The organism is Pseudarthrobacter sp. AL07 (genome assembly GCF_029960665.1).
In the GTDB taxonomy this organism is placed as follows: Bacteria; Actinomycetota; Actinomycetes; order Actinomycetales; family Micrococcaceae; genus Arthrobacter.
Genome location: NZ_JASBRB010000019.1, coordinates 1 through 55,253, shown reverse-complemented (window position 1 = coordinate 55,253; position 55,253 = coordinate 1). Strand labels below are relative to the sequence as shown.

Genomic DNA, 55,253 nt, shown 5'->3' with positions numbered 1-55,253 from the left:
GGTTCTTGTGATAACCCTTGTCCTCCGCGTGCAGGGCATTTTCGGTGGCGTGCGCGTGGCCGCCGTCGGCCTGTTGCAGTACAACCTCGTCATTGGGGTTGATGGGCATGGTTGATCCTTTCGATACGGAGAAGATCCTGCTGGGTTGGGAAGAAGTTTGTAGGGGCGTGCACCCGGGGGTTTAAAAAACGGACCAGCCGGTGCGGTCGGAAAGGTCGGCAAGAGCGGCGGTGCCGGCCAGGGAGTTTCCTTTGGCGTCCAGCCGCGGGCTCCAGACGCAAATGGCGCATTCACCTGGAACGATGACCAGGATCCCGCCGCCCACACCGCTTTTTCCGGGGAGGCCCACGCGGTAGGCGAATTCTCCCGCGGCGTCGTACATGCCGCATGTCAGCATGATGGAGCCGATGCGTTTCGCATCACTGGCGGACACCACTGATCCGCGCGCTCCCCGGCCGTCCCGGGCGAGGAAGAGTCCGGCTTTGGCGAGTTCCACGCAGGTCATCATGATGGAACATTGGCGGACGTAGTTTTCCACCACTGATTCCGCGGCCTGCCTCAGGTTGCCGAAGCCCTTCAGGAAGTGCGCCAACGCCAGGTTGCGGCTGCTGCTGGATAACTCGCTGGCTGCGGCGGCCTCATCGATGTAGGGCCCTGGGCTGCCCGCCTGGGCGGTGAGGAACCGCAACACCTGGGTGGCGGCGTCGGACGTTTCTTCCATCAGGTGATCGGTGACCACCAGGGCGCCGGCGTTGATGAAAGGGTTCCGCGGGATGCCGTGCTCCAGTTCCAGCTGGACCAGGGAGTTAAACGAGGTGCCGGATGGTTCGCGCAGCACGCGGGACCACAGTGTTCCTGAGCTGTCGCCTCGAAGCGCCATTGCCAGTGTGAAGACCTTGGAGATGCTCTGGATGGAAAAAGGGACGTCGGCATCGCCGGAACGGAACACCCTTCCGGAAGTGGTGGCGACGGCGATCCCGAACCGGTCGAAGGGCACCGCTGCCAGGAGGGGGATGTTGGCCGGGACAGAACCGGTTTCCCGCTGTGGCCTGTGACTGCGGACGATCTCGTCCAGTATCCGGTCCAACGGCGGTGCTTTGAGTGCTGTGGTCATTTCCTGCCCAGTTGTTCTTTAGGTGTGCCGGCCCATTCCTGGACATGGAGAAGGGCCACCAGCGAGTCCCGCGGGTTGCCGAAGTTCAAGCCGGTCGCCCGGGATGCCTTGCTGATCCGGTAATAGACGGTGTTCTTGTGCAGCCCCATCCTGCTGGCGCATTCGGCGACATCGAGCGAGGCTTCGAAGTACGCGCGCAGGGTTTCCGCGAGTTCGGCATCCTGCCGCAGCAGCGCGGAAAGACTGCGGTGGCGGAACGTGGAGGACGTGAAATTCTGAACCGCCTCGCGGAAGAGAATCTCTCCTTCAAAGTCGTCCACCGCGGCAACGCCCCTGTCCGGAGACGTGCCCACACACTTCAACAGGGCCTCGGTGATCCGGGTGGTTGAGTGCAGGGACAGCAGGTCCGGGGCTACCGGTCCGACGGCTGCGAACGGGCTGATGCCGAGGTGCTTACCGGCGTCCCGGACGATGGACTCGGCCAGGCTCCGCAGCCCGGGCTCCGCGGCGGTTGACTGCAGGCCAGGAACAATGACGGCCGTGTCACCCTTGAACTGGCCCACGACGGCGGACGCTTTGTAGGCGGCCGCGTGGATGGACGCCAGATTGGCGAGTTCGCCGTGCTTGAGTGCTGCGTCGTCGGCTTGGGCTTCGGAGTCGGGCATTCCTATCAGGATCAGTGCAGCCGGGCGCCCAGCGGAGATCTTCTCGCTGTAAGCACTGGCAGCGGCTTCCGCCGACCCTGACAGGATCCGCACAATGCGGTCCTCGCGCATGTGCACAGACTGTTGGTTTCGGTGGCGGATGAGCTCTGCGGAGGCCCGAGCAACAGATCCTTTCAGCACATAGTCAACGTCGGGGCCGAATCCGTCCCCGGTTTCCTGCAGCCAGATGTAGCCCATGATCCGGTCCCCGGCGAACAGTGTGACGGCCACCCGTTCCCGCAGCCCGTCCTGGGGCCGGGCCGGTACCCGCACCGGCAGCCGGGTCCTATGCAGTTCACGGTAGGCGCCCAGGTCCTTCAGCAGCAGCTCGTATTTACGCGGACCTCGCCGGGCCAGGATGGAGGCCTTGCGCAGCTCGTCGATGTCGTTCGAAACGGTGGAGTATGCCAGGACCTTGTTGGCGGCGTCTTCGATGACCACGTGGCTGGAGGTGAGCCGGGCGGTGGTCTGGGCGATGGCAAACAAGTCCTCTTCCAGCAGCGTCAGCACTTCGCGCTGGTAGCTGCGCGGCTGGATGCGGTCCTTGGCAATGGACAGCAGCCGGTCCCAGTCAGCCCCCGGATCCACCAGGAGCAGGCCTGTGCCGGCATCGCGGAGCAGTTCCTGGGCTTCGGTGAGCTCTTCAAGCCTTCCCTTGACGGCGATCACTGGCGGAGGGTTTTTAAGGAGACGCCGCAACGCGGGCAAAGCCGAGCGGCCGCGGACGCCGATCAGCAGGACAAAGGCCGCGCCGCCGTCGGACGTTTCATCATCCGCATCCACTATCAGGAACCGTTCGATCGCAGAGCTGCCGGCGGCAGGCCGGAGGATGAGGCTGGCGAAACCCAGAGGGAGGTCCGAGAGAATTTCGTCCACCGTAACCGCTGCCATGGGCTTCCTTCTGGGTCGATCTGGCCGGACGGCTCTGTCCGGTCACTTCATGCTATCGAGGCGCGCTCGCCCAAAATATGGAAGCGAACCCAAATGAAGTGGCAGCTTTTCGTTTGGCGGACCAAGTTTTTACGGCGCGTGGCCCTGTATGGGCGCCGGCGCGGTAGGTCAGTGCGAGATTGCGGGTGGCGGTGCTGTGCCACGCAGTCGGCTGTCCGGGCGCCTTTTTGGGTGTTCGTGTCCAGCGCGTTGCCCTGGATGATCTGTTGCCAGCTGCTGACTCCTGACCGTCCGCCGTTGTGTGTGCTGGGACACAGAAGCCTGGCCAGGGCCTTGTTACGCTGGGGCAGAAGTCGGCGGAATCTTCCGCTGTCGCTGAAAGGTGAACCTGTGAAAAAGCCGCTTCTGTCCATTGCGTTGGCGGGTGTCCTGGTTGCCCTGGGAGCCTCGTCCTGCGCCGCACCAGGCAGCACCACTACCGGCCCGTCCGCCGCCGGCGAAACCACCGCAGCGCAGGCTACGTCCCAGGCCAGCGCACCGTCCGCAGCGGCGCCGGCAGCGGCAAGTGCCGGCCAGGCGGGCAGCTTCACCACCTACACCCCCGAGGCTGTATCTTCGGCGTCGGAGTCGGAAAAGGTCATCCTGTTCTTCCACGCCACCTGGTGCTCCACCTGCAAACTGCTCGCCTCCGACATCGAGGCAAATGCAGCCAGCATCCCCGCCGGCGTCAAAATCCTTAAAGTGGACTACGACTCCGAGACCGCGCTCAAACAAAATTACGGCGTGACCCTCCAACACACCCTCGTGCAGGTGAAGCCGGACGGCTCGCAGATCGCCAAGTGGAGCCTGAGCCGGGATCTGAATGCCCTCGTCAAGGAGATCCGCTAGCGCCGGCGGTACGTCATGGAACTCCTGCCGCTCGCGTTCCTCGCCGGCATCCTCACCGTCCTCTCCCCCTGTGTCCTGCCGCTGCTGCCGGTGGTCCTCGCCGGTTCCGCTGCCGAGTCGAACCGCCGGGCGCCCTACATCATCATCGCCAGCCTGGCCGTCTCAGTGGTGCTCTTCACCCTGCTGATCAAGGCCACCACCGTACTGCTGGGGGTGCCCAGTGACGCGTGGCTGATTATCTCCGGGGCCCTGGTGGCGTTCATCGGAGCATCGCTCGCCTTCCCCCGGGCCTGGGACTGGATCTCGGAACGGCTCAAACTGCAGGAAGCGTCCGGCCGGCTGTCCGCGGGCACGGCTTCGCGCAGCGGGACCTCCCGCAGCGTCCTTCTCGGGTTCTCCCTCGGCCCTGCTTTTACCAGCTGCAGCCCCACCTACGGGCTGATCCTCGCCGTCGTCCTCCCAGCCAACTTCACCGTCGGCCTCAGCAACCTCGCCGCCTACACGCTGGGCCTGGCGGCTGTCCTGCTGTTCGTGGCCCTTGGCGGACGCAAAGTGACCAAACGCCTGGGATGGGTCACAAACCCCCAGGGCACGTTTCGCCGCAGCCTCGGCGTCTTCCTGATCCTGGTGGGGCTGCTGATCGCCTCCGGGCAGGTCCGCGCCGTCGAAACCTGGCTGATCGAGAATGGGTTCCTGGGCACCGTGTCACTGGAACAGAGCTTCCTCGACTCGTCACCGGACCACCAGGACAAGCTGGGCAGCCGGAACCGGCAGGGCGTGGCCGGTGGCCCGGATGCCGCGGTGGTCTATGACCTGCGGACGGGGTAGCGTCGCGGGTTAAACCCGCTGCTATGGCACCAGCTGCCCGGTTGCCAGGCGTTCTTTTTGTTGAGGGCTGCCGTCCAGGTACGCCTTCGCATGGACCACCTGCAGGGACAGGTCGATCACCAGCTCGTACATGGTGGCGGTCGCGAGCATGTATTTCCATCCGCCCAGCCGGACCGTGACCACACGTTCGATCACGAAGACACCGGCCACGGCCAGCCAGAACGGCTGAATGTTCCGGCACCCGTGCCCAGTGCAAACGCCACCGTGCCGAAGTAGGCCAGCGTTACCAGAACGCCCACCAAAGGCCAGGATCTGCGGCCATTGCCCGGCGGCAGCGACCCGTCCAGCCTGGCCCACCAGGGCGTCGGACGTGCCGCTCCTCTTTTCCCAGGTTCTACCCAGGACCATCCGCCGCCTTGGAGCAAAACGACGACGATCTGTCGGGAAAATTTTGATCCAATCTTGAGTCAACCCTTCGCAACCCATGCATTTGGCGGTCCACGCTGGAGCTAGCAACACAAGAGGACAGCGGGGAAGCAGGAAGATTCATGGGGAACGAATCAGCTCTGGGCGAGGTCGACGCGGTGGGAGGAGTGATTACTGATCACCACCCACTCGACTTCCAAACCTTGGGGCTGGCCGGTTGCATTGACCGTTTGACCGGGCCTCTCCGCCAGCAAGGAACGACAGTTCGCTGGGATACTCCGCACTGGGGCATCGAGATCCCGGCGGACTGCGCGCTCCTCCTCTACCAATCGGCGCGCGAAGCGCTGAGCAACGCCTTAAAGTACTCCGACGCTGCCGAGCTCACCGTCCAGCTGGCGGCTGTCGGCCACGGCATCCGTCTGGTGGTGTCCGACGACGGCACGGGCTTTGACTGCGCACTCGCGTTAAGCGGCAAGAACCACGGCTACGGGCTGCGGCTGATGTCGGTGGCCGTGCACGAGGCCGGCGGCACCGTTGACGTCCGTTCGACGCCGGGGCAGGGCACCACCGTAACGATAACCCTGCCCCTGGACTGACGCCCCTACCGCGCCGTAGAGCCTTAAAGGATGAAGCGGGCACAAATCGTCCCCAGTCCAGCACAGAACAGGTGCTGCGGCCAGAGCTCTGGAATGGTTATTGACACCCCGCTTTGAGAGGCGCTGAATGATGATTGAGGCACATTCCACACACCACGGGAGCGGTTGACATGAAGGAAAAGCCAGTAGTGGCCCAGCGCATCCACAGCGAGGCTCCGGCCGAAGGGGACGAGACTGCGGATCCCACGGACATCCGCATGCACTCGCAGGAGCCCGCCGAGGGCGCCGACACCGACGAAGACTAGCCGCACTCCCCCTCTGGCCCACGCGCCCGCCACCACCCGCCGTCGTACGCGGCATCAGCAGGCGCGGCATCAGCGTGTTCCCGAACCGCGCCACCGTGGTGGGTACATCGAAAGCGGGGCTGGTGATGGTGTCTTCGATCTCGCCGGAGGACAGATCCCCGGAGAGCCTGATGCGGACGATCTGGTTCAGGAGGTTCTGCACCGCCCAGACTGTGTGGCCGCGGACCAGGATGCCGTCAACATTCGGTATATCCACGCCGTCGATCCTCGCGCTTTCACCCGTGTCCGGGTCCACGGTGTAGAGGGAATTGTTGTTCGAATGGGCCACAATCAGGACCCGGTCGCCATTGTGATCCGCACGGGCCAACCTGCGGCAGGCCCGCACGATTGTAATGCCAGTTTATGCACCCCGAGAACCAGCCCGCCAGAGTCAAAAGCCCCTCCTTGCGCGGTCACACTCCGCCCTCCGGAGCCCCCGGACCGGCAAGCTGCCGCGGTCTCTGCTTACAATCGAAACCTCAATCAACTACTGAGGGACCCATGAAGAAACTCGCCACCGCCCTGATCGCTGCCGGCCTCGTGCTTTCCGCTTCTGCGTGCACAACGCCCACCAAACTTTCCACCCCCGAAACCTGCGACCGCGTCAAGGCTGTCCTGGCGAACCCCGCAAACAACGTGGGCAAGACCGGTCTGGTGCGTCTCGCCAACCAGATCCGGCCCATCGAAGTTGTGGCATCGGATGACCTCAAGCCTGCGCTCGGATCCATCATCGAGTTCACGGACGAGTCCGCCAAGGAAGCCCCGGACGAGGCCAAGCTCGGCGAGCTGGAGGCCAAATACCAGGAAGCCGGCGCCGCCTTCACGAAGCACTGCAGCTAAGACGCCTCCTGAGTTAACGTTCGACGGCGGCCGGTTGGCCGCCGTCGTCGGCTGATCCTTGGCTCGTGGATCTCTATCAGTCACTGCTCTCGTTCGGCCTTGTGGCCGGACTCCTGACACTGGTTCCGGGCATCGACACGGCACTGGGCATCTCCACCGGACTGATGGTGTGGGGAATCGGGGCAGCTGCGGGCGTCTCGGCGCTGTTGGCAGCATCTGAACTGGCCTACCGGGTGCTCACCATCGCCGGTGCCGCCTACATGGTCTGGCTTGGCGCTTCCCTACCATTCCCCAGTTCATCCCGCCGGGGACGCCCCCGCTGCTGGTGGGAATCTTGCTGGCCGGCGTCCACTGCGTCCTGGGCCTGACGTGGCTTACCTTCCTGATTTTCGGGCTTGGCTTCGCCTCCAAATGGCTGAAAAGCGCCCCTAGCCTCCGGATCTTAGACCGCATCACCGGCACCGTAGTGATCGGCTTCGGGTTGCGGCTCGCCCTCGAACCACGGCACTGATCCCCATCCCCCTGGTGTGGCTGCCGGCCCTTGCACGTGCCGCCCGGTCGCCAGTTTGATGTGACCTCGCCCTCATGATGGGACGTTCAAGCGGCCCTTTCCGTTAAACCATTGGCGAAAGGAGGCCATGTGCTCATTGTCTTAACCGGAATCGACGGCTCGGGAAAATCGACGGCCGCCCGCGTCTTGGTCGATGCGGCGCAAGCTGACGGCAAAAACGCCCTGCTGCTCAGCAACCACGCCGGCAGGCGGAGCATGTCCGTGCTGGCTGAACGGCTGGGCATCCGCTGGCCGCGGCGCCTTGCCGACGCCGTGGAGACCACCCTTCGCGTGGCCAACGTACTCATATCCCATGCCCGGGCCAGCCGTTTTGACGGACTGGTGGTGATGGACCGGCACCTGCACTGCCAGCTCGCGCTGCGAACAGCCAAAGGCCTACCGCGCGGCCGCCTGCTCCCCTGGCTGATTTCGTCCCTGCCGGAGCCTGACGCCGTGGTGCACCTGGACGTTGGGCCTGCGCTGGCACACAAGCGCATTGTGGCGCGCGGCACCGACTCGGAGACGCTGGCTGACCTGGCGGATCTGCGCGATGCCTACCGTGCCATGCCGGAATACCCGGGCTTCGTCCAGCTCGACGCAGACAGCACGCCGGAAGGGGTTGTGGCCGGGCTCAAGCGGATCGTGCACCACGGAATCGTGCGTACGGAAACTGCCGTGGCCGTATAGCCCCGGCAGACCAGCTCCGGCTCAAATCAGCGCGTGCAGTCCCCTGCTCCGCGGCCGGCCGAAGGACGCCGTACCCAGGAATTCAATGGCAACGAACGGCTCGGAGCCAACCACCCACTCATCATGCCCGGGAGGCAACGCATAGGTGTCATGGGCGCGGATGGTGGACCTCACGCCGTCGGACGTTTGAATCTCCAGACTGCCGGAGACACAGTAGCCGAGGTGATTGTGCTCGCAGAAGTCCGTCAGTTCCATAGGCTTGGCGGACTCGGACCAGCGCCAGCCGGGAGCGAGGATAAGGCGGGCCACGGAGTAGTCATCGACCGTGACGAGATCGAACTCGGCCTTATCCGGACACCGCTTTTTGTCCGGAATATCAAAGGATTTAACGGCCAGAGCTCTGATGAAATTTGCGGTCATGGGGACACAGCCTAGGGATCATTTGCGGCGGGCGCTTAGGGCTGGGACCAAGCGGTTGTGCGTGGATGCCGGCTAGCGGCTACGTAGTGCGGATCACGTACTGCGGAGACCAGAAGTGCGTACCTCTAACCGTATCCATACGGCGCCTCAAGTCAATGGACCGCCGGACATTCGCAGAACGGGTAACTGACCCCTGCACAGGTCCCTGCCCCGGACCAGCCGGAATACTTCAAATGACGCCGGAGTTGTTGTTCAAAGTGGAAAGCCGATTCACTGGTTTCCTGTCTTTTGCCATCAGAGTCTCCCAAAGGAACGCCATGAGCCCCAAACTGACCATCAAACTTCAGCCAGGTACCCAGGCCCCCGATTTCACGCTGCAGGACGCCGAGGGCACCGAAACCTCTCTGGCCACGTACCGCGGCAAGAACGTCATCGTGTACTTGTACCCGGAGGCGGCAACCCCCGGCTGCACCACCGAGGCCTGCGATTTCCGCGACAGCCTCTCATCCCTGCAGTCCTCCGGTTATGAAGTCCTGGGCATCTCCCCCGACGCCCCGGAGAAGCTCGCCAACTTCACCGGCGACTTCAACCTGACCTTCCCGCGGCTCTCCGACGAGGACCACGCAGTTGCCCTGGCCTACGGCGCGTGGGGCGAGAAGCTGGTCGACGGCGAGATCGTCGAAGGCCTCGTCCGCTCCACCGTGGTGGTGGACCCCGACGGCAACGTGTCGCTGGCCCAGTACCAGGTCAAGGCGCAGGGCCACGTGGCAGCCCTCCGGGAGTCCCTGGGGGTCTAGTCTGGCAGGGCACAGGTAGCCCACCAACCGGGAATCAGGCATGGCGATCGAAGTCCGTCCGGGAACGCTGTTCGAGGATGTCAAAACGCTGGTTGGCCCTGAGCGGCCCGATGCCAACGTCTGCTGCTCTTTGAGAAGGCCGGATACGTCAAGGCCGCCGGTACTGACGCCGGACCAGCTGGCGCAGCCTGCGCTGAGTCAGGGTTTCTTCCTCCAGTTACTTGGCCAGTCGTTGTCTATGAACCACAAGGCCAGCAGCATCGCGTCCATGGTCATAAGCCCAGCCAAGAGGTAAGCCCACCCTGTGTACCAATGCACGGCAATCTCCTGACCTGGTATCCCCCAGCCACTCGATTGTCATCAAGTGTGGCACGGAAAGGGTCAGCAGGGAACGGCTACTTTGTGAGTGCTGCCAGACGGCCGTGAAGTTCGGTTTCGCGGTTAAGGAGTCGGGTCAGCTGTTCCACCTTTTCCGAAAGCTCAATGCCAACCGCCAGCCGGTCCCCGGGCCAGCTCGAGGCCTCCCAGGACTCACCCAGGGCCTGGGCCAGCGAGCGGGACAGTGAGCGGAGTCGCCAGAAATGGCTCAGGTAATGAACTGTGCTGCGCGGGCGGCGGCCCTGCTTCAAGAGCCGCCATGAGCGTGCCAGCTTGCCCGGCAGCCTGACGGATTCCGTTGCTTCCATAACTCCTGCACCGTCCTCCGGCAATCCGCGTTTTCCTTCGTCGTTTGTCCTTCGAGTGTGTCCACGGAGCCTCAAGGACCCATCAAGGGCAGGCAAGTTTTCCGGCAAGACCGGGCCACGCCATGGCCGACAGCCCCGGATTGCCCGGGGCCTGACCGACTTCCGGCCCCCTTGTCATATCTATGACATGCTTCACCGGCCCCACTACTGTAGAAGTAGAGTCATGCCGTCCATGCCCGAACCGCGCCGTGCCGTCGTGATTGAGGACGATCCGGACATCCGGGGCCTACTTGTGCGGATCCTCGTCAAGGAGGGTTTCGAGGCCACCCAGGCCGAGGCCGGGTTGCCCGGAGTGGAGGAAGTCCGCCGCGCCAATCCTGATCTGATCACGCTGGACCTGAACCTGCCGGACATGGACGGGCTGGAAGTCTGCAAGCTCTTGCGTGAATTCTCCGATGCGTTCATCGTGATGCTCACCGCCCGCGCCGACGAACTGGACAAGCTCACGGGCCTGGACAACGGCGCCGATGACTACATCAGCAAACCGTTCAGCCCGCGCGAACTCCAGTCCAGGATCAACGCCCTGTTCCCCTGTTCTACTGGCCCATCCAGCAAGGCAAGGACGGATGGAACGCCGCCTACTTCTGCGGCTCCAACACCATCCTCCGGCGCGAGGAAGCCCAGGAACAGATGGCGGCCGGCGAGGCCATGAGTGGGATCACGTACCGGGTCCGCCGCGGCGTGGACGCGGCCGTGCAGACAGCAATGATGGGTAGGCTTGAGTGCATGGCTTCTGAAGAAACCCCCGCTGAACGCCGCGAGGTCACCGTCCGCCGGGCACCGAAATATGTGCCGTTCCTCATCCTCGGCGCCCTGGTGGGCGCAGCGGCGGCCGCCGCCGTCGCGTACGGGCTCCCCGGCGACGAATCCTTTGAGCGCGGCTCAGTGTTCGGCTTCTTCCTGATCATGTTCGGCGCCATCGGCGCGGTGTTGGGAGCCGTGGCTGCCCTGCTGCTGGACCGGCGGAGCATCAAGCGCCAGAAACGCGCCATCGTCGAAGCTGTCCCGGATTCAGAGCCCGACGACGGCGCGTAGCCCTGGGCATCACACAGTCAGCAGTTCTGCCGCCCGGCCCGCGGTCCGGTCACAATGGCCGCGGCGGAAAAGTCTTACCTCATCTCATGAGATAATCGACCAGTGGCACGCGGCGATGGAAAACTTTCTCATGATCTTCTCCCTGGCGAAAAGGGACCTCAGGACGCTTGTGGCGTTTTCGGGGTCTGGGCGCCAGGTGAAGAAGTAGCAAAACTCACCTATTACGGGCTGTATGCATTGCAGCACCGCGGTCAGGAGTCGGCTGGTATAGCTACCAGTGACGGCAAGCGGATCAACGTCTATAAGGACATGGGGCTCGTTTCCCAGGTCTTCGACGAGACCACGCTGAACACCCTGACCGGGCACCTGGCGGTGGGACACTGCCGCTACTCCACCACCGGAGCCAGCCATTGGGCCAACGCCCAGCCCACCCTCGGCGCCACCAGCACCGGCACGGTTGCCCTGGCGCACAACGGCAACCTGACCAACACGGCCGAGCTCAACGCCATGATCCTGGAACGCAACGGCGGCCAGCTCAGCGGCGAAATGAAGCAGGGCAACACCTCGGACACCGCCCTGGTCACAGCACTCCTCGAAGGCGAACCGGGCAAGACCCTCGAACAGACGGCCATGGAGCTGCTGCCGAAGATCAAGGGCGGCTTCTGCTTCGTGTTTATGGACGAAGGCACCCTCTACGCGGCACGCGACACCTACGGCATCCGCCCGCTGGTCCTGGGCCGGCTGGAGCGCGGCTGGGTGGTTGCCTCCGAGCAGTCCGCCCTGGCCACCGTGGGCGCCAGCTTCATCCGTGAAATCGAGCCGGGCGAATTCATCGCCATCGACGAGGACGGTGTGCGTTCCAAGCGCTTCGCGGAGGCGACGCCGGCTGGTTGCGTTTTCGAATACGTCTACCTCGCCCGTCCGGACGCCGCCATCGCGGGACGCTCCGTGTACGAGTCCCGTGTTGAGATGGGCCGCCAGCTGGCCCGTGAAAACACCCAGGACGCGGACATCGTCATCCCGGTTCCCGAGTCCGGAACCCCGGCCGCCGTGGGCTACGCCGAGGAATCCGGCATCCCCTTCGCGCACGGCTTCGTCAAGAACTCCTACGTAGGCCGCACGTTCATCCAGCCCTCGCAGACCCTGCGCCAGCTGGGCATCCGGCTCAAGCTGAATGCCCTCGAGTCCGTGATCCACGGCAAGCGTGTGGTGGTGGTGGATGACTCGATCGTCCGCGGCAACACCCAGCGTGCCATCGTCCGGATGCTCCGCGAGGCCGGCGCCGCGTCCGTCCACATCAAGATTTCCTCCCCGCCGGTCAAATGGCCGTGCTTCTACGGCATCGACTTCGCCTCCCGGGCGGAACTGATTGCCAACGGCGCCACCATCGAGGAAATCTCCCAGGCCATCGGCGCCGATTCCCTCGCGTACATCTCCGAAGACGGCATGATCAACGCCACCAGGCAGCCGCGCGAGCGCCTCTGCACCGCCTGCTTCACCGGCACGTACCCCATCGAGCTCCCGGGCGCGGACAAACTGGGCAAGAACCTGCTGGAGCGCACCGACCTCGGCGGCCTCACGCCGTCGCCCTCTGCCCTCCCCGGTGCAACGGCCGCGCTGACGGTCTCCTCGATCGACGACGAGGAGGCCCCGGCGGAGAAGGCCGGCGCCACCGGCTGCGATCCGGGACCGGACGCCGAGTTCGAGAACCTGCTCACCGAAGAAGACCACGTGCCCGCGATCCACCACGTAGCCACCACCCCCGGCGCTGACAAGAAAGAGTCCGTATGACTTCCGCAACCCCCGCCGCCGGCAACAGCCCGCTGAGCCCTGCAGGCATCACCTACGCCTCCGCCGGTGTTGACGTTGAAGCCGGCGACCGCGCCGTGGAACTGATGAAGGGTGCCGTGAAGGCCACCCATAATTCCTCCGTCATCGGCGGTGTGGGCGGCTTCGCCGGCCTGTACGACGTCTCGCGCCTGCTGACTTACAAGCGCCCGCTGCTGGCCACGTCCACCGACGGCGTGGGCACCAAAGTTGCCATCGCCCAGGCCATGGACATCCACGACACCATCGGCTTTGACCTGGTGGGCATGGTGGTTGACGACATCGTTGTGGTGGGCGCCGAGCCGCTCTTTATGACCGACTACATCGCCTGCGGCAAGGTTGTCCCGGAGCGCATCGCGGACATTGTCCGTGGCATCGCCGCGGCCTGCTCCGTAGCCGGTACCGCCCTGGTGGGCGGCGAAACAGCCGAGCACCCCGGCCTGCTGGGCGAGCACGAATACGATGTTGCCGGGGCCGCCACCGGCGTTGTTGAGGCTTCCGATCTGTTGGGCCCGGACCGCGTCCGCGCCGGCGATGTTGTGATCGGCATGGCCTCCTCCGGCCTGCACTCCAACGGCTACTCCCTGGTCCGCCGCGTCATCAACCACGCCGGCTGGGCACTGGACCGCCAGGTCTCCGAGCTTGGCCGCACGCTGGGCGAGGAACTGCTGGAACCCACCCGCGTCTACGCTGCAGACTGCCTGGACCTGGCCCGCGCCTTCCCGGTGAACAGCGCCAACGCTGTGCACGGCTTCAGCCACGTCACCGGCGGTGGCCTGGCCGCCAACCTGGCCCGCGTCCTGCCGCAGGGCCTCGTGGCAACCGTGGACCGCGCCACCTGGGAGCTGCCAGCCATCTTCAAGCTGGTCTCCGAGCTGGGCAACGTGCCGCTGGCCGACCTGGAGCGCACCCTGAACCTCGGCGTGGGCATGGTGGCCATCGTGTCCGCCGAAGCTGCCGACGCCGCCGTGTCCCGCCTCAACGACCGCGGCGTACCGTCCTGGATCATGGGCACCGTCACCGCGGACTCGGATTCCATCCTCAAGACCGGCCCGGACTACGTCCAGGGCGCCAAGGGAGTAGACGGCGGCGCCGTCCGGTTGGTCAACGCGTACGCCTAAACCTCGAGCAGGCTGAACACCCCGCCCTGCGGGTCCTTGAGGGTGGCCGTGGCGCCGGGCGTATCGTCGTCATCCGGCTCCGGTGCGATCAGGACTTCCGCCCCCGCCGCCACGGCCTTCCGCACGGCATCGGCCACGTCGGTGACGCCGAAGTAGATTTGCCACCTGGCAGGCGCCTCGGCCGCGACGATCCCGGCCACCTCCGCACCGTTTACCATCAGCGTGCTGTACGTGCCGCCGTCGTCCTGGGGATACTCGGTCACCTCGTGGCCGAATAGCTGCTGGAAGAACCCGACGGCGGCCCGCGGTTCCGGCGTCAGCAGTTCCGTCCAGGACAGCGCACCGGCCTCGTTGTACCGGCCGGAGCCTGCGTGCTTCCCGGGCTGCCACACGCCGGTGGTCCCGCCGCCGGGAGGATCCACAAACACCATCACGCCGGTGTCCGCTACTTCCTCAGGGCCGAACTGCACTGTACCCCCCGCGTGCGGGACTTCTTCAGCCAGCGCACCTGCATCCTCGGCCGCGAAGTAGATGTTCCATTGGGCATGCTTACCGAGTGATTCCTGGTGCGGGTTCTGTGGCGCCACCACGGCCACGAGGTCCTCACCCACAAACGCCTGGGCATAGTTGCGGCCATCGGGCGTGGGCAGGTCCTTGAAGGTCCACCCGAACACCGCGGCGTAGAAGGCCTTGGCTGCTTCCACGTCCCGGGTCTGGACATCAGCCCAGCACGGTTCACCGTGGCGGTAGCTGGGGGATGAGGAGTTTCCTGGCATGGGAGGTCCTTTCGCGGGCGGCACAGCGCATCAACGACTTCAGTCAACACCAAAAAGCCCGCCGCCGGCACCGGGTTCCGGCGCAGGCAACGGGCCTGATAACTGAGGCCAGCACCGCGGGTCCGCTGGGATCCGGGTGCTGAAAAGAAGTGCTGTACTCACGAACAAATGCGGCGTCCGAATGTACTGCAGTGTCGCGGGCCGAGCGCCTTGCGGCGGGACCGGCGTGCGGCAGCTAGCCGATCCGACGGGTGTCTACCTCGTCGTCGTCTTCTTCCAAATCATCCGCGTACTTATCCACATAAGCCGAATAGTCCGGTTCAACCGGGTCATTCGCGAAATGGCTCGTGGCACGACCATCAGGACCTTTGAGCTCACGCTGAAGGGCCGAATAGTCAGTGTTCGGGGAGTAGTACTTAATATCCCGAGCCTGCTTGGTAGCTTTTGCCTTTTGACGGCCGCGCCCCATGGCGTGACCCCCTTTTGTACTCGGACCGGAGGTGGTCACCTTGGCTATCGGTGAGGCCCCGGAATGTTTGGTCAATTTGTCGTAACACCTAGATTACATGCTTTCCGCGCCCGGTGCTGCCTTCCCCGTGCGGGTGGGCGACATGTCGGGTACCCTTACGGCCGCGGTGCGCAGCGTTCCCGGCTTTTTTGTTGGATAGAGTCACTTCATCAGATGCCGATCCGGTTCACGGTGCGTGCGGCATCCCGAGGCGAAACTCAGGAGGGGTATCCGGATGGACAACCAGGAATTACGTCCCATCCCGCCCAAACCCGGCGCTCCGCCCACCGCGGAGTTGCCGCAGGAGGCGGTCGCGGCACCTGCAACGGAGCCCTCGCCCCAGAAGCGCCGGCGGGGCGCGTCAACATTCCTGAAGGCTCTCTTTGTGGCGGTTCTGCTCGGCGTGGCTGGGGGCCTGGTGTGGCTCGCAGTCTGGCTGGATTCCGGGGCTCCCGAGACGTCTGGCGACGGCGGCTCCGGGATCGTGGAAATCCTGCCCACTCCGCTTGCCACCCCGCTCCCGCTCCCCCGTGAGGGTGTGGGACCGCCGGACTACCGGCTGGGCGACTGTTTCAAGGATTTTGAGCCCGCGGCGTTGCGGTCAACAGTGGTGGCCTGCGATACCGGCCACTCAGCCCAGCTCGTCGCCGTCTTCCGCTACCCCGCCGTCGGCTCCTATCCTGGCCGGGAGGCCCTCGCGGCCAAGGCCCTGGAAGCCTGCCAGGCGGTCAGGCTGGCGCCAGCAGCCAACGAGTACACGTTGAACTTCCAGCGGGCCTACCCCAGCAGCACCAGCTGGGAATCTGGAGACCGGCGTGTGGACTGCTACGTCACCGCCGACGGCGGAAACGTCATCAACGCCAGCGTGCTGCCCTAAAGTTGTGGGAATCGTCGTCGTTTTCGGCGTCAAAGACCGGGCGTGGATTCGGGCCGGCCTGCTGCCGCAGGTCCCGGCGGAGCTGGCGGCCGGCCGGGCGCGTGGCGGCGTTGGCTTCTCAGCTGGAGGATCCGGGTTGCTCCGGCGATTGCTACGAGAATTCCGCCCGCCACCGCAGCGATGAACAGCGCCATACCCAGAGAAAGCTCGCCAGCAACCCCAAGATAACGCACGGTCACGCGATCCTGGTTCTGCAGAATGAAGATGATCAGCAACACCAAGAGGACCAGCCCTGCGCTGACCGCAACCCAGATCATCCCGGCCCGTGTCACATCCGCGCCCCCGGCCCTGTCCTGGGATGGTTTCCGGGGAGAACGTTTTGGCTTGGAAGGCGCAGGTTTCTTAACCGGACCCAAGGCGGGGCGCGGCCCGGTTGACGGAGTCGACGCTGGATCAGCAGCCACGTTTTTTCATCCCCTATACCCGAAGTATCCGTCCGTGCCGGACGGATATATCACAGGGTACTCCTCCACCAGACCCGCGTCCCCTGCCGGTCGGTTTACCCAGGACGAGCGCCAGGCTGATACCGACGGCCACCCGATCGGTCAGCGCGGCGCCCAGTCCGTCCCAGCCCCCGGCGGAGAAAAAACGCGAAGGGCGGCACGGCAACGCCGGCGGAAACCGGCCCGCAGACTACGCGAACAGGACGGGCCCCGCCGTCACCCGGGTCGCCAGGCTAAAACGGTGAGCAGGAGCCTTACTCCTTCCGCCGCACCACCAGGCCTGAGCCGGCGGGAGCACCGCCGTCGGGCCCTGCGAGCGACTCCAGCCCTTCGATGGTGAGTTCGTCGACGTCGGCCGCGGTGTCCACGAGCACCGTGTCACCGTCCGCAATGTCGCCGGACAGGATGGCCTTGGCCAGTCGGTCGCCGATCTCGCGCTGGACGAGCCGGCGCAGCGGCCTGGCACCGTACGCGGAATCGAAGCCGGACATGGCCAGCCAGGCCCGGGCGCCGTCGGACACTTCCAGTGCAAGCCGGCGCTCGCGCAGCCGCCCGCCAAGCTCGGCTACCTGCAGTTCCACGATCTGCGCGAGCTCCTCTACGGTCAGGGCTTCAAACAGCACAATCTCGTCCAGCCGGTTCAGGAACTCCGGTTTGAAGGACGCGTTGACGGTGGTCATCGCCGCGGCGCGCCTGGCCTGTGCATCCAGCGACTGGTCCACCAGGAACTGGCTGCCAAGGTTGGACGTCAGCACCAGGATGGCGTTGCGGAAGTCCACGGTACGGCCCTGGCCATCGGTGAGGCGGCCGTCGTCGAGCACCTGCAGGAGGATGTCAAAGACCTCCGGATGGGCCTTTTCCACCTCATCCAGCAGGACAACGGAGTACGGCCGACGGCGGACGGCCTCGGTCAGCTGGCCGCCCTCCTCGTAGCCGACGTACCCGGGAGGGGCGCCCACCAGCCGCGCCACCGAGTGCTTCTCGCCGTACTCGGACATGTCGATCCGCACCATGGCGCGTTCGTCGTCGAACAGGAAATCCGCGAGTGCCTTGGCCAGCTCGGTCTTGCCCACGCCCGTGGGCCCCAGGAACAGGAACGAACCCGTGGGACGATTGGGATCGCTGATACCGGCCCGCGCACGGCGGACGGCATCCGACACCGCGGCCACAGCCTTGGACTGGCCGATCAGGCGCTTGCCCAGCTCCTGCTCCATATGGAGCAGCTTCTGGCTCTCGCCCTGGAGCATGCGCCCGGCAGGAATGCCGGTCCACGCGGAAATGACCTCAGCAATGTCGTCCGCCGTAACCCCGTCAGCCACCATCTGGGCAGGCTTTTCCGTCACAGCCTCTTCGGCAGCGGCCGCGTTCAGCTCCTGCTCAACGTCCGGAATCTCGCCGTAAAGGATCCGCGACGCCGTCTCGAGATCACCTTCGCGCGCGGCCTTGTCGTATGCCGAGCGCAGCTCGTCCAGCTTCGCTTTCAGGTCGCCCACCCGGTTCAGCCCGGCGCGCTCCGCTGCCCAGCGGGCATTCAGCGCGTCCAGTTCTTCGCTCTTGTCCGCTTTGTCCGCGCGAAGGGCCGCCAGGCGCTCCACCGAGGCAGCGTCCTTCTCGTTCGCCAGGGCCAGTTCCTCCATGGTGAGCCGGTCCACGGCACGGCGCAGCTGGTCGATCTCCTCCGGCGCGGAGTCGATCTCCATCCGCAGCCTCGAGGCCGCCTCGTCCACCAGGTCGATGGCCTTGTCCGGCAGCTGGCGGCCGGAAATGTAGCGGTTGGACAGGGTTGCGGCGGCCACCAGCGCGGAGTCTGCGATGGTGACCTTGTGGTGAGCCTCGTAGCGCTCCTTGAGGCCGCGGAGAATACCGATGGTGTCTTCCACACTGGGCTCGCCTACGTACACCTGCTGGAACCTGCGCTCCAGGGCCGGGTCCTTCTCGATGTTCTCGCGGTACTCATCCAGCGTGGTGGCGCCGATCAGCCGCAGCTCACCGCGGGCCAGCATGGGCTTGAGCATGTTACCCGCATCCATCGAGGACTCCCCCGTGGCACCGGCACCAACCACCGTGTGGATCTCGTCGATAAACGTGACAATCTGGCCGTCCGAATTCTTGATCTCCTCCAGCACGGCCTTGAGGCGCTCCTCGAACTCGCCGCGGTATTTCGCCCCGGCCACCATGGAGGCGAGGTCCAGCGCAATCAGCGTCTTGCCCCGAAGACTTTCAGGGACATCGCCCGCTACGATCCGCTGGGCGAGCCCTTCGACGACGGCGGTCTTGCCCACGCCGGGCTCACCGATGATGACGGGGTTGTTTTTGGTGCGGCGGCTCAGCACCTGGATGATGCGCCGGATCTCGGTGTCGCGCCCGATCACCGGGTCCAGCTTGCCCGCACGCGCCATCGCGGTGAGGTCCGTGCCGAACCGTTCCAGCGACTGGAACGTGTTTTCCGGGTCCGGGGTGGTGACCTTACGGTCGCCGCGGACACCCGGCAGGGCGGCGAGCAGCGCTTCATGGGAGGAACCGGCGTCGCGCATTAACCGCCCGACGGCGTCACTCCCCGCGGAGAGCCCCAGCAGCAGCACTTCGGTGGAGACATAGGTATCGCCCAGCCTGTCGGCCTCGTTTTTGGCGTTCTGGATGGCCTGCAGCGCGGGCCGGGACAGCTGCGCCTGCTGGGTGGAGCCTCCGGAGGTGGCCGGCAGCGCCTTGATGGCGCCGCTCGCCTGCACGCTGACAGCATCCGGGTCTGCGCCCGTAGCCCGGAGAAGCGCGACGGCGACGCCCTCGCGCTGATCCATCAGGGCTTTGAGCAGGTGGGCGGGTTCCACCTGGGGATTTCCTGCCGTGGAGGCGTTCATGGCTGCTGCCGAAAGAGCCTCCTGGCTCTTGGTGGTGAATTTGACGTCCAAAGAGAGCTCCTTCCGGGTATACGCATTGGCTAACTTGAGTCTATTAGGCTCAACTTTGAAATGCGCTGCTTTGGCCACATTTTGCCAACAGCGAACTTCGTCCCCGGCACGCGGCGAACTGCTGGCAGGCACCGTATCCTCACCGCCCTGATCATCCGAGGATCGTGATGTGACCGGGGACCACAGCTCCGCCGGCGCAATGACGCGGAGGATTGCCATGAATAAGTACGCCGCTCTTTACTCGCGGCCACGTCGGAACTGGTCAACGAGATGCAGGATCTGGGCTACCTGGAGCGAAGGCCCGATTCGACAGATGCCCGGGCAAAGCTCATTTTCCCTACCGCCCGCGGACTGCAGCTTTTGGCGGAGGCCTCCGCCAAGGTGCGGGAGCTGGAACAGCTATGGGGGACGTACGCGGGAGAGCAGCGCTTCGAAGCAGCCTTGCAAACCCTACAGGACGTCCTGGATGCAACCCGGCGGGCAATTTAGGCATCACCGGCGGCGGGGTGCTCGTATGACGGCGCCCCTAATCGTCCTAACCGTGCAGTGCGCGTGGAAACCAGCAACTGGGCAACCTACCGGAACGGGCCATGATTCAGGCGGGGTGGCCGCCCGTGCGGGACGGATAGAATCGAAAAGGAAGCCTAGACCGACCAAGAGGATCTATCATCAACGTCTCTGATAACGCCGGGTTCGGCGCCGCCAGCGGCACCATTGCCTTGCAGGACGATATCCTCCTGCGAGCGCATGCGCTGGAATTTCCCGCCCAGCGTACTGCGCACGGCGTAATTCGTAACTGGCTCGCCGAGCTGGTAAGCAGCGGGGAGCTTCCCAGCGGGACCAGGCTCCCCGCCGAACGGATGCTGAGTCAGGCCTTGGGTGTTAGCCGTATGACGTTACGCCAGGCAATGGATAGCTTGAAGAGTTCGGGTTACATCGACCGGATAGTGGGCCGCGGCGGCGGGTCGTTCGTGGCGCAGCAGCGGCCCACGGTCGACCTGTCAGACCTCATGGGGCTCAGACCGCAGTTGATGAAGACCGCCGGGACTGCATCATCTACCGTACTGGCCGCTGAGACCATCGCCGCCCCGGAGGCCGTCGCCGCCGCGCTGGAACTTTCTGCCGGGGAACCCGTGCACCGGATCAGGCGCCTGCGCTATGCGGACGACGTACCCGTGGTGATCGAAAACTCTTTTTTTCCGGAGGCGCTTTTCAGTGACCTTCTGACCCAGAACCTGACAGGCTCCCTATACCGGATTATGGACATCGTCTACAGCAAGGCCCCGCACAGCGCCGAAGAGGAACTGAGGCCGCTGGCTGCGGCGGAGGATGATGCTGCCCTGCTGAAGGTACCGGCAGCCACCCCGGTTCTGGGCATCACCAGGACGTCCCACTCCCTGGAAGGTGTGGCCGTGGAATATTCTGAGGACGTTTTCCGGACTGACCGGTTAAGGATCATGGTTTCAGGCCGGGTGCGCGTCGACCGCACACCCATCAGTTGAAGGCAGGCCGAAGAGGCGTCTGAAGGCAAGCCCGTCCAAGCTGCTCGATCCACACGGCAGCGAAGGGCAGAACAGAGTCCTTGGGCAGGATTCCGCCAACAGCCAACGGCACCATGCCGGCTGCGCCGACTGCTTGGAGACCCGGCACGGAGTCCTCAAACACGGCCACCCGCCGGGGGTCCTCCAGCCCGAGCGCCGCTGCGGCCATGAGCAATCCTTCCGGGTCTGGCTTACCGGCCTTCACATCCTCTTGGGTCACCACAACACTGAATGCGCCCCTTACCCCGGCCCGTTCCAACGCCGGCAACACTGTGGCCCGCCCCGCTCCGGTGACGACGCCAAGCTGAATACCAGCCGCCTGTAGCGAGTGAACCAAAGCACAGGTGTCCTCAGAAATGGGACTGTGCAGGGAAACCTCTTCGTTATACCTGTGATCCAGCAGCTCCAGGAAGTCGCATTCCCTGATGTCGGCCGCCCCGCCCTTTGCCATGATGGCCCGGGCAATCTCGCTGTCGCTGCGCCCGTACAGCTCTGCCCTGTACTGCTGTTCTGCAAGGAACACGCCGCACTCCTTGGCGGCAAGTTCGATGAAGATCCTTTCCAGTATCCACTCGTCGTCTGAGAGGGTTCCGTTGAAGTCGAAGAGCACACCTTCGCAGTCCAGCAGGGTGGTGACAGACGAGACGATTTCGCCGAATTCCACGGCCGGACTCGGCGTTGTTGCAGGGTCGGTATCCATAGTTCTCCTTAGTGACGGAAAGTTGCCCTACTTACCTTGCCGTGAAAAAACACGAAGAACTCCAGAACTATAAAGTCTAGACCTTTATTCATTCATCGTTCACAGAAGGTTTGCCGCTTGGCTATAGTGGACCGCCACCGTGGGACAGGAGCAATTCACTTCTCAACATTCCACCGGAGGCCCGCATGCCTAAGTTCCCCCTGCCCAACGACGTGTCCCGCCGCAACGTTCTGCGCGGCATCATCGGCACCGCTGGCCTCGCCGCCGTCGGCGGTTCACTGGCTGCCTGCGGTTCCTCGGCCGCAAGCTCCAGCCGAACCATCGGCTCCAAACTCGAAGAGATCATCGCCCTGGCGAAGCAGGAAGGCAAGGTCCAACTGATTGCCTACCCGGAGACCTGGGCTAACTACAAGGGTCACTTTGAGGCCTTCAAGGCAAAGTACGGTGTGGACACTCCTGTGGCCAGCCCCGATGCGTCCAGTGCAGAAGAACTTCAGGCGGTCAAGAACCTTAAGGGGCAGTCCTCGCAGCCGGACGTCCTGGACATAGGCTATTCGTTCACCCAGCCGTCCATACAGCAGGGCCTGATTGAGGCCTACAAGCCCACCACCTTTGACCAGATTCCGGCCGAACTCAAGGACCCAAACGGCATGTGGGTGGGCGCCTACTACGGAGTCCTCACTGTCGGAGTCAACACTGCCAACGCAGACATGCCGACTTCCTTCGCTGACTTGTTGGACCCCAAATACAAGGGGAAAATCGCCCTTCCCGGTGATCCCCGAAAAGGCGCCTCCTCCATTGCCACGGTCTTCGCAGCGGCCTTGGCGAACGGCGGTTCCCTGAATGACGTCACTCCCGGCATTGACTTCTTCAGCAAGCTGGCCAAGTCCGGCAACCTGGTGAACGTCACCTCCGTGGCCTCAGCCCTGAGTACGGGTCAGGCGTCGGTACTGTTCGACTGGAATTACAACTTCCTGGGCATTGAAGAGGAAATGAAGCGCACTGGTGTGGCGCTAAAGACTGCCATTCTGCCCGACGGCGTCTTCGGGAACTATTACGCCCAGCCCATCACCGTGGCATCCCCCCAGCCCAATGCTGCCCGGCTGTGGGTTGAATGGCTGACCAGTGATGAAGGTGCAGAACAGTACGCTCTGGGCGGTGCAGTTCCCGCCCGCTTTGTTCAGTTGAAGGCGGATGGCAAGCTCTCCGCTGCGGCGCTGGCAAAGCTGCCGCCCGCTGAAGTCCTGGCCAATATCAACTTCCCGAGCATAGAGCAGGGCGCCAATGCCAGCACTGCGATCGTGGACCAGTGGAGCCAGAAGGTCGGAGCCTAGTGAACCGCCTGAAACCGTTCCAAGGGGCCGCCGCCGGCTGGCTGGGGGTTGTTCCCTATGGGGCGTTTCTCGCTATTTTCCTGATCGTACCGGTGATCTCGAACATCTGGACCACATTTGTCAGCCAGGGCAGGTTCTCCCTGGACGCCATGTCACGTCTGCTCAAGCCGCAGTACCTCGATGCTTTTCTGACCACGATCAATCTGTCACTGGTTACAGCGGTACTGGGCGGCGTGGGGGGGCTGGCGCTGGCCTGGGCACTCAATGCGGCAGAAAAGCCTCGCTGGCTCAGGAATTTTGTGTTGTCCTACTCAGCCGTGGCCTCACAACTCGGCGGAGTTCCTCTCGCGTTCGCGTTCATCGCAGCCTTGGGTGTGCAGGGAGTGGTCACCCGCGGATTCCTGGACGTCACCGGCTGGGACTTAAGCCAAACCTTCCCGTTGGCCTCGTTCGCCGGGTTGGCGATCGTTTACCTGTACTTCCAGGTGCCGCTGATGGCAATACTGATGCTTCCGGCGCTCGGGTCCCTCAAGCAGCACTGGTCGGAAGCCGCCGCAAGCCTTGGCGCCAGCCGCTGGCACTACGTCAGGGACGTGGTGTTCCCTGTCCTGTGGCCGCCTATCTTGGGCGCGCTGCTATTGCTTTTCGCCAACGCCTTCAGTGCCTATGCCACTGCCTACGCGCTGGCCGGCGGCGGCGTGAACCTGGTGCCGATCATGATCGGCTTCTTCATCTCCGGCAACGTCATGATGGACGAAGGCTTCGCAGCCGCCCTGGTGACGGGCATGATCTTCATCATTGTGGTCACCATGACCCTGCGTGCACTCCTGGAAAGGAGGGCCAACAAGTGGCTGCGCTGACTCATTCCATTCAGAGGCGCGGCCGCCAGGTGATGGTGACGGTCATCTTCAGTGTGGCCCTCGCGCTGTTCTTCACGCCGCTTATCGCCGCGGCCGTTTTCGGTTTCACGCTTCCCGGGGAGGGTGTCTCCTTCGAGTCCATATCCCTTGCGCTCCGGAGCACCAGTTTTCTGCCCCAGCTGCTGATGACACTCCAGCTGGCCGTGTTGAGCACCGTTGGTTCCCTGCTACTGCTGGTCCCCACCCTTCTTTGGCTGCATCTGAAGGCTCCCCGGCTGCTGCCGTTTGCGGAATGGCTGTCCGTAATCCCTTACGTGGTGCCGGCGATCGCCCTGGTGAGCGGCGCCAGCCTGTTCTTCCGCGCCACATTTCCCGGGTTTCTTGTCAGCCCATATTCTCTCGTACCGTTTTACATGGTCCTGAGTCTGCCGCTGGTTTATCGCAGCCTGGATGCGGGAATCCGTGCACTGGACATCAAAACCCTAGTCGCAGCTGGCAACAGCCTCGGAGCGACTGCCATCCAGATCCTGCTCACCGTGATCCTGCCGAATCTGCGTCCGGCACTGCTGGGGGCTTCGCTGCTGTCCGTTGCCATGGTGCTGGGTGAGTACGCGCTTGCAGCGTTGCTGTTGCACAGCACCTTTCCTGTTTTCCTGCTGGAAATGGGCAACAACCAGCCTCGGGCCGCCGCCGCGCTGTCCTTCATCGTCATCATCGCCACATGGCTGCTGCTCCTCTCCCTCTCCACCGCGGGAACCCAGCGTACCCGGGTCACCGGTGGATCCTGCCGCACCCACCTTCCTGTTGTTTCGTCCACCACTCCTCCGAAAGGAGATCGCTGATGCCGACCGTCGCCGCGGAAATCCAGCTATCCAAGATCACCATGGCTTATGGCCAGAAAACGGTCCTGAGAAATCTTGACCTGCAGCTCAAAGGAGGTGAGCTCCTCGCGCTGCTTGGTCCGTCCGGATGCGGCAAGACCACAATCCTGCGGGTGCTCGCCGGATTCGAATCGCCACAGAAAGGGACGGTTTCCATTGCAGGCCAAGATGTCACCCGGTCCCCGGTCCGGAACCGGGGAATCGGCGTCGTCTTCCAGGCCTACAGCCTGTTCCCCCACATGAACGCCCGGGACAATGTGGCCTACGGCCTTCGAATCCGCCGGAGTAGCCTTGGCAAGCGGACGGCGCGGGCGGCCGAGCTCCTTGAGACCGTGGGGCTGGCGGAGCACGCTGACAAATTTCCGCACCAGCTTTCCGGAGGTCAGCAGCAAAGAGTGGCGCTCGCGAGGGCATTGGCCATCGAACCGCGGGTTCTGCTGCTGGATGAGCCGCTGTCCGCCCTCGACGCCAAGGTGCGAGTCCACCTGAGGGAGGAAATCCGCAGGATTCAGACGCAGGCCGGAACCACCACCCTGCTTGTCACCCACGACCAGGAAGAGGCCCTGACCATAGCGGACCGGATCGGCGTCATGCACGACGGGCAAATTGAACAGCTCGACAGCCCCGAAGCCATCTACCGGCGGCCGGCAACGCCATTTGTCTCACAGTTCGTTGGCGTGACCAACCGCATTCCGGCCCTGCCCGAGGACGGCCGGGTGCGGGTGCTGGGCCACCACCTTGGCATAGAAAACCAGGACAGAACAGTTTCCGACGGTACCCGGCTGACCGCCTTGATTCGGCCCGAAGACCTGACGCTGAGCGACGACTTTCCCGGCGGCGACTCGGCCGGCAGTGGCTTGGTCACCACACTGGTGCTGCGGGGAGCCATCACCAGCGTGATGGTCCGGTCCGAGGCGCTGGGACAGGACGTGCGCGTCGACCTGCCGGCGCATGCAGCCAGGCTTTTTAGCGCGGGCCAGCGCGTGCTGGTCTCCCCGCGTGCAACCACCACCTTGATAGGCCGGGACCATACGGAACTATCGGAAGAGGACGCGGCATGAAATCCAAGATCCTGGTAGTGGGCATTGACGGCTTGGTCCTGGAAAGGGCCCTTGACTCCGGCCGCGCTCCCACGCTGGCGGCTCTGAACGAAGCGGGTACGGTGTCGGCCTTGACCATGGAGGCTCCAACGCTCTCCGGGCCAGGCTGGTCCACGTTGCTCACCGGGTCCTCTCACGAGCAGCACGGAGTCCGGGACAATCTGTTCGCAGGGCACCGCCTATTGCTCCGCCCTGACCTCCTCAGCCGAGCGTTTTATCAGGACCAATCCACCACCACGTTCGCAGCGGCAGGCTGGCCTCCTCTGGTGGACCCGGCAGGAATTGGTCCAGTAATACACGAGCGTCGCGAACAGCAGCGTGCAGGTCTGCACCGCATGATAGCTCGTGATGGGGAGACGTACGGATACCGAACGGTTGACGGAGAGATCGCCGAGTTTGCGGTGTACGCACTCAACAAGTCCGGTCCGGACGTCAGCTTCGTGTACTTCTGCGAGGTGGACGATGCCAGCCACCTAAACGGAGCCGTCGGCGAGCACTACCTGGATGCCATCAGCCGCATCGACGCCCATCTTGCCCGGCTACGGGCAGCGCTTGAGACGCGCGCGCACGCGAAGGGCGAGCGGTGGCTCATGGTGCTCACCACGGACCATGGCCATCTTGATGAGGGCGGTCACGGGCTCGGCAGCGCCCGGGAGCGTGCCTCCTTTGTGATCGCAACCGGTATCGGACGGAACAACCCGGACTGGCCGGACGTCATCGCGCCGGAATCCCTCGTGCCGCTCCTGCTGGCCGAGCGCAACCCCGCGGGAAACGTTTAGCCCGGGTAGATGGCGACGGCGCCCGCCTTGATCACGAAATACACCTGCATGCCCGGCGCCAACCCGAGATCGACAGACGCCGCCGGGGTGATGTCCGCGCTCAGCTGCCCGGCCTCCCCGGCGCGGACCCGGATCCCGTCCCCGCGCGGCTCCAGGTCGGTGATGGTCACGGCAAAGGAGTTCCGCGGACTGCCATGCGCCTCGCTGGGGAAAACGGAAACAGCCGACGGCGGGAAAACAGCCACGCCCGGCTGCCCGGTGGGGAGCGGGGCGGCTGCGTCGTGGTGTCCATAGAGGTTGAGGCCGCCAGCCTGGAGACCGTGTTCGGTGATGTGGCCGGCCACAAAGTTGAGTCCGGCAAGCCCGGCCGCGAACCGGCTGCGCGGGCGCTGGAGGACTTCGCGGGTTGGGCCTTCCTCGCTGATGCGCCCGTCTTCGAGGATGACCACACGGTCGGCCAGCATCAGGGCATCGAGGACGTCGTGCGTGATAATGATGGCGCGGCGGCCGGCCAGCACGCGTTTAAGCAGGCGCCGCAGAAGCGGCGCGGCCTGGATATCAAGGGCGGCCATCGGTTCATCCAGGAGCAGGAGCCCGGGGTCCGCGGCAAGCGCCCGGGCCACGGCAACGCGCTGCGCCTGGCCGCCGGAGAGCTCGGCCGGGCGGCGGGACTGCAGCTCCGTCGCCTCGACCTCCCCGAGCCACCTCAGTGCGGTCTCCCGCGCGGCCTGCTTTGAAGCCCCCGCACTCCGGGGCCCAAAGGCCACGTTCTCCAGCACGCTCAGGTGCGGGAACAGCAGCGGTTCCTGGGCCAGGAGGGCCGTGCCGCGCCGGTGCGGAGCCGTCCAGCGGCCGCGGCCGGCGGTGAGGTCAAACAGTGTCCTGCCGTCCAGTTCGGCCGTGCCCGAGTCCGGGTAGAGCAGGCCCGCGATGACGTTCAGCAGCGTGGATTTGCCCGCGCCGTTGGCCCCCATAACGGCCACCGTTTCGGCCTCGCCCAGCGCGAGGGAGACGTCGAACCCGCGGCCAGCCACGGCGGCCTGAACCGAGAACGTCACCGGACCGCACCGCCCGCCGCGGCCGCCGTCGTCGTACGTGCGCCGCTGGGTGCGGGCGCCCGTTGAGCGGCGCGGGGGCTGCGGTACGCGAGTGCCACCACGGCCACCGCCACGGCTACGAGGACCAGGGAAAGCGCGACGGCGGCATCGGCGTCCGTTTCCCGCTGCAGGTAGATTTCGAGAGGCAGGGTCCGGGTCACCCCCTGCAGGCTGCCGGCGAACGTGAGGGTGGCGCCGAATTCGCCCAGGCTGCGGGCGAAGGACAGCACCGCGCCGGACGCGAGTCCCGGCAGGACGAGCGGAAGCGTGACCCGGCGAAGCACCGTGGTGGGCCCGGCGCCGAGCGTCGCGGCCACGGCTTCGTACCGGTTTCCGGCGGTGCGCAGGGCGCCCTCGAGGCTGACCACCAGGAAGGGAAGGGCCACAAACGTCTGGGCCAGGATTACCGCCGTCGTCGAAAAGGCGATCTGCAGGCCTGCCACTTCCAGTGTCCGGCCCAGCAGCCCCTGCCGCCCGAACGTGTACAGGAGTGCGATGCCGCCCACCACCGGCGGAAGCACCAGCGGGAGCAGGACCAGTGAGCGGAGGAAGCGCTGGCCGGGGAAGCTGCCGCGGGCCAGGACCAGGGCTAGCGGAATACCCAGGACGATGCACAGGACGGTGCTGGCCGCCGACGTGCGCAGGCTCAGCCCAAGGGCCTGCAGCGAGGCTTCCGACGTGATCAGCGGGATGAAATGGGCCCAGTTGACTTTCACCACCATGGCCGCCAGCGGCAGCACCACGAACAGTCCGCCGGCAGCCGCAAGGACGTAAATCCAGCGCGGGACGCCGCCGTACCCGCCGTTCCTGTCCTGTTTCATGGTCTCCTTGTGGGCGGTTTACTTACGCTGCGAGGTTGCCTATGGGCGGGGTTCCTACGAGGCGCCGAAACCGGCCGCGCTGAGGGTTTTCTGCCCGTCGGCGCCGGTCACCATGGCGATGAAGGCTGCCGCCAGTTCCTTGTTCCGGCTCGAGCCTACTGTGGCGATGGGATAGGTATTGACAGCCTTGCCGGATTCGTCGAACGGGATTCCCATAACCTTGTCGCCGGCGCCTTTGACATCGGTGACGTAGACCAGGCCGGCGTCGGCCTCGCCCGAGGTGACCTTGCCCAGGACGTCTGTCACCGACGACTCCTCGCTGACCGGAGCGAGGGTCACGCCCGCGGCCTTTTCCACGGTATCCGCTGCGGCCCCGCACGGAACCTGGCTGGCACAAACAACCACCTTGACGCCCGGCCTGGCGAGGTCTGCGAAGGACGCGATCGACGCCGGATTGGACGGCGGGACGGCGATCTCCAGGACGTTGGTGGCGAAGTTCTTCGCGGCCCCGTCCAGGAGCTTGGCATCGGCCAGTTTGGTCATGTTCTTGGTGTCGGCGGAGGCAAAAACATCGGCCGGTGCGCCCTGGGTGATCTGGGTGACCAGGTCCGAGGAGCCAGCGAAGCTCAAGGTCACCTTCGTGCCGGGGTTCTTCGCCTCGAAGTCGCTGGCCAGCTGGGTGAACGTGGCCTTGAGCGACGCGGCCGCGAAGACGGTGATCGTCCCGGACACCTGGCCGGGGGCGCCCGGGGACTGCGAGGCGGCGGGCTGCGAGGCAGGTTGCGTCGGGGCGGGCGCGCACGCGGCCAGGCCCAGCATGAGGGCGGCCGTGATGACGACGGTTCTGGCGTGTGTGCGGGTGCTCAAATGATGCTCTTTCCATGCGGGGTTTCGATGATGACTGTGGTTGACTTGACCACCGCGGTAGCCACGGAGCCCAGTTCCAGGCCCAGATCGCGGACGGCTTCGCTGCTCATCAGCGACACCACCCGGAACGGCCCGCACTGGAGTTCCACCTGGGCCATGACTCTGTCCGCAGTGATCCCCGTGACCAGGCCAACGAACCGGTTGCGGGCCGAACTTCCTGAACGGTGCGGGTCCTCGGGAAGCTGCGCAAGCTTCTGGGCATGCCTTGCCAGTTCCAGTCCGTCGACGGCCAGCCGGCCAGCGTCGTCCTTCACCGGGGTGAGGCTGCCGTTCTCTGTCCAGCGCCGGACGGTGTCGTCACTGACGCCGAGGAACCGAGCTGCTTCGGATACGCGAATAGTGGGCATTTCATAATACTAGTCCGCATCTGCGGGTTTTCTTAGTAGTTTTCTCCGCTTATCAGGATGTGATTTTGCGGCTGGTTTTCGCGCCCGCTCGAGGTTTCAGTTGGCTGCCTATGGAACGTCGTGGGCCGAAGTCCTACGCTATGTGGAGGGGAGGGGCGCGGTCGCTGAGGAGCGTTTGTGATGAAGTGGATCAGGCCTGACAGCCCCGACTATGACCCGGCCCGGAAGGTCTTCAACGCCATGATTGACAGGCGTCCGGCGGTGATTGCCCAGTGTTCAAATGACGCGGACGTGGCCGAAGCCCTCCGCTACGGACGGGAACACTCCCTCGCCATTGCCGTCCGTGCCGGCGGGCACTCGGTGGCCGGAATGTCCATGAACAACGACGGCCTGGTGATCGATGTCCGGCCCATGAAGTCGATCGACGTGGACCCCGAATCCGGCATCGTCACCGCCGGGGCAGGCGTCACATGGGGCGAGTTCGACCGCGCCACCCAGGAGCATGCCCTGGCCGTCACCGGCGGGCGGGCCTCCACTACCGGCGTCGCCGGCTTCACCCTGGGCGGCGGGTCAGGCTGGCTGGAGCGGTCCTTCGGGTTCGCGTGCGACAGTCTCCTCTCTGTGGACCTGGTGACGGCCGACGGCGAGCGCGTCACCGCGAGCGGCCGGGAAAACCCCGAACTCTTCTGGGCGCTCCACGGCGGCGGCGGCAATTTCGGGGTGGCCACGTCCTTCACGTTCCAGGCGCACCGGCTCGGCCCGGTGGTCCACGCCGGGATGTGGCTGTGGCCCGGGGAGGCAGCCTCGGACGTTTCCCGGGCGTTCCGGGACCTGGCTCTGGCAGCCCCTGACGGCGTTGGCCTGGCGCTGCTGTACCTGACGGCACCGCCGGAGCCGTTTGTACCCGAGCATCTGGTGGGAAAGATGGCCACTCTCATCGCCTACCTCTACGCGGGTGAGCCCGAGGAAGGCTTCGAGCACGCGCGGCCGTTCCGCGAGCTCGGGCCTGCAGTGGACCTCGTGGCCGACACCCCGTACGCCGAATTCCAGTCCTCCCTGGATGATCCGCCGGACCACTACAACTACTGGAGCGCGGACTACCACAACGAACTCCCCGATGGAGCCCTGGACGTGTTCGAGGAATCGGCCCGGAACCTTCCCGATGCCACGTCCATGCAGCTCATCGCCCGGTGGGGCGGCGCCGTCGGCGGGAACGCTGGCGCGGCCACGCCCCTGATCAACCGGAACGCGGCCTGGGTAAGCCATCCCTACGGCATCTCGCCAACACCCGAGGAAGGCCAGCTGGCCAAGGCCTGGGTGAAGGACTTCCGCGGCAAGATTGCGCCCTATGCCACGGGCGGGGTGTGGCTCAATTTCATCGGCAACGAAGGCCAGGAGCGCATCCGTGCCGCGTTCGGCAACGGGAACTACGCGCGGCTGGCCGGTGTCAAGCGGGACTTCGATCCCCAGAACATCTTCCAGGGAAACCAGAACATCCTGCCGGCCGGCTCCTGACCGGCTCCGGCGCAGACCACGGCCGCACTAGACTTCCCCCATGGCGATTTACCTGGATCCGCCGCTGTGGCCAGCCCACGGCACGCATTTTTCGCACCTCATCTCGGACACCTCGCTGGCGGAACTGCACGCCTTCGCCGCCGCTGCGGGCATCCCGGACCGGGCGTTCGACGGCGACCACTACGACGTCGCCGAGCGCCGGTTCGACGACCTCGTGGCCGCGGGCGCCGTCCCGGTGGAGGCCCGGATCCTGGTCCGCACGCTGATCGCCAGCGGGCTGCGCATCCCGGCACGGCAGCGCAACAAGTCCCTCAAGGTGCCGCTGCTGAACCGTTGGGAAGCCCTCATGCCCGGCCACGACGCCCTCTTCCTGGATCTGCTGGACCGCTGGAGCGAGGACCACCGCCGGTATCACGGCTGCACGCATCTGCTGGCAGTTTTGGAGGCTTTGGACCTGCTCACAGACCCCACCGACCCGCCGCGGACGGTGCTGCTCGCAGCCTGGTTCCACGATGCGGTGTACCGCGGGGTTGCCGGCCAGGACGAGGAGGAATCGGCCCGTCTCGCCGAGGAGCGCCTCGCGCACGCGGGGCTCCCGGCCGCCGATGTTGAGGAGGTGGCCCGGCTGGTGCGGCTGACATCGGACCACCGCCCCGAGCCAGGGGACGACGACGGCGCCCTCCTCTGCGACGCGGACCTGTCAGTCCTCGGCGGCGAACCCGAGCCGTACGCCCGGTATGTGGCCGCCGTCCGGGAAGACTACGCGCACATCGGCGACGCCGACTTCGCAGCCGGGCGCGCCGCCGTCGTCCGTCATCTGCTGGAACTGAACCCCTTGTTCCACAGCGACCGTGCGCGCGAACTCTGGCTCGAGGCCGCCCGCCGGAACCTGCAGGGCGAGCTGGCCTGACGCTTCCTCACAACCGCCCGGAGCCTTTACGGACACGGCGGCCGGTGCAAGACTGCTCGGATGAACCTGCGCATCCAATCCGTCAGCATCGACTCCCCCGACCCCAAAGTGCCCGCCGACTTCTGGGAAAAGGCACTGGGCTGGCGCCGTACCTACGAAGTGGACGACGAAATCGTACTGGCGCCACCCGCGGGCAGCCCGGCCGACGGCGTCAGCCCGGACCTCCTCTTCCTGAAGGTGCCCGAGCGGAAGGTGCTTAAGAACAGGCTGCACCTGGACCTCCGTCCGGATGACCAGGCCGAGGAGGTGCAGCGGCTGGAAGCCTTGGGCGCATCGCGCATTTCTGTCGGGCAGGGGCCGGAGGTCACCTGGGTGGTCATGGCTGACCCGGACGGCAACGAGTTCTGTGTGCTGCGCGCGCTGCGGTCAGGAGAGCTCGAAGCCCAGGGACTGGTCCCCGGATTCAGCGAAACCCCAGGGAACGCCGCCGGCTAGCGGTACCCGGTGACGAACGGGCTGTTGGTGGGCACAATCTGCTTGCCCAGCGGCATCAGGCTCACCGGGATGAGCTTTAGGTTGGCGATGGCCAGCGGGATGCCGATGATGGTGACCGCCATGGCAAAGGCCGTAACCACGTGGCCGATCGCGATCCAGATGCCGGCCACCACCAGCCAGATGACATTCCCCAGGAGCGAGAACACACCCGTTCCGCCCGGTTTGTCCACCACCATGCGCCCGAACGGCCAGAGCGTGTATGCCGCAATCCGGAACGACGCGATGCCCCACGGAATGGTGACGATCAGCAGGCAGCAGATGATGCCGGCCAGAAAATAGCCCAGGGCAAGCCAAAGTCCGCCGAATACCAGCCAGATGATGTTGAGCAGAGTCTTCATCTGTCCATTGTGCCCTGTGCCTCAGCCCTTGGCGGCCTTCACAAAGGCTCGGATTTTCTCCAGGTCCTTCACGCCACGGGAAACCTCGACGCCGGAGGAAACGTCCACGCCCCACGCGCCTGACGCGGCGGTGGCGTGCGCCACGGTGTCGGGGTTCAGTCCGCCGGCCAAAAGCCAATTGCGGTCCTGGAGCGCCGTCACGTCCACCATGGAGGCGTAGTCCCAGGCCTCTCCAGAGCCGGGCACGGCGGCATCAATTAACAGGATTTCCTCGCCCCAGTCAGCGAACGCGTCCGCTGTGGCTGCCATGGTGACGGCCCTGATCAGCTTCATACCGGCGTCGTGCACTGTGGCGACGTCTTCCGGGGTGAGGTCGGCATGGAGTTGGACCCACTCGAGCCCGGCGGAACGGGCGATGGCAAGGGCATCGGCGACAGGTTCATGCCGGAAAACGCCGACGGCAAGTACCCCTTCCGGCACGTCGGCCAGCAGCGCGGAAACCTGCGACGGCGAGACCACCCGCGGGCTCGCGGTGAGGACAAACCCGACGGCGTCCGCACCGGCCTGCACGGCTTCACGGACGGATTCGGGCGTACTGAGGCCACACACTTTGACGAACATTCCGGGCTCCTTCAGGCTGTCTTCGCGTAGTCCCCCGGGAGGAGACTAACAGGGAAGTGCCCCGCGCGCCGATGGGGACGCCCAAACAAACTAGGCTGGTCCGATGGAGATCATCCGCTTCGCAGAACTCAGGTCCGAACGGTGGCGCAACGGCGGCGGGGTGACCCGGGAGCTTGCCAGCCACCCGAAGGCCGCCTCGGCGCAGGACGGCGCCTGGGACTGGCGCGTCAGCATCGCCGACGTCAGCAAGGCCGGGGATTTCTCGGCGTTCCCGGGCATGGAACGCGTGCTGACCGTGATCGACGGCGAACTCCTCCTGCTCACGGTGGACGGCGACGAGCACCCGCTGGAAAAGTACCGGCCGTTCAGGTTCTCCGGCGAAGCTGCTGCGCACGGGGCCCTGCCCACCGGGGACATCCGCGACCTGAATGTCATCGCCCGGACCGGTTCCTTCAAGGGCTTCACGTCCATCATCGAGCTCTCCAAAAAGCGCGCGCACCCGGTTTTTGAGGGCCAGCTCGCGGTGCTGCTGCAGGGCCAGGCCGCCGTCAGCGCGGGCAACCTCAGCGTCAGTGCAGAAGCTGCGGTTGCCACGGAAGCCGACGCCGACGAAGCTGCCCCAGGCCCCACGGAGCCCGAGGCACTGAACCGGTATGACGCCGTCGTCGGCTCCGATCACCGGACCCCCGAAATCCTGGGGCGCGGCTTCCTGGCAGTTGTTTCGATCGACCGCGTGACTGCCTGATCCAGCGCTGCAGGCTAGCCTCGCCTTCGTTATCTGAGCCTTTCCACACTGGTCAGTGGCACGCGGCGCTCCTAGACTCGGGGCTATGACTTCCACACCCTTTAATGCGCTCCTGTCCACCCAGATCGGCAACGAATTCGCGGCCTCGCAGCAGTACATTGCCGTGGCCACCTGGTTCGCCAACCAGGACCTCCCGCAGCTGGCCCGCTACTTCTACCGGCAGTCGGTGGAGGAGCGGAACCACGCCATGATGATGGTGCAGTACATGCTTGACCGCGACATTGAGTTCACCATCCCCGGCGTCCCCACCGTGCGCAACGACTTCTCCTCCGTGACCGAGCCGCTGGCCCTGGCGCTGGAGCAGGAGAAGGAAGTGACGGCCTCGATCGAGGCACTGTTCCGTGCGGCCCGCACCGAGGACGACGCCCTGGGCGAGCAGTTCATGCTCTGGTTCCTCAAGGAGCAGGTGGAAGAGGTCGCCTCCATGACCACTCTCCTGAACATCGCCGAGCGCGCGGACAACCTGTTCGACATCGAGAACTTCATCGCCCGCGAAACCGTTGGCAACGCGGGCCGCGACTCCTCCGCCCCGGAAGCTGCCGGCGGCGCTCTCTAACCCTCCCAACTAAGTAGCAGCAGATGTCCCTTTGAGCCCTCAAAACAGCCTCTGCTGCTACTCAGTTGGGTTGAATCCCCGGCGGTGAGGTTGGCCACCAACCCGGCCACCCGCCGTCGGGCGTTGCTAAGCTGGAAACAAGGCTCCGCACAGGACCCTCCGGACGACGGTTCAGTACCCGGCCCGCGACAAGACTGGCCAAAGGATCTGTCATGTCGTGGTTAATTCTCATTCTTTCCGGAGCGCTGGAGGCTGTCTGGGCCGCAGCCCTGCACCGGACCTTCCAGGCCTCCGGCCGGCGTCGGCTCGCACCCGCGCTCCTTTTCATGGTCTCCGTCCTCGCCAGCATGGCCGGCCTCGCCATCGCCATGCAGTCCATCCCCACCGGCACTGCGTACGCGGTCTGGGTGGGCGTTGGAGTTGTGCTGACCTCCGCCTACGCGATCCTCACCAGGGCGGAACGTCCGACGACGGCGCGCCTGCTGCTGCTCACCGGCATCGCCGCGTGCGTGGTCGGCCTTAAGGTGGTGGCGTGATGGGCAAAAGTTCCGTTTCGTGGTTGCTGCTGCTGGCCTCCGCCGTGCTGGAAGCCGTCTGGGCCACCGCCCTGGGCCAGTCCGAGGGCTTCACCCGCCCGCTGCCCACCATGGTCTTCGCGGTGACGGCCACCCTGAGCATGATCGGCCTCGGCCTGGCCATCCGCAGCATCCCGCTCGGCACCGCGTACGCCGTGTGGGTGGGTATCGGCGCGGCACTGACCGTGGGCTGGGCGATGAGCACCGGCGTCGAACCCTTCAGTGTCCTGAAGGTGCTGTTCATCGCGGGGATTGTCGGCTGCGCGGCGGGATTGAAGTCGCTGCCGGCTGGCAGCAACACTGAGCCGACCACCGACGACACGCCGGCGTCGGGAACCGTGGCCGTCAGGCCAGAGCGCCTTTGATCAGCAGGCTCACCCCGGCAACCAGACACAGACTGAGGGCCGCGGGACGGATGGCGGCGGCGGAAATCCGCTTCACCACCGGCCGCGATGCCAGCGCCCCGAGGGCAACGCCAGGCAGCAGCCAGCCGGTGAGCAGCAGATCTTCCGTGCCGAAGGAACCGGCGCCCGCCAGGGCGAGCAGCGAGACCAACGACGACACCAGAAAAAACAGGGAGAGGTTGGCGCGGTAGCGGGCCGCGTCCTCGCTCCGGTAAACCACCACAAGCGGCGGCCCTGACGTGGAGGCAACCGTACCCAGCACTCCGCCGAGCAGGCCGGCCGCGAACAGGGAAAAGCAGTTTTGCGGGATGCGGAATCCCTTGAGTCCGGTGAGAACGCTGGCCACCACCAGCCCGCCGACGATCATTCCGGTCCATTTGCCGTTCAGCAGGGGCAATACACATAGTCCGGCAACGGCACCGGGCAGGCACCCGGCAATGGCCACCGTGAGATCCACGTGCCTTAGGCCCCTCCGGTTCTGCCAGCTCACGAACAGCATGACCATCGCCGAAACGAGAAGCAGCGGGCCGGGCACCAGTTGCGGGCTGATCATCAGCAGCAGCGGCGAGGCGACGATGCCGAATCCGGACCCGGTGGCGGTTTGTGCCACCACGGCCACGGCCACTATGAGGGCCGCGATTATGAGTTCCGTGGTGGTCATGAGTTCCAGTCCTAAATAAGTTGTACCCCCACGTAGGCGAGTACTCCGATAAGAGCCCAGGAGAGCATGGCGACGACAATCGCCCTGCCGCTGGTGTGAAGAAGGGACCGTATTTGCACGGATGCTCCCAGCCCAAACAGCGCCGCAGCGAGCAGAAGGTCCTGGGCGAGCGCAGCACTTTCCAGGACCGAATGCGGCAGGATTCCCAGCGTCCGCAACACGATCATCGCCATGAACCCCGCCACGAACAGCGGGATCAGGGGTGGGAATTTGAGCTTGCCTTCTTCGCTGCCGGCGGCCGCCTTGCGGTGCTGGGAACGATCGCGGTAGCGCTGCACCAAAGCGGCAGCGGTGACCATCGGGGCCAGCATGAGGACGCGGGTGAGCTTAATGATCAGGGCCCCCGCCAGGGCAGTGGTTCCAGCCGTCTGTGCGGTGGCCACAACCTGCCCCACATCGTGGACGCTGGCCCCCACCCAGTGCCCGAATTGCACATCGTCCAGGCCGAGAGGACCCTTCAGGGCAGGCAGCACGGCAATGGCCAGCGTTCCGCACAGGGTGACGAGCGCGATCGGTACCACAGTGCCGCGGTGATCGGTTCTGGTCACTCCGCTCATGGCGCCGATGGCTGAGGCGCCGCAGATGGAAAAGCCCGCTGCCAGGAGCAAAGGCTGGTCACCTGGAAGCCTGAACGCCTTGCCAAGCAGCAAGGTGCCCACGAAGGTCAGCAGGACGATGCCCACCACGATCCCCAGCGCCGCCCAGCCCAGGCCTGCCACGTCGATGAGGCTGAGCTTCAGTCCAAGCAGCACGATGCCGAGCCGCATGAACCTCTTGGCGGCCAGCACCAGTCCGGGCTGCATGACTCCTTCGACTGCCCGGCCGATCCCGGGCAGGTTCGCGGAAAGGATGCCCAAAATGACCGCCACCGTGAGGAAGGGCAGCACCGGGACGGCAGCATGGATAAGCCATGCGACGGCAACGGCCGCCGCTGCCAGCCCGAGCCCCGGCAGCCGTTTATTCCGCAGGCCCCGGGAAAGTGGTCCACGCTGTTTTTCCATTCCCGTCGCTTTCTCGCGTGCTAACGGTGTGGAAACGTCTTGTTTCATGGTCGTCTGCGATCCGTCCCGAGCGGGCTGGCGCCTTGCTCTGGCCGGATCTCCATCCTTTCAAGTGAACCGAGCGACTGAATGGCGCTCAACAAGCCGACGGAAGCGATGTCCGCGGTGCTGCAGCCGCGGGACAAATCGTTCAGGGGCGCCGCCAGGCCCTGGAGGATGGGGCCCACTGCGACGGCTCCCCCAAGCCGTTCGGTGATCTTGTAGCCGATGTTTCCGGCATCCAGGCTGGGGAACACCAGCACGTTTGCCTGGCCTGCAACCTCGGAGCCGGGCGCTTTCGTTGCCGCGACGGCGGGAACCATTGCTGAATCAAACTGCAGCTCGCCATCCACATTCAGCCGCGGGTGGCGGCTACGCAGGATTTCCATCGCCGCCCTGACCTTCTCAACGTGAGGGTGGATGGCGCTGCCCCGGGTGCTGAAGGACAGCAAGGCAACTCTCGGTGACTGCCCCGTCAACGACTGATGCGTGGCTGCTGCCGAGACGGCAATGTCCGCCAGCTGTTCGGCGGAAGGATCGGGAACGACGGCGCAATCACCGAACGTCAGTTCCCTTCCATCGGGCAGCAGCATCAGGAATGAGCTGCTGAGTGTTGTACAGCCGGGCTCCAGGCCCACCACGCGCAGGGCGGCCCGGAGCACCAGCGCCGTGGGCGTACCGGCCCCTGCAACGCAAGCGTCCAGATACCCGGCCCGCAACGCGGCCGCTGCAACATGGACCGGTTCCTGACTGGCGTGGGTCAACTGTTCGGGCTTGCGGGCGTAAGCCTCCCCGATCAGAGCGGCGATGCTGCTGTCGCCGGCCAGCCCGCTGACGTCGAGGATGGCTTCGCCGGGCAGCGCACAGTCCAGTTCTGCCGCCAGTCGCCGGATTTCCTTGGCTCTGCCGATGAGGCGGGGACTGATGATTCCTTCCGCTGCCAGCGCACTGGCAGCACGGACAGCACGTTCGTCCTCGCCGTCGGCGAATCCGACAACCCGGCCGCGACCGGACAGCTGTTGGCGCCAGCGCTCAAACAACACGCTGCCCGCGGGTGGCGGTGTCCGCGGGGAGCGCTCCTCAACATTTGCTGTCGCCATAGTTGTACCTCTCATCGTCAACCTGCGGAAGTCTCATCAAACGCTGCGGAGGCGTCCATGAGGACACCTCCGCAGGCCAAGAACCGGATCCTGTGTATTAGGGCTGGATGGCCTTCTCGATGTCGGTGAGCATGCCGTCCACACCATGCAGCAGCGCTGAGAGGACCTCAGCGTCGGCTACCAGGGGCGGGGAGATCATGATCATGGTTGCGCCGCGGTCGTCGCCGCGCAGGATCACCTTGGTGCGTTTGAAGGACTCGGGAAGGACCTCGCGCAAAACCTTCAGCGACTCTGCTTGGGTCAGTTCGCGGCCGCTGAAGCTGTCCGCCATGAGTTCGATGGCGTAGAAGAAGCCCATGCCGCGGACTGCCTTGACGCAACGGTGTGAGTTTTTCAGGGCTAGCAGGGCCTCCATGAGCTTGGGACCCTGCTCCTGGACGTTGCCGAGGACGTTTTCATCACGCATGGCGGTGATGTTGGCAACCGCGACGGCGGTGGACACCGGGTGCCCGCCCCAGGTGGCGCCGTGGGTGAAGACGCCGCCCGTGGAGGAATTGAACAGCTCCTGGACCAGCTGCTCGCGGACGATCAGGCCGCCCAGCGGGGCGTAGCCGGAGGTGGAGCCCTTCGCGAAGGTGACCATGTCCGGGACCACGCCGGTGACGCCGTGGCCGAAGAAATGGCCCAACCGGCCGAAGGAGCAGATCACCTCGTCGGAGACCAGCAGGATCCCATACTTGTCGCACAGTGCCCGCAGTGCCGGCCAGTAGCCGTCCGGTGCCACCAGGGCTCCACGGCCGTTCTGGACCGGTTCGGCAAAAATAGCTGCAATGGTTTCCGGGCCCTCTTCAAGGACCACCCGTTCAATGGCGCGGAAGCAGTCCAGCTCCGTAACCGGTCCGCAGTCACCCGTGAATCCCAGGGTGTTCGGGACGCTGCGGATTCCCGGCAGGAGCTCGCCGAAGGGATCCTTGATCTTGGGAAGCTGCGTGATGGACAGGGCACCCATGGTGGTGCCGTGGTAGGCCATATCCCGGCTGATGACCTTAGTCCGCTGAGGCTGGCCCTGGCTGCGGAAATACTGGCGCGCGAACTTCAGGGCAGTCTCCACGGCTTCGGAGCCGGAGTTGACGAAGAATGTGGTGCCAAGATCTCCGGGGGCCAGGTCGGCGATGAGCGCGGCAGCTTCGATGGCCGGCGGGTGTGCGGAGCCCCAGTTGGAGGCGTAAGCCAGGGTGCTGATCTGCTCACTGGCGGCCTTGGCGATGTCTTGGCGACCGTGGCCCATGTTCACGCAGAAGAGGCCGGCCAGACCGTCCAGATAACGGTCCCCCTCTGTATCGATGAGGTAGCTTCCTTCGCCGCGGACAAAAATCGGGAACTCGCTGTCCCAGGTGTCTTTGCGGGTGAAGTGGGGTCCAAGGTGGCGCCGGGCCTGGGCCCGGAGTGTTGTGGCGTCCAAGACCATCTCCTTCTTGTCGAGGTGAGTAGCGATGTTGGAAGCCTAGACCGGAATCAGGACGCGCATCAGTGCCACATGACGGCCGAATGTTGGATCCAGTTTGGCTCCATCAGCTGGCGACCTTCTGGATCTTCTGGTCCCATCCTGGGGCAGGCCATACTTTCGATATTGCTGCGCAGCCCGCACGGCGGACTTATCTGAAGCACTCATCAACAACACGGAGGTCACAATGAAGATCGGCATCCCGAAGGAAATCAAGTCACACGAATACCGGGTAGCGGTCACGCCTGCCGGCGTCCACGAGCTCGTTGCCCATGGGCACGACGTATTCATCGAGGCCGGCGCCGGAGAGGGCTCATCCATCACCGATGATGCGTACACCGTTGCGGGGGCCACCATCCTTCAGACCGCTGACGAGGTCTGGGCCACGGCCGACCTGCTGCTCAAGGTCAAGGAACCCATCGCCGAGGAATACCACCGCATGCGGCGGGACCTGACCATCTTTACGTACCTCCACTTGGCCGCCGACGAGCCCTGCACCCGGGCCCTGCTCGACGCCGGCACCACGTCCATTGCGTATGAGACAGTCCAGCTCGAAGACGGCTCGCTGCCGCTGCTGTTCCCCATGAGCGAAGTCGCCGGACGCCTGGCTCCGCTGGTTGGCGCACAGTGCCTGACACGTCCCGAAGGCGGTCGCGGCGTACTGATCGGCGGCGTCTCCGGCGTAGCACCTGCCCGCGTGGTCATCATCGGAGCAGGTGTCTCCGGTATGAACGCGGTGGCCGTAGCTGCCGGCTTGTGGGCGGATGTTGTCCTTTTCGACAAGAACGTGGACAAACTGCGCGCCGCGGACCGGATGTACCAGGGCCGGGTCCGCACCCTCGCCGCCAACCAGCTCGCCATCGAGCAGGAAGTCATCCAGGCCGACCTGGTTATCGGCGCAGTTCTGGTGCCCGGGGCCAAGGCGCCCAAGATCATCTCCAACGAGTTGGTCTCCCGCATGAAGCCCGGCAGCGTCCTGGTGGACATCGCCATTGACCAGGGCGGCTGCTTCGAGGATTCGCACCCGACCACGCATCAGGAACCCACCTTCCGCGTCCACAACTCGGTTTTCTACTGCGTGGCCAACATGCCGGGCGCCGTCCCCCACACCTCCACCTACGCGCTGACCAACGTCACGCTGCCGTACGTTCTGCAGATCGCCGACAAGGGCGTGGAGCGGGCCGTGGCCGAGAATGCGGCACTGCGCGCAGGCCTGAGCACCCTGGGAGGCCGCCTGACCAACACCGCGGTCGGCGCGGCACATGGCATCGACGTCGTGGATTCACTGGAATCTTTGGCCCGTAACTAGACTACAAAGAGAAATAATTGGCGGAGGAGTTCATACTGGACTCCTCCGCTTCTTTCGGTCTTGATACTCCACCGCACAGCTTGGGAGGCGAAACGTGCCACGGACACTCATAGAGATTGACCGCAGTTCCAGTGAACCTCTGTACCGGCAGGTCCGCCGCGTCATCGAGCACGGCATCGCTGTGGGCATCTTCGATTCACGCCGCAGGCTCCCCAGTTCCCGGGAACTGGCCGCAGAGCTCAAGGTTGCCCGCAACACCATCAACCTGGCGTACCAGGAACTGCTCACTGAGGGCCTGGTGCTCAGCCATGAGCGGAGCGGGATCTTCGTGAACCCGGAGATGCTGGCCACTGCTGCGGCCGACACGCCGGCCACGGCTTCGCTGATCGATTGGTCTTCCCGGATGCGCCGCTACGCCGACGAAACCATCCCAGAGGTGGAAAAAACCCCCGACTGGCACACCTACCCGTACCCGTTCGTCGCAGGTCAGATTGATGTCCACAGCTTCCCCGCCACCGCCTGGATACGGAGCCTGCGCGAAGCCCTGTACCAGCCCCACCGCTTCGCCAGCCTCCAGGACAGCGTGGGCGCGGACGACCCCATGCTCATCGAGATGATCCGCCGCCAGATCCTTCCCGCACGGGGCATCGAGGCCGGGCCGGATGAAGTCCTCATCACGGTCGGCTCCCAGCAGGGTCTGGACCTGCTGGCCAGGACGCTGCTCGGCCCCCACCAGCGCGTGGGCATCGAGAACCCCGGCTATCTTGACGCCCGCCACATCTTCCTGCGCACCGGCGCCCAGGTCTACGGCATCGACGTCGACGGGGAGGGACTCTGCCTCCCCGGAACCCTCAGCGGCACCGCCCTCCTGTACGTCACCCCCAGCCACCACCACCCGACCAACGTCACGCTGAGCATGGAGCGCCGCCGCCGACTGCTCAAGCTCGCCGCCACTTCCGGAACGGTGCTCATCGAGGATGACTACGACAGCGAATTCCGTTATGAAGGCAGCCCCAGCCCCGCGCTGAAGGCGCTTGACTCCACCGGTGACGTGCTGTACCTGGGCACATTCTCCAAGTTCCTCTCCCCGGGGCTGCGGCTGGGGTTCCTGGTGGGGCCCGCGGAACTGATCACCGAATTGCGCCGCGTGCGTCGGTACCAGGTGCGCCACCCTCCCGGGCATATGCAGCGCGCCCTCGCCCTGATGATCGACAGCGGCGACTACCACCGCGCCCTGCGCCGCCACCGGCGGCAGCTGAAGACGCGCTGGGAGACGGTCACCCAGGTCTCCGCGCAGTGCCTGCCTTGGGAGCAGGGCCCGTACCCGCCCGGCGGCGTCAGTCTTTGGGTGGAAGGCCCGGCCCGGCTGGATGCGGTGGAACTGGTGCGCCGTGCTGAACGGCTTGGCGTACTGATAGAACGCGGCGATATCTTCTTCAGCCAGGAGAACCCGCCACGGAACTGCTTCCGAATCGGCTTCGGCGCCATTCCGACCCACTCCATTCCCGAGGGCCTGGCAATAGTGGGTGGTGTGGCGAAAGGACTGCTCGCGTAGTGAGCAGACAATGAGGACGGCGGGGCGCGGTCCCGCCGGTAGACTGGCGCCATGACTGATCAAGCGCCCGCCGGAACACAAGCAGTGGGCCGGGCGCTCAGTGTGCTGAAGCTTCTAGGTTCGGTCGCGGGTGAGCTCAGCGGCACCGAGATTGCCCTCGCGGTTGGCCTTTCCTCAGGCACCGCGAACCGGATCATCCGGGCGTTGACGGCGGAGGATTTCATTGCCCGCAACCCACGGACTGACTGCTATTATCTGAGCAGGGGGACTGTCCTCCTGGGTGAGGCCGCGCAGCGCGGCTTCGGGATTGATAAAATGCTACCGCTGCTTGAGCAGCTCAACGCCGAAACCGGCGAATCGGTGAACCTTTCCATCCGCGATGGGAATGAATCCGTGGTCATGTTGCGAGTCCAGTCCACCCTGCCCCTGAGGTTTGAGCAACGGACGGGCGCGCGGTTTCCGCTCCATACCACCGCCTCCGGAAAGGCCATACTGGCGTACACGCCTCAGTGGGAAAATTATGTGGCAGCCTTGCCGCCGCGGCTGCACAAGTTAACCCCCCACACCCTTGAAACGCCGCAGGACCTGGAAGGCGCGATTACCGCGGTCCGGAGACGCGGCTTCAGCATTGACGAGCAGGAAAACGTCGACGGCGTCCGCAGCGTCGGCGCTCCGATCCTCGACAGTTCGGGCAACGCCCAGGCCGCAATCGTAGTCCAGGTACCGGCGGTCCGAATGCCGAAGAAGCGCATCCGTGAACTCGGGGAGCGTGCTGTCCAGATTGCCGCAGAAGCTGCCCGGTTCCTTCCGGTCAACCGGACAGTTTCCCGCTAAGCAGCGGACTTATTGCCGGCGGGTCCGTCCCGCCCGTCTCGACGCTTTTGGCGTCCTTCAACCGTTTCCGACTCGATCGGGGAGGGCCTGGCTGAACTTAAAAGGTTCTGCCGAATTCGTATGAGGTACTTCACATCCGCGCCCGGTCGCCTTACAGTGGACCCATTATGTGGGGAACCTCCACACATAGCGACGACAAAGAGGTCAGTCATGAACGCTACTACTTCCACCGAAACAGTCTTCACCTGGGCCGCGCCTCCCTTGAAGTTCGGAAATGGCGCACTGGACGAGATCGGATCCGAGGTGACCGCGCTGGGTGCCACTTCGTGTCTGATCATCACCGACCCGGGGGTGCGTGACACGGGCATCCCGGAACGGGTCCAGCAGATCCTGCTGGCATCCCGCATTAAGTGCGAAGTGTTTGATGAGGTATCGATCGAACCAACCGATGAAAGCATCAACGAAGCTGTAAATTTCGCACGTCAGCGGGAATGGGATTGCTACATCGCCATCGGCGGCGGATCCGCGATTGACACCGCCAAGGCGGTGAACTTGCTGACCACCCACCCTGGCGAACTGCTCGATTTTGTTACTCCTCCGATCGGTCGCGGCAAGGCGCCGTGGCTTCCGTTGAAACCGCTCATTGCAGTTCCGACGACGGCCGGAACCGGCTCCGAGTCCACCACCATCTGCGTTATCGACTTTCTGGGGCTCCACCTCAAGGCCGGCATCAGCCACGCGAAACTGCGGCCGGTGCTGGCCGTCGTCGATCCTCTCACTACTCTCACGTTGCCGAGCCAGGTGACCGCTGCCAGCGGCATGGACGTTTTGTCACATGCTTTGGAAAGCTACACGTGTGTCCCATTCGACTCGAAGCCCGCGCCGGAGGACCCATCAAAAAGGCCCGCGTTCTGCGGTTCAAACCCCATCAGCGACGTTTGGTGCGAGCAAGCCCTGCGACTGGTGGGCCGGTATCTGCGGCGCGCCGTTCACAACGGCGCCGACCTCGAAGCCCGGTACCAAATGGCGCTGGCATCGACCTCCGCCGGCACCGGTTTTGGCAACGCCGGCACCCACTTGCCGCACGCTAATGCCTACCCCGTCGCAGGCGCGGTCAAGAAGTACAAGGCCGAGGGATACCCGGAAATGCCCATGGTGCCCCACGGTCAAGCAGTGTCTTCGACAGCCGCTGCTGTTTTCCGCTGGACGTACGACGGCGATCCCTCCCGCCATCTTCGGGCCGCCGAATTGTTGAGCGGGCAGACGTTCACCGCCACTGACGGCGCTGACGCCCTGCCTCATGTGCTTTCCGAACTCATGACGGACATCGGAATGCCAGCGGGCCTTCGCAGCTTCGGTTACACGGAGGCGGATCTCGACGAACTCGTGGACGGCACCATGAAACAGACGCGTCAACTGGCAGTGGTGCCGCGCCTGGTCACCAGGGATGCCCTTCTCGGCATCTTCCGGGAGTCCCTGTGAGTGCCGGAACGGAGACCCGGAAAGACGGCGGACTATCGATCTCCAAGAAGGACCTCCGCACGGTCATCATCTCCTGCGTGGTGGGGACCACCGTCGAATGGTATGACTTCTTCCTCTACGGGATCTCTGCGGGGCTGATCTTTAATAAGCTGTATTTCCCGAGCGAGGATCCGCTGGTTGGGACCCTCCTGGCTTTCGCGTCCTTCGCCGTGGGGTTCGTGGCCCGCCCAGTGGGCGGTCTCATCTTCGGCCACATCGGGGACCGGGTGGGCCGCAAGAAGACGCTGGTGGCCACCATGATGATCATGGGCGTGGCCACGTTCCTGATCGGCGTCATACCGCCCTATGCGATGATCGGTGCTGCGGCCCCGATCCTGCTCATCGTGTTCCGCCTGGCCCAAGGTGTGGCCGTGGGCGGGGAATGGGGCGGTGCCGTACTAATGGCCGTCGAGTACGCCCCCAAAGGCAAGCGCGGGCTATACGGCAGCTTGCCGCAGGTGGGGCTGGCCCTTGGCCTGATGCTGGGAACCGGCATCTTTGCCCTCCTGGGGGCAGTGATGAGCGGCGAATCGTTCCTCGCGTGGGGGTGGCGGATAGCCTTCCTGCTCAGTGCGGTCCTGGTGATCGTTGGGCTGGTCATCCGGCTGAAAGTCATGGAAACTCCGGCGTTTCAAAAACTCCAGCAGGCCGAGTCCCGCGCCACCATCCCTGCGTTAGAGCTCGTGAAGGACCGGGGATCCCGGCGCAACATGATGCTTGGCATGGGAGCCCGCTGGGCCGAGGGCGTCGCCTTCAACACCTGGGCCGTCTTCGCCATCACCTACGGCACCGGAACCTTGAAACTTGACCAAAGCACACTTCTGTTCTCGGTCATGGCCGCAGCCGCCACCATGGTGGTCTTCATCCCGATCATGGGCCGGCTGTCAGACCGGGTGGACCGGCGGCACATGTATACGGTGGGCGTGATCATTCTGGGACTGGCGGCCTGGCCGGCCTTCCTGCTGCTTGGCACTGGCAATGCCTTGGTGGTCGGCGGAACTATCGTTCTGGTCCTCGGCGTCATCTATCCGGTGATCTACGCGCCGGAAGCCTCGCTGTTTTCCGAACTCTTCCCCACGCGGGTGCGGTACAGCGGCATTTCGGTGGTGTACCAGCTGTCCGGGATCTTCGCCTCCGGGCTCACGCCGCTGGTACTCGTCTACTTGCTGGGCGAAGCCGATGGCGGCTTGTACTGGATCATGGCCTACATCGGCGCCGTGACGGTCATCAGCGCCGTGTGCACCATGGCCATACGTCGTCGTGACATGTACACAGAAGCGGACGACGCCGCCGTAGCGGTCGCATCGACGAACCATTGATTGCCGCTCCAGTCAGATAGCGGCTTGGATGCGGGGCGTCGGTCAGCCGGAGCCCCGCACCCCGTCTTTTCCAGCGGAACGTAGACGGTCAGTCGATAAGGGCAGCCCACAGCGCGTCCGCGTCCCGGCCTTCCCCCTCCTGACGCGCAGCCTCCCGCGCCAGCAACCGGCCGGTTTCCCGCAGATGCACGGCCATCGCGGCTGCCGCACCCGGCCCGTCACCGGACAGGATGGCCTCGACAATCGGCGTGTGCTCCGCGTGGATGCCCTGCAGTGTGCGGGACTTCTCCGCGGTGGAGGCGCCCACGAGGCGGATCGCGTCCCGGAGGTTCTCGATGGTCTGGCGCACCAGATTATTACCGGCCAATGCGAGGATCAATCCGTGCAGCCGCTGGTCGCGCAACATGAACAGCGCTTCGTCATCGGCGTCGACGGCGTCCTGCAGCTCCGCGCTCGCGGCACGCAGCGCTTCGCGGTGACTGACCGCCGCCCGCGCCGCCCGCCCAGCCGCCGGGACTTCCAGCGCCAGGCGGACGGCAAAGATCTCCACCAGTTCCTCCGGCCCCGGCATGATCACGCGGAACCCGCGGTTACGTTCGAACCGCACCACGCCGGTCTCGGCGAGCCGCAACAGGGCATCCCGTACCGGGCTTCGGGAAACTCCCAGGTTTTCGGCCAAGGTGTAGACCGAGTACAGCTCCCCTGGAACCAGGGTTCCTTCCCTGATCGCATCCCGCACCGCTTCGATGGCGCGCTCGGTCAAGGAGGGCGCGTTGGTGACGATCGGGGTGATCTGCATGTGGGTACGCGGCATGTTTTTAGCCTAACGCTCTGGACAGTCTCCACTATGTAACCTGTAACATGTTAGTCATGGTTACTTCAGTGCAGACACCCCGTTCGCTGGCCTCCCTGCTGCGCTCGCGAGGCATCGCAGACGTCCGGGACGACGCCCTCTCTCGTGCCGCCTATTCCTCCGATGCATCGCTGTACCGGGTGGAACCGTCCGTCGTCGTGTTCCCCAGGAGCACGGACGAGGTGCTGGCCGCGATGGAAGCGTGCCGGGAACGGGGAATTTCGCTGACGGCCAGGGGCGCCGGAACCTCCGTTGCCGGCAACGCAGTGGGCAGCGGCGTAATTATGGATTTCAGCCGGTACATGAACAAAGTGCTGTCGCTCGACGTCGAGGCCCGCACCGCCGTCGTCGAACCCGGAACCGTCCACGCGACGCTGCAGAAAGCGGCACTGGCCCAGGGGCTGCGCTTCGGGCCTGATCCGTCAACGCACACGCGGTGCACGATAGGCGGAATGATCGGGAACAACGCTTGCGGCTCCCGCACCCTGGCCTATGGCCGCACGAGCGACAACGTCACCCACCTCGACGTCGTCACCGGGTCCGGGCAGCGCCTGTTTTTGGGTCCGGACGGAACCCCCTCCACGCCGCAGACCGACGCTCTGCGCAGTCTGGTTGGTGGCGGGTTGGAGACCATCCGCACGGAGCTGGGTCGGTTCGGCCGCCAGGTCTCGGGCTATTCGCTCGAACATCTGCTGCCGGAGCGGCGCTTCGACCTGCGCCGGGCCCTTGTGGGCAGCGAGGGCACGCTGGCTGTGGTGTTGGAGGCTGGCGTGCGGCTCGTGGCCGACGCCCGTCACAAGACGATGGTGGTGCTTGGGTTCGAAAACATCGGTGCCGCCGGGGACGCCGTGATGCAGGTGCTGCCGTTCTCCCCGACAGCCTGCGAGGGCATGGACCGCAGGATCGTCGACGTCGTTGCGAACCGGCGCGGGGCGGCCGCGGTACCGGATCTTCCGGCCGGGGCTGCCTGGCTTTTCGTGGAAATCTCCGGCGATGATCCGCTCGAGATAAGAGAGAGGGCGGCGAAACTTGCGCTGCTGGAGGCAGCCAAGGAGAGCCGGGTGGTGACTGACCAGACCCAGGCGGCCAGGCTCTGGAAGATCCGCGAGGACGGCGCGGGCCTGGCCGGGCGCTCGCCGGTGGGCGTCCCGGCCCATTCCGGCTGGGAGGATGCGGCCGTTCCCCCGGCGGAGCTCGGCAACTACCTGCGGGACTTCGACAAGCTGCTGATACGGCACCGGCTGACCGGTTTCCCTTACGGCCATTTTGGTGACGGCTGTGTCCATGTCCGTTTGGACCTTCCGCTGGCCCACCCCGGCGGGACCGCTGCGTTCCGCGCATTCATGAGCGACGCCGCCGAGCTCGTTGCCGGATACGGCGGATCGCTCTCGGGCGAACACGGCGACGGCCGCGCCCGGAGTGAACTGCTGCCGTACATGTACTCCGCCGACGCCATCAGGATGTTCGCCAACGTTAAACATATTCTGGATCCGGATAATCTCCTCAACCCTGGCATCATCGTCGACCCCCGCCCATTGGACGCGGATGTGCGCGTGGCGCTCGCGCGTCCTGTCACGAAGGGCCTGGCGTGGGCCTATCACGATGACAAGGGCGATTTCAGTCAGGCCGTGCACAGGTGCACGGGCGTCGGCAAATGCCGGGCGGATAACACCGGCGACAAGGTCATGTGCCCTTCGTTCCTGGCCACTCGCGAAGAGAAAGACTCGACTCGCGGCCGCGCCCGGGTCCTCCAGGAGATGATCAACAAAGGTGGGACCAACTGGCGGGCGCCCGAAGTCCATGATGCTTTGGATCTCTGTCTCTCATGCAAAGGGTGCGCTTCCGACTGCCCCACCGGCGTGGATATGGCCGCCTACAAGGCCGAGGTCCTGCACCAGAGCTACAAGGGCCGCCTGCGCCCTATGGCGCATTACACCCTCGGCTGGCTGCCGCGGTGGGCAGCGCTGGCTTCCAGGGCACCGCGGCTGGTCAACGCAATGATGCGGCTTCCCGGCCTGGGTCCGCTGAGCCTGCGATTTGCCGGCGTGGACGGCCGGCGCAGCATCCCCGAATTCGCCCAGCAGACGTTCCACGGTTGGTTCAGCTCGCGTACGGAAGTGCCCGGGGAAAGGGCGCACACCGTATTGCTGTGGGTCGATTCATTCACCAACTACTTCTCGCCGGAAATTGGGCAGGCCGCCGTCAGGGTGCTGGAGGCGGCCGGGGTGAAGGTCGTTATCCCCGAAGAGCCGCTGTGTTGCGGGCTTACCTGGATCTCCACCGGGCAGCTGGACAGCGCCCGCAAAATACTAGGCCGGACGGTGGAGACGCTCACCGCCGCGGCGGAAGCAGGCACGCCGATCGTGGGGGTGGAACCTTCCTGCACGGCCGTTCTCCGCTCAGACGCACTCGAACTGCTGGGGGCGGACGCCGCGCAGCCGGTCGCCAACGCGACCCGCACCCTGGCCGAGTATCTCGTCACCCTCCCGGGCTACAGTCCGCCGTCGCTAGCCGGACAGTCGGTGGTGGCTCAGCCGCACTGCCATCACCATGCGGTGATGGGCTGGAGTCCGGATGCGGAGTTGCTCAAGGAGGCTGGTGCCAAGCTAGAACAACTGGGCGGTTGTTGCGGGCTGGCGGGCAACTTCGGCGTAGAGCGCGGACACTACGACATTTCCGTCGCCGTAGCCGAACAGCAGTTGCTGCCCGCCGTCCGGGCCGCGGCGCCTGATGCCCTGGTGCTGGCCGACGGCTTTTCGTGTCGTACCCAGCTGGAAGACCTCACGGACCGGCGCGGGCTGCACCTGGCCCAGCTTCTGGACCAAGCCGCCGAGCCGCCGTCTTAATCCGCGGCCGGAGCCGGACTGCTTTGCAACCCGAGTTGAAAGTCTCCGTGTGAGACTTGCTGCTCTGCCTCCTAAGAACCGTTATGCGTCTCGGAACCACCGGGGCCGCTACCCATCGGTTGAAACTGAGGAGGTCTTGTTTCCGCCGGGCCCAAGGACGATAGTTCTGATAGCAGGGCCAGCCGGATGCACAGCCGTGCTGGGCCCCGCCCCTTTGGTTGGTTGCCTCATGCTAGGAGGATGACGAAATGACGGGTTGGAACGCCGATAATGCCGCCGGCCCCGCAGGCGCCGGAGCCGTCACGGTCCTTGATGGCTCCTCGTTTTGTTTGACAGCCTCCAACGGGGACATGCTTTCGGGAAGTCCCCACGGCGCGTTTTTTCACGATACGCGGTACATAAGCGAATGGAACATCACCGTTGATGACGCGCCGCTTGAAGCACTTGCCGCGACCGCTCTTGAACCCTTCCAAGCCCTGTTTATCGGCAGGGTGAGGGGACACGTCGGCAGCGCTGACCCGCCGTTGCTTATAGAACGCGAGAGGATCATTGGTGCCGGACTTACCGAAACCATCACGATCGAGAATCACTTAGCGGTGCCCAACAACTTTAGGCTCGCCCTGACCGTAAACGCGGATTTCGCCGATCTTTTCGACGTCAAGGATGGCAGGGCTGCCAGCCCTGGGCCGCGGCAAGTGCGGATGGAGGGGGACAGCCTGCTCGTTGAATGTGAAGGGGCAGGCCGGCGTCATGGGCTTGCCGTGCGGGCACCCGGCGCCACTCTCGAGGCCCACCGGCTCATCTTGACTCCCACAATTCCTGCCCACGGGAAATGGACCCAGTCGTTCACAGCCACGCCCTACCTGGATGGGCAGGCGTTGATTTCAACCGCGGCATACGGCACCGCTGAAGTTTCCGCCGAGGCCCGGAAACGCCTCTCTTCCTGGCGGATGTCCATGCCCATACCCAACCTGGGCGACGCATCCGTCCAAAATACGATCCTGCGCAGCCAGGAGGATCTCGGTTCACTCCGGATCTTTGACCCCGGCCATCCCGACCGGGTCGTTGCCGCGGCCGGAGCCCCTTGGTTCATGGCGCTGTTCGGGCGTGACAGCCTGCTCTCATCCCTCATGTCCCTCCTGCTGGACCCCTCTCTGGCACTTGGCACCCTCCAGACGCTGGCTGACCACCAAGGCAAGGAGGTGAACCCCGCCACTGAAGAGGAGCCCGGCCGGATCCTCCATGAAGTGCGTCTGGGTACCAGCACCGAATCGGTCCTCGGTGGCCGCAGCATCTACTACGGAACCGCCGATGCCACCCCGTTGTTCGTTACCATCCTCAGCGAGCTGGGACGTTGGGGGCTGGAAACGGATGCAGTCCGTGCGCTGGTGCCGGCCGCCGACCGTGCCCTGGCCTGGATCGAGAACTACGGCGACCGTGACGGCGACGGATTCGTCGAATACCAGCGCCAGACTGAGCACGGGCTGATCAACCAGGGCTGGAAAGATTCGTGGGACGGCATCAATTTTGCCGACGGCTCGCTCGCCCGGGGGCCCATAGCGCTGTGCGAAGTCCAGGCCTACACGTATGGGGCTTACGTGGGCCGCGCCCTTATGGCGGTGGCTGATAACGACAGAAAAACCGCCGACCTCTGGACAGCCAAGGCGATCCGCCTGAAGGAGGCGTTCAACGAACGCTTCTGGCTGCCGGACAGGGGGTACTTTGCCATCGCTTTGGACGGAGACAAGAAGCCAGTAGATGCCCTCGCATCCAACATGGGCCACTGCCTATGGATGGGCATCGTGGACACAGACAAGGCAGCGCAGGTGGCGGAACGCCTGATGTCCCCGGAAATGTTCACCGGCTGGGGCATCCGCACTCTAGCCAGCACCATGGGCGCCTATAATCCCCTGAGTTATCACAACGGTTCAGTCTGGCCGCACGACAGCACCCTCGTGGCCCATGGGCTGATGAGATATGGATTTATCGAAGAGGCCCAAAGAATCGCCTATGGGCTCTTCGAAGCAGCCGAGCACTTCGGCGGCCGCCTTCCAGAGCTGTTCTGCGGACTGGACCGGGCGAGATTCCCGCATCCAGTACCGTACCCTGCAGCGTGCTCACCCCAGGCGTGGGCCGCAGCGGCTCCGATCCACCTGATCCGAATGCTGATGCGGTTCGACCCTGCCCTACCCTGGAATGAGCTATGGCTGGCACCGGAACTTCCAAAAGGCTTTGGCCAGTTCAAGGTTGACAACGTTCCGTTTGCCGGAAATAGGCTCGCCATCAACATCAGACAGGACTCCGTTACGGTGGATGGGCTGCCGGACTCGATAAGACTACGGCTCGAAGCGCGGCCCGCCCTTCGGGACCTCTTGAACCTGCGCAAATATCCGGCACATCGATTGCACCAATAGGGGCCACCCCCATCACCTACCGCGCCACCTTCGAGCGCCCATCGACGAGGATTTGGTCGCAGGCCCCGGCTAGATGAATTGCACGCCGACAAAAGCCAGGGCGGCGATCAGCGCCCATGAAAGCATCGCTGCGATGATGGCCTTGCCGCTGGTTTGGAGCATTGACCGTACCCGCACCGATGCTCCCAGACCGAAGAGAGCAGCGGCCAGCAGTAAGTCCTGCACGATGCCCGCAACCTCCAGGGCAACGGGCGGCACGATTCCCAGCGTCCGCAGAACGATCATGGCCATGAATCCGGCCACGAAGAGCGGGATCAGCGGCGGGACCTTTATGCCGGATTCCTGGGCGGCGTCTGCCGCGCTGTCATTCTTCTTCGCGGCGGCCGTCGCGCGGCGGCGGCGATAACGGTCCACAAGGGCAGCGCCGGTGACCATCGGGGCGAGCATCAGGACGCGGGTCAGTTTGATTATCAGGGCGCCTGCAAGGGCAGACGCACCAGCCGTCTGCGCGGTTGCCACGACTTGCCCCACATCGTGGACGCTGGCCCCCACCCAGTATCCGAACTCAACAGTATCCAGGCCAAGCGGCCCCTGCAGCGCAGGCAGCACCGCAATTGCCAGCGTTCCACACAGGGTCACGAGTGCAATAGGGACCACGGTATCGCGGTGATCCGTTTTGGTGACTCCACTCATGGTCCCAATCGCGGAAGCCCCGCAGATGGAAAAACCTGCAGCCAACAGCAGCGCCTGATCGCCCGGAAGCCTGAGTGCTTTGCCCAGGACCAGTGTCCCCGCAAAGGTCAGCAGCACGATAGCAACCACTATCCCCAGCGTCTTCCACCCCAACGCAGCCACATCAATGAGGCTGAGTTTTAGACCGAGCAGTACGATGCCCAGGCGCATGAAGCGCTTGGCAGAAAGAACCAGGCCCGGCTGCAGGACCCCTTCGACTGCTGTGCTGATCCCAGGTAGGTTTGCGGACAGAATGCCCAGAACTACGGATACCGTGAGGAAGGGCAACACCGGGACGGCCGAGTGGATAAGCCACGCGAGGGCGACAGCAGCAGCGGCCACCGCCAGGCCCGGAAGCAGAGGGCTGCGAAACCCGCGGGGAAGACTTCCCCGGCCGTGGTTATTGACGGATGCAGCAACGTTTTGTGTCATAGTCGTCTGTGATCCGTCATGACCCGGCGGGTGCCGGATGGCCGGATCTCCTCTCTTTCGGTCTAGCCTCTGGAAACGCCCCTTGGGGCAGGAAAATTCAGGCCGGTTGAACAGCCAGCGACTGCATGGCACTCAAAAGGCCCATCGAGAACATGTCTTCCGCACGGCGTCCGCGCGAGAGATCATTCATGGGTGCGGCCAACCCCTGGAGAATGGGGCCTAACGCAACTGCCCCGCCCGGCCGCTCGGTGATCTTGTACCCGATGTTCGCTGCATTCAGGGTTGGGAAATTCAGCACATTGGCGTGACCGGCGACGGCCGAATCGGGTGCCTTCGACGCCCCGATCTGCGGGACCAGGGGGCGGATCCGCAGGATCCCCATCCCTGACTTGACCTTGTCCACATGCGGACGAACGGCGCCGCCCCGGGTGGAAAAAGACAACATGGCTACTTTGGCCTGCTCCCCTGTCAGGGCTTGGTGCGTTGCTGCCGTCGCTGCCGCGATGTCCGCCAACTGCTCGGACGAAGGATCAGGCACTACTGCGCAATCACTGAACGTTAACTCCCTTCCGTCGGGCAGCAGCATCAGGAAGGAACTGCTTAAAGTCCTACAGCCCGGCGCCAGGCCTATCACCCGCAGCGCGGCACGAAGCACCAACGCCGTGGGGCATCCCGCGCCCGCGACGCAAGCGTCAACGTACCCTGCCCGCAGTGCTGCCGCGTGCCAAGTGGACGTGTTCCTGCCGCACCTGGTCCAGCTGCTCGGGTTTCCGATCATGGCGCTGACGGTGCTGTCCTGGGCGAGCTCGCCGACGACGAAAATCCATTCTTGCGGTACGTCGCAGCCGAGCTGCGAGGCGAATCCCCGGATCTTCTGGCTTCTGCCGACCAGCCGTGGGCTTAGAGTTCCTTCAGCTGCCAAGGCAGCGGTGGCGGCGCGAATGGCCCGCTGGTCCTCACCGTCAGCCTGTGGAGGCCTCCAAAGGAGACCTCCACAGGGGCAAAACGACCATCGAGATC

General features: G+C 64.8%; 57 protein-coding genes, 4 pseudogenes and 1 riboswitch. Of the genes and pseudogenes, 37 read left to right on the top strand and 24 right to left on the bottom strand.

From position 1 onward, the window contains the following. Positions 1-181: 181 nt before the first annotated feature. Positions 182-1,114: a glutaminase gene (locus tag QK290_RS13905; RefSeq protein ID WP_282331235.1), complete on the bottom strand. Its 933-nt coding sequence runs from the start codon at positions 1,112-1,114 to the stop codon at positions 182-184. Next, a complete protein-coding gene (locus QK290_RS13900; RefSeq protein WP_282331234.1) occupies positions 1,111-2,709 on the bottom strand; it encodes a helix-turn-helix domain-containing protein in 1,599 nt (532 codons plus the stop codon). Before QK290_RS13900 ends, QK290_RS13905 begins: the two co-directional genes overlap by 4 nt. Before the next feature lie 390 nt (positions 2,710-3,099). Between QK290_RS13900 and QK290_RS13895 the strand changes: the two genes are divergently transcribed. Further along, a complete protein-coding gene (locus QK290_RS13895; RefSeq protein ID WP_282331233.1) occupies positions 3,100-3,597 on the top strand; it encodes a thioredoxin domain-containing protein in 498 nt (165 codons plus the stop codon). Between the two features lie 15 nt (positions 3,598-3,612). Beyond that, positions 3,613-4,425, top strand: coding sequence for a cytochrome c biogenesis CcdA family protein (locus QK290_RS13890; protein WP_282331232.1), 813 nt, complete (start codon positions 3,613-3,615; stop codon positions 4,423-4,425). 21 nt (positions 4,426-4,446) lie between these two features. On the opposite strand, the gene QK290_RS13885 is transcribed toward QK290_RS13890, so the two are convergent. Beyond that, on the bottom strand, positions 4,447-4,635 hold the full coding sequence (locus QK290_RS13885) for a hypothetical protein (protein WP_282331231.1): 189 nt from the start codon (positions 4,633-4,635) through the stop codon (positions 4,447-4,449). A 338-nt stretch (positions 4,636-4,973) separates the two neighbouring features. Between QK290_RS13885 and QK290_RS13880 the strand changes: the two genes are divergently transcribed. The 6 genes from QK290_RS13880 (at position 4,974) to QK290_RS13860 (ending at position 7,868) form a co-directional block, all read left to right on the top strand. Further along, positions 4,974-5,447: an ATP-binding protein gene (locus tag QK290_RS13880; protein WP_282331230.1), complete on the top strand. Its 474-nt coding sequence runs from the start codon at positions 4,974-4,976 to the stop codon at positions 5,445-5,447. 170 nt (positions 5,448-5,617) lie between these two features. Continuing rightward, positions 5,618-5,752 (top strand): hypothetical protein, encoded by a 135-nt coding sequence (locus QK290_RS13875; RefSeq protein WP_258524227.1) that lies wholly within the window; start codon positions 5,618-5,620, stop codon positions 5,750-5,752. 540 nt (positions 5,753-6,292) lie between these two features. Then, positions 6,293-6,631: a hypothetical protein gene (locus tag QK290_RS13870; protein ID WP_282331229.1), complete on the top strand. Its 339-nt coding sequence runs from the start codon at positions 6,293-6,295 to the stop codon at positions 6,629-6,631. A 65-nt stretch (positions 6,632-6,696) separates the two neighbouring features. Beyond that, positions 6,697-6,999 (top strand): LysE family transporter, encoded by a 303-nt coding sequence (locus QK290_RS13865; protein ID WP_348994471.1) that lies wholly within the window; start codon positions 6,697-6,699, stop codon positions 6,997-6,999. Further along, entirely contained in the window at positions 6,957-7,142 is a 186-nt protein-coding gene (locus tag QK290_RS18675) for a LysE family transporter (RefSeq protein WP_348994470.1), read from the top strand. The genes QK290_RS13865 and QK290_RS18675 overlap by 43 nt, the downstream gene beginning before the upstream one ends. 129 nt (positions 7,143-7,271) lie before the next feature. After that, positions 7,272-7,868, top strand: coding sequence for a thymidylate kinase (locus QK290_RS13860; RefSeq protein WP_282331228.1), 597 nt, complete (start codon positions 7,272-7,274; stop codon positions 7,866-7,868). A 21-nt stretch (positions 7,869-7,889) separates the two neighbouring features. On the opposite strand, the gene QK290_RS13855 is transcribed toward QK290_RS13860, so the two are convergent. Beyond that, positions 7,890-8,288, bottom strand: a complete 399-nt coding sequence (locus tag QK290_RS13855) for a cupin domain-containing protein (RefSeq protein WP_282331227.1) — start codon at positions 8,286-8,288, stop codon at positions 7,890-7,892. Positions 8,289-8,605: 317 nt separating this feature from the next. Between QK290_RS13855 and bcp the strand changes: the two genes are divergently transcribed. Both bcp and QK290_RS13845 read left to right on the top strand, forming a co-directional pair. Continuing rightward, positions 8,606-9,085: a thioredoxin-dependent thiol peroxidase gene (gene bcp / locus QK290_RS13850; RefSeq protein WP_282331226.1), complete on the top strand. Its 480-nt coding sequence runs from the start codon at positions 8,606-8,608 to the stop codon at positions 9,083-9,085. Between the two features lie 40 nt (positions 9,086-9,125). Beyond that, positions 9,126-9,209: pseudogene (locus QK290_RS13845) on the top strand (GNAT family N-acetyltransferase); the annotation flags it as partial. A 271-nt stretch (positions 9,210-9,480) separates the two neighbouring features. Here QK290_RS13845 and QK290_RS13840 read toward each other — a convergent pair. Next, a complete protein-coding gene (locus QK290_RS13840) occupies positions 9,481-9,771 on the bottom strand; it encodes a hypothetical protein (RefSeq protein WP_282331225.1) in 291 nt (96 codons plus the stop codon). A 223-nt stretch (positions 9,772-9,994) separates the two neighbouring features. Between QK290_RS13840 and QK290_RS13835 the strand changes: the two are divergent. The 5 genes and pseudogenes from QK290_RS13835 to purM all read left to right on the top strand — a co-directional run. Further along, a pseudogene (locus QK290_RS13835) lies at positions 9,995-10,360 on the top strand (response regulator); the annotation flags it as partial. Then, positions 10,360-10,539: pseudogene (locus QK290_RS13830) on the top strand (hypothetical protein); the annotation flags it as partial. The pseudogenes QK290_RS13835 and QK290_RS13830, both read left to right, overlap by 1 nt. A gap of 18 nt (positions 10,540-10,557) precedes the next feature. Continuing rightward, positions 10,558-10,866, top strand: a complete 309-nt coding sequence (locus tag QK290_RS13825; RefSeq protein WP_282331224.1) for a hypothetical protein — start codon at positions 10,558-10,560, stop codon at positions 10,864-10,866. A 102-nt stretch (positions 10,867-10,968) separates the two neighbouring features. Then, complete coding sequence (gene purF / locus QK290_RS13820; RefSeq protein ID WP_282331223.1) at positions 10,969-12,657, top strand: amidophosphoribosyltransferase; 1,689 nt, start codon at positions 10,969-10,971, stop codon at positions 12,655-12,657. After that, on the top strand, positions 12,654-13,814 hold the full coding sequence (purM, locus tag QK290_RS13815) for a phosphoribosylformylglycinamidine cyclo-ligase (protein WP_282331222.1): 1,161 nt from the start codon (positions 12,654-12,656) through the stop codon (positions 13,812-13,814). The genes purF and purM overlap by 4 nt, the downstream gene beginning before the upstream one ends. On the opposite strand, the gene QK290_RS13810 is transcribed toward purM, so the two are convergent. After that, a complete protein-coding gene (locus QK290_RS13810; protein WP_282331221.1) occupies positions 13,811-14,590 on the bottom strand; it encodes a VOC family protein in 780 nt (259 codons plus the stop codon). The genes purM and QK290_RS13810 overlap by 4 nt on opposite strands. A gap of 235 nt (positions 14,591-14,825) precedes the next feature. Further along, complete coding sequence (locus tag QK290_RS13805; RefSeq protein ID WP_185263854.1) at positions 14,826-15,059, bottom strand: DUF3073 domain-containing protein; 234 nt, start codon at positions 15,057-15,059, stop codon at positions 14,826-14,828. A gap of 274 nt (positions 15,060-15,333) precedes the next feature. Here QK290_RS13805 and QK290_RS13800 point away from each other — a divergent pair, with 274 nt between their 5' ends. Further along, positions 15,334-15,975, top strand: a complete 642-nt coding sequence (locus QK290_RS13800) for a septum formation family protein (protein WP_282331220.1) — start codon at positions 15,334-15,336, stop codon at positions 15,973-15,975. Positions 15,976-16,004: 29 nt separating this feature from the next. On the opposite strand, the gene QK290_RS13795 is transcribed toward QK290_RS13800, so the two are convergent. The 3 genes and pseudogenes from QK290_RS13795 to clpB all read right to left on the bottom strand — a co-directional run bounded on the left by QK290_RS13795 (position 16,005) and on the right by clpB (position 19,387). Beyond that, positions 16,005-16,292 carry a LapA family protein gene (locus tag QK290_RS13795; protein ID WP_348994661.1) on the bottom strand — a complete coding sequence of 96 codons (288 nt, stop codon included), beginning with the start codon at positions 16,290-16,292 and terminating at the stop codon, positions 16,005-16,007. Positions 16,293-16,524: 232 nt separating this feature from the next. Further along, a pseudogene (locus QK290_RS13790) lies at positions 16,525-16,660 on the bottom strand (sodium:proton antiporter); the annotation flags it as partial. Positions 16,661-16,732: 72 nt separating this feature from the next. Continuing rightward, on the bottom strand, positions 16,733-19,387 hold the full coding sequence (gene clpB / locus QK290_RS13785; RefSeq protein WP_282331219.1) for an ATP-dependent chaperone ClpB: 2,655 nt from the start codon (positions 19,385-19,387) through the stop codon (positions 16,733-16,735). A 270-nt stretch (positions 19,388-19,657) separates the two neighbouring features. On the opposite strand from clpB, the gene QK290_RS13780 reads away from it, so the two are divergent. Further along, the gene (locus tag QK290_RS13780) at positions 19,658-19,876 is read left to right on the top strand and encodes a hypothetical protein (protein WP_282331218.1); all 219 of its coding nucleotides are present in this window, start codon (positions 19,658-19,660) and stop codon (positions 19,874-19,876) included. 230 nt (positions 19,877-20,106) lie between these two features. After that, a complete protein-coding gene (locus QK290_RS13775; RefSeq protein ID WP_282331217.1) occupies positions 20,107-20,889 on the top strand; it encodes a GntR family transcriptional regulator in 783 nt (260 codons plus the stop codon). Here QK290_RS13775 and QK290_RS13770 read toward each other — a convergent pair. Then, entirely contained in the window at positions 20,882-21,628 is a 747-nt protein-coding gene (locus QK290_RS13770) for an HAD family phosphatase (protein WP_282331216.1), read from the bottom strand. The genes QK290_RS13775 and QK290_RS13770 overlap by 8 nt on opposite strands. Before the next feature lie 185 nt (positions 21,629-21,813). On the opposite strand from QK290_RS13770, the gene QK290_RS13765 reads away from it, so the two are divergent. From QK290_RS13765 to QK290_RS13745, 5 genes are read left to right on the top strand one after another with little or no spacing between them, the layout of a single operon-like run. Continuing rightward, positions 21,814-22,962 (top strand): extracellular solute-binding protein, encoded by a 1,149-nt coding sequence (locus tag QK290_RS13765; RefSeq protein ID WP_282331215.1) that lies wholly within the window; start codon positions 21,814-21,816, stop codon positions 22,960-22,962. Beyond that, complete coding sequence (locus QK290_RS13760) at positions 22,962-23,822, top strand: ABC transporter permease subunit (protein ID WP_282331214.1); 861 nt, start codon at positions 22,962-22,964, stop codon at positions 23,820-23,822. The genes QK290_RS13765 and QK290_RS13760 overlap by 1 nt, the downstream gene beginning before the upstream one ends. Further along, positions 23,810-24,664: a hypothetical protein gene (locus tag QK290_RS13755; RefSeq protein ID WP_282331213.1), complete on the top strand. Its 855-nt coding sequence runs from the start codon at positions 23,810-23,812 to the stop codon at positions 24,662-24,664. The genes QK290_RS13760 and QK290_RS13755 overlap by 13 nt, the downstream gene beginning before the upstream one ends. Beyond that, positions 24,664-25,764 (top strand): ABC transporter ATP-binding protein, encoded by a 1,101-nt coding sequence (locus QK290_RS13750; protein ID WP_282331212.1) that lies wholly within the window; start codon positions 24,664-24,666, stop codon positions 25,762-25,764. Before QK290_RS13755 ends, QK290_RS13750 begins: the two co-directional genes overlap by 1 nt. After that, the gene (locus tag QK290_RS13745) at positions 25,761-26,582 is read left to right on the top strand and encodes an alkaline phosphatase family protein (protein WP_282331211.1); all 822 of its coding nucleotides are present in this window, start codon (positions 25,761-25,763) and stop codon (positions 26,580-26,582) included. Before QK290_RS13750 ends, QK290_RS13745 begins: the two co-directional genes overlap by 4 nt. Here QK290_RS13745 and QK290_RS13740 read toward each other — a convergent pair. The 4 genes from QK290_RS13740 to QK290_RS13725 are packed head-to-tail and all read right to left on the bottom strand — an operon-like array spanning position 26,579 to position 29,774. Next, the gene (locus QK290_RS13740) at positions 26,579-27,640 is read right to left on the bottom strand and encodes an ABC transporter ATP-binding protein (protein WP_282331210.1); all 1,062 of its coding nucleotides are present in this window, start codon (positions 27,638-27,640) and stop codon (positions 26,579-26,581) included. The genes QK290_RS13745 and QK290_RS13740 overlap by 4 nt on opposite strands. Continuing rightward, the gene (locus tag QK290_RS13735) at positions 27,637-28,500 is read right to left on the bottom strand and encodes an ABC transporter permease (protein ID WP_282331209.1); all 864 of its coding nucleotides are present in this window, start codon (positions 28,498-28,500) and stop codon (positions 27,637-27,639) included. The genes QK290_RS13740 and QK290_RS13735 overlap by 4 nt, the downstream gene beginning before the upstream one ends. Positions 28,501-28,554: 54 nt before the next feature. Continuing rightward, positions 28,555-29,319, bottom strand: a complete 765-nt coding sequence (gene modA / locus QK290_RS13730; RefSeq protein ID WP_282331236.1) for a molybdate ABC transporter substrate-binding protein — start codon at positions 29,317-29,319, stop codon at positions 28,555-28,557. A 44-nt stretch (positions 29,320-29,363) separates the two neighbouring features. Further along, entirely contained in the window at positions 29,364-29,774 is a 411-nt protein-coding gene (locus QK290_RS13725; RefSeq protein ID WP_282331208.1) for a TOBE domain-containing protein, read from the bottom strand. Positions 29,775-29,954: 180 nt separating this feature from the next. Here QK290_RS13725 and QK290_RS13720 point away from each other — a divergent pair, with 180 nt between their 5' ends. From QK290_RS13720 to QK290_RS13710, 3 genes are read left to right on the top strand one after another with little or no spacing between them, the layout of a single operon-like run. Further along, on the top strand, positions 29,955-31,289 hold the full coding sequence (locus tag QK290_RS13720) for an FAD-binding oxidoreductase (protein ID WP_282331207.1): 1,335 nt from the start codon (positions 29,955-29,957) through the stop codon (positions 31,287-31,289). Between the two features lie 40 nt (positions 31,290-31,329). Then, entirely contained in the window at positions 31,330-32,199 is an 870-nt protein-coding gene (locus QK290_RS13715; protein WP_282331206.1) for a DUF4031 domain-containing protein, read from the top strand. Positions 32,200-32,259: 60 nt separating this feature from the next. Further along, entirely contained in the window at positions 32,260-32,694 is a 435-nt protein-coding gene (locus QK290_RS13710) for a VOC family protein (protein WP_282331205.1), read from the top strand. Here QK290_RS13710 and QK290_RS13705 read toward each other — a convergent pair. Together QK290_RS13705 and QK290_RS13700 are read right to left on the bottom strand one after the other, a co-directional pair. Next, positions 32,691-33,092 (bottom strand): YccF domain-containing protein, encoded by a 402-nt coding sequence (locus QK290_RS13705; RefSeq protein ID WP_185261779.1) that lies wholly within the window; start codon positions 33,090-33,092, stop codon positions 32,691-32,693. The two genes, QK290_RS13710 and QK290_RS13705, sit on opposite strands and share 4 nt — an antisense overlap. Positions 33,093-33,113: 21 nt before the next feature. Next, a complete protein-coding gene (locus QK290_RS13700; RefSeq protein WP_282331204.1) occupies positions 33,114-33,713 on the bottom strand; it encodes a phosphoribosylanthranilate isomerase in 600 nt (199 codons plus the stop codon). 103 nt (positions 33,714-33,816) lie between these two features. On the opposite strand from QK290_RS13700, the gene QK290_RS13695 reads away from it, so the two are divergent. The 4 genes from QK290_RS13695 to QK290_RS13680 all read left to right on the top strand — a co-directional run bounded on the left by QK290_RS13695 (position 33,817) and on the right by QK290_RS13680 (position 36,014). Beyond that, positions 33,817-34,458 carry a HutD family protein gene (locus QK290_RS13695; RefSeq protein WP_282331203.1) on the top strand — a complete coding sequence of 214 codons (642 nt, stop codon included), beginning with the start codon at positions 33,817-33,819 and terminating at the stop codon, positions 34,456-34,458. 85 nt (positions 34,459-34,543) lie between these two features. Next, positions 34,544-35,074: a ferritin gene (locus QK290_RS13690; protein WP_282331202.1), complete on the top strand. Its 531-nt coding sequence runs from the start codon at positions 34,544-34,546 to the stop codon at positions 35,072-35,074. A 137-nt stretch (positions 35,075-35,211) separates the two neighbouring features. Further along, a riboswitch (guanidine-III (ykkC-III) riboswitch) is annotated at positions 35,212-35,277 on the top strand. A 9-nt stretch (positions 35,278-35,286) separates the two neighbouring features. Further along, the gene (locus QK290_RS13685; protein ID WP_282331201.1) at positions 35,287-35,610 is read left to right on the top strand and encodes an SMR family transporter; all 324 of its coding nucleotides are present in this window, start codon (positions 35,287-35,289) and stop codon (positions 35,608-35,610) included. Then, entirely contained in the window at positions 35,610-36,014 is a 405-nt protein-coding gene (locus QK290_RS13680) for a multidrug efflux SMR transporter (protein WP_282331200.1), read from the top strand. The genes QK290_RS13685 and QK290_RS13680 overlap by 1 nt, the downstream gene beginning before the upstream one ends. On the opposite strand, the gene QK290_RS13675 is transcribed toward QK290_RS13680, so the two are convergent. The 4 genes from QK290_RS13675 to QK290_RS13660 form a co-directional block, all read right to left on the bottom strand. Further along, entirely contained in the window at positions 35,995-36,714 is a 720-nt protein-coding gene (locus QK290_RS13675) for a sulfite exporter TauE/SafE family protein (RefSeq protein ID WP_282331199.1), read from the bottom strand. The two genes, QK290_RS13680 and QK290_RS13675, sit on opposite strands and share 20 nt — an antisense overlap. Before the next feature lie 11 nt (positions 36,715-36,725). Next, entirely contained in the window at positions 36,726-37,775 is a 1,050-nt protein-coding gene (locus QK290_RS13670) for a putative sulfate exporter family transporter (protein ID WP_282331198.1), read from the bottom strand. Between the two features lie 44 nt (positions 37,776-37,819). Then, a complete protein-coding gene (locus tag QK290_RS13665; RefSeq protein ID WP_282331197.1) occupies positions 37,820-38,914 on the bottom strand; it encodes a phosphotransacetylase in 1,095 nt (364 codons plus the stop codon). Between the two features lie 97 nt (positions 38,915-39,011). Then, on the bottom strand, positions 39,012-40,382 hold the full coding sequence (locus QK290_RS13660) for an aspartate aminotransferase family protein (protein ID WP_348994468.1): 1,371 nt from the start codon (positions 40,380-40,382) through the stop codon (positions 39,012-39,014). 223 nt (positions 40,383-40,605) lie between these two features. Between QK290_RS13660 and ald the strand changes: the two genes are divergently transcribed. From ald to QK290_RS13635, 5 genes are all read left to right on the top strand, one after another. Next, the gene (gene ald, locus QK290_RS13655; protein WP_282331195.1) at positions 40,606-41,727 is read left to right on the top strand and encodes an alanine dehydrogenase; all 1,122 of its coding nucleotides are present in this window, start codon (positions 40,606-40,608) and stop codon (positions 41,725-41,727) included. Positions 41,728-41,821: 94 nt separating this feature from the next. Beyond that, a complete protein-coding gene (locus tag QK290_RS13650) occupies positions 41,822-43,282 on the top strand; it encodes a PLP-dependent aminotransferase family protein (RefSeq protein WP_282331194.1) in 1,461 nt (486 codons plus the stop codon). Positions 43,283-43,333: 51 nt separating this feature from the next. Then, positions 43,334-44,116: an IclR family transcriptional regulator gene (locus QK290_RS13645; protein ID WP_282331193.1), complete on the top strand. Its 783-nt coding sequence runs from the start codon at positions 43,334-43,336 to the stop codon at positions 44,114-44,116. Between the two features lie 210 nt (positions 44,117-44,326). Next, complete coding sequence (locus QK290_RS13640) at positions 44,327-45,598, top strand: hydroxyacid-oxoacid transhydrogenase (protein ID WP_282331192.1); 1,272 nt, start codon at positions 44,327-44,329, stop codon at positions 45,596-45,598. Beyond that, on the top strand, positions 45,595-46,956 hold the full coding sequence (locus QK290_RS13635) for an MFS transporter (RefSeq protein ID WP_282331191.1): 1,362 nt from the start codon (positions 45,595-45,597) through the stop codon (positions 46,954-46,956). Before QK290_RS13640 ends, QK290_RS13635 begins: the two co-directional genes overlap by 4 nt. Before the next feature lie 88 nt (positions 46,957-47,044). Here the strand turns inward: QK290_RS13635 and QK290_RS13630 are convergent, their stop codons facing one another. Beyond that, positions 47,045-47,770 carry a GntR family transcriptional regulator gene (locus tag QK290_RS13630; protein WP_282331190.1) on the bottom strand — a complete coding sequence of 242 codons (726 nt, stop codon included), beginning with the start codon at positions 47,768-47,770 and terminating at the stop codon, positions 47,045-47,047. Between the two features lie 56 nt (positions 47,771-47,826). Between QK290_RS13630 and QK290_RS13625 the strand changes: the two genes are divergently transcribed. Continuing rightward, entirely contained in the window at positions 47,827-50,655 is a 2,829-nt protein-coding gene (locus tag QK290_RS13625) for an FAD-binding and (Fe-S)-binding domain-containing protein (protein ID WP_282331189.1), read from the top strand. 248 nt (positions 50,656-50,903) lie between these two features. Beyond that, positions 50,904-53,069: a glycogen debranching N-terminal domain-containing protein gene (locus tag QK290_RS13620; protein ID WP_282331188.1), complete on the top strand. Its 2,166-nt coding sequence runs from the start codon at positions 50,904-50,906 to the stop codon at positions 53,067-53,069. Between the two features lie 69 nt (positions 53,070-53,138). On the opposite strand, the gene QK290_RS13615 is transcribed toward QK290_RS13620, so the two are convergent. Both QK290_RS13615 and QK290_RS13610 read right to left on the bottom strand, forming a co-directional pair. After that, on the bottom strand, positions 53,139-54,233 hold the full coding sequence (locus QK290_RS13615; RefSeq protein WP_282331187.1) for a putative sulfate exporter family transporter: 1,095 nt from the start codon (positions 54,231-54,233) through the stop codon (positions 53,139-53,141). A gap of 97 nt (positions 54,234-54,330) precedes the next feature. Further along, the coding region (locus QK290_RS13610; RefSeq protein WP_282331186.1) for a phosphate acyltransferase at positions 54,331-55,253 on the bottom strand (923 nt) is incomplete at its 5' end.

Bases quoted from the DNA above. Each gene is read 5' to 3' on its own strand.
- QK290_RS13685 (WP_282331201.1), top strand. From the start codon at position 35,287: ATGTCGTGGTTAATTCTCATTCTTTCCGGAGCGCTGGAGGCTGTCTGG.
- QK290_RS13875 (WP_258524227.1), top strand. From the start codon at position 5,618: ATGAAGGAAAAGCCAGTAGTGGCCCAGCGCATCCACAGCGAGGCTCCG.
- purM (WP_282331222.1), top strand. From the start codon at position 12,654: ATGACTTCCGCAACCCCCGCCGCCGGCAACAGCCCGCTGAGCCCTGCA.
- QK290_RS13900 (WP_282331234.1), bottom strand. From the start codon at position 2,709: ATGGCAGCGGTTACGGTGGACGAAATTCTCTCGGACCTCCCTCTGGGT.
- QK290_RS13670 (WP_282331198.1), bottom strand. From the start codon at position 37,775: ATGGAAAAACAGCGTGGACCACTTTCCCGGGGCCTGCGGAATAAACGG.
- QK290_RS13890 (WP_282331232.1), top strand. From the start codon at position 3,613: ATGGAACTCCTGCCGCTCGCGTTCCTCGCCGGCATCCTCACCGTCCTC.
- QK290_RS13660 (WP_348994468.1), bottom strand. From the start codon at position 40,382: ATGGTCTTGGACGCCACAACACTCCGGGCCCAGGCCCGGCGCCACCTT.
- QK290_RS13800 (WP_282331220.1), top strand. From the start codon at position 15,334: ATGGACAACCAGGAATTACGTCCCATCCCGCCCAAACCCGGCGCTCCG.
- QK290_RS13675 (WP_282331199.1), bottom strand. From the start codon at position 36,714: ATGACCACCACGGAACTCATAATCGCGGCCCTCATAGTGGCCGTGGCC.
- ald (WP_282331195.1), top strand. From the start codon at position 40,606: ATGAAGATCGGCATCCCGAAGGAAATCAAGTCACACGAATACCGGGTA.
- QK290_RS13720 (WP_282331207.1), top strand. From the start codon at position 29,955: ATGAAGTGGATCAGGCCTGACAGCCCCGACTATGACCCGGCCCGGAAG.
- QK290_RS13780 (WP_282331218.1), top strand. From the start codon at position 19,658: ATGCAGGATCTGGGCTACCTGGAGCGAAGGCCCGATTCGACAGATGCC.
- QK290_RS13855 (WP_282331227.1), bottom strand. From the start codon at position 8,288: ATGACCGCAAATTTCATCAGAGCTCTGGCCGTTAAATCCTTTGATATT.
- QK290_RS13750 (WP_282331212.1), top strand. From the start codon at position 24,664: ATGCCGACCGTCGCCGCGGAAATCCAGCTATCCAAGATCACCATGGCT.
- QK290_RS13745 (WP_282331211.1), top strand. From the start codon at position 25,761: ATGAAATCCAAGATCCTGGTAGTGGGCATTGACGGCTTGGTCCTGGAA.
- QK290_RS13870 (WP_282331229.1), top strand. From the start codon at position 6,293: ATGAAGAAACTCGCCACCGCCCTGATCGCTGCCGGCCTCGTGCTTTCC.
- QK290_RS13810 (WP_282331221.1), bottom strand. From the start codon at position 14,590: ATGCCAGGAAACTCCTCATCCCCCAGCTACCGCCACGGTGAACCGTGC.
- QK290_RS13695 (WP_282331203.1), top strand. From the start codon at position 33,817: ATGGAGATCATCCGCTTCGCAGAACTCAGGTCCGAACGGTGGCGCAAC.
- QK290_RS13795 (WP_348994661.1), bottom strand. From the start codon at position 16,292: ATGATCTGGGTTGCGGTCAGCGCAGGGCTGGTCCTCTTGGTGTTGCTG.
- modA (WP_282331236.1), bottom strand. From the start codon at position 29,319: ATGCTGGGCCTGGCCGCGTGCGCGCCCGCCCCGACGCAACCTGCCTCG.
- QK290_RS13715 (WP_282331206.1), top strand. From the start codon at position 31,330: ATGGCGATTTACCTGGATCCGCCGCTGTGGCCAGCCCACGGCACGCAT.
- QK290_RS13645 (WP_282331193.1), top strand. From the start codon at position 43,334: ATGACTGATCAAGCGCCCGCCGGAACACAAGCAGTGGGCCGGGCGCTC.
- QK290_RS13710 (WP_282331205.1), top strand. From the start codon at position 32,260: ATGAACCTGCGCATCCAATCCGTCAGCATCGACTCCCCCGACCCCAAA.
- QK290_RS13640 (WP_282331192.1), top strand. From the start codon at position 44,327: ATGAACGCTACTACTTCCACCGAAACAGTCTTCACCTGGGCCGCGCCT.
- QK290_RS13690 (WP_282331202.1), top strand. From the start codon at position 34,544: ATGACTTCCACACCCTTTAATGCGCTCCTGTCCACCCAGATCGGCAAC.
- QK290_RS13700 (WP_282331204.1), bottom strand. From the start codon at position 33,713: ATGTTCGTCAAAGTGTGTGGCCTCAGTACGCCCGAATCCGTCCGTGAA.
- QK290_RS13765 (WP_282331215.1), top strand. From the start codon at position 21,814: ATGCCTAAGTTCCCCCTGCCCAACGACGTGTCCCGCCGCAACGTTCTG.
- QK290_RS13620 (WP_282331188.1), top strand. From the start codon at position 50,904: ATGACGGGTTGGAACGCCGATAATGCCGCCGGCCCCGCAGGCGCCGGA.
- bcp (WP_282331226.1), top strand. From the start codon at position 8,606: ATGAGCCCCAAACTGACCATCAAACTTCAGCCAGGTACCCAGGCCCCC.
- QK290_RS13705 (WP_185261779.1), bottom strand. From the start codon at position 33,092: ATGAAGACTCTGCTCAACATCATCTGGCTGGTATTCGGCGGACTTTGG.
- QK290_RS13770 (WP_282331216.1), bottom strand. From the start codon at position 21,628: ATGGATACCGACCCTGCAACAACGCCGAGTCCGGCCGTGGAATTCGGC.
- QK290_RS13680 (WP_282331200.1), top strand. From the start codon at position 35,610: ATGGGCAAAAGTTCCGTTTCGTGGTTGCTGCTGCTGGCCTCCGCCGTG.
- QK290_RS13725 (WP_282331208.1), bottom strand. From the start codon at position 29,774: ATGCCCACTATTCGCGTATCCGAAGCAGCTCGGTTCCTCGGCGTCAGT.
- QK290_RS13665 (WP_282331197.1), bottom strand. From the start codon at position 38,914: ATGGCGACAGCAAATGTTGAGGAGCGCTCCCCGCGGACACCGCCACCC.
- QK290_RS13805 (WP_185263854.1), bottom strand. From the start codon at position 15,059: ATGGGGCGCGGCCGTCAAAAGGCAAAAGCTACCAAGCAGGCTCGGGAT.
- QK290_RS13825 (WP_282331224.1), top strand. From the start codon at position 10,558: ATGGCTTCTGAAGAAACCCCCGCTGAACGCCGCGAGGTCACCGTCCGC.
- QK290_RS13630 (WP_282331190.1), bottom strand. From the start codon at position 47,770: ATGCCGCGTACCCACATGCAGATCACCCCGATCGTCACCAACGCGCCC.
- QK290_RS13905 (WP_282331235.1), bottom strand. From the start codon at position 1,114: ATGACCACAGCACTCAAAGCACCGCCGTTGGACCGGATACTGGACGAG.
- QK290_RS13615 (WP_282331187.1), bottom strand. From the start codon at position 54,233: ATGACACAAAACGTTGCTGCATCCGTCAATAACCACGGCCGGGGAAGT.
- QK290_RS13840 (WP_282331225.1), bottom strand. From the start codon at position 9,771: ATGGAAGCAACGGAATCCGTCAGGCTGCCGGGCAAGCTGGCACGCTCA.
- QK290_RS13735 (WP_282331209.1), bottom strand. From the start codon at position 28,500: ATGAAACAGGACAGGAACGGCGGGTACGGCGGCGTCCCGCGCTGGATT.
- QK290_RS13625 (WP_282331189.1), top strand. From the start codon at position 47,827: ATGGTTACTTCAGTGCAGACACCCCGTTCGCTGGCCTCCCTGCTGCGC.
- QK290_RS13880 (WP_282331230.1), top strand. From the start codon at position 4,974: ATGGGGAACGAATCAGCTCTGGGCGAGGTCGACGCGGTGGGAGGAGTG.